57 protein-coding genes and 1 tRNA gene (2 of these 58 running past the window's edge) are annotated in these 57,671 nt (G+C 40.7%); 34 read left to right on the top strand and 24 right to left on the bottom strand.

Going from position 1 to position 57,671, the window contains the following annotated elements:
- Positions 1-192, bottom strand: the 5' portion of a protein-coding gene (gene rpoZ / locus EV695_RS05800) for a DNA-directed RNA polymerase subunit omega (RefSeq protein ID WP_131904943.1). 72 nt of this gene lie to the left of the window's left edge; 192 of the gene's 264 nt are visible here — the first part of the coding sequence; it begins with the start codon at positions 190-192; its stop codon lies off the left edge, out of view.
- A 165-nt stretch (positions 193-357) separates the two neighbouring features.
- Here rpoZ and hemH point away from each other — a divergent pair, with 165 nt between their 5' ends.
- The 5 genes from hemH to hisC all read left to right on the top strand — a co-directional run bounded on the left by hemH (position 358) and on the right by hisC (position 5,377).
- Positions 358-1,461: a ferrochelatase gene (gene hemH / locus EV695_RS05805; RefSeq protein WP_243651484.1), complete on the top strand. Its 1,104-nt coding sequence runs from the start codon at positions 358-360 to the stop codon at positions 1,459-1,461.
- The gene (locus EV695_RS05810) at positions 1,458-2,231 is read left to right on the top strand and encodes a competence/damage-inducible protein A (RefSeq protein ID WP_131904945.1); all 774 of its coding nucleotides are present in this window, start codon (positions 1,458-1,460) and stop codon (positions 2,229-2,231) included. Before hemH ends, EV695_RS05810 begins: the two co-directional genes overlap by 4 nt.
- Before the next feature lie 207 nt (positions 2,232-2,438).
- A complete protein-coding gene (locus EV695_RS05815; RefSeq protein ID WP_131904946.1) occupies positions 2,439-3,362 on the top strand; it encodes a lysophospholipid acyltransferase family protein in 924 nt (307 codons plus the stop codon).
- The gene (locus EV695_RS05820; RefSeq protein WP_131904947.1) at positions 3,363-4,232 is read left to right on the top strand and encodes an AEC family transporter; all 870 of its coding nucleotides are present in this window, start codon (positions 3,363-3,365) and stop codon (positions 4,230-4,232) included.
- Between the two features lie 80 nt (positions 4,233-4,312).
- Positions 4,313-5,377, top strand: a complete 1,065-nt coding sequence (hisC, locus tag EV695_RS05825) for a histidinol-phosphate transaminase (RefSeq protein ID WP_131904948.1) — start codon at positions 4,313-4,315, stop codon at positions 5,375-5,377.
- Positions 5,378-5,509: 132 nt separating this feature from the next.
- Here hisC and EV695_RS05830 read toward each other — a convergent pair whose 3' ends face one another.
- From EV695_RS05830 to EV695_RS05850, 5 genes are all read right to left on the bottom strand, one after another.
- Positions 5,510-5,737: a hypothetical protein gene (locus EV695_RS05830; RefSeq protein WP_131904949.1), complete on the bottom strand. Its 228-nt coding sequence runs from the start codon at positions 5,735-5,737 to the stop codon at positions 5,510-5,512.
- Positions 5,738-5,884: 147 nt separating this feature from the next.
- A complete protein-coding gene (locus EV695_RS05835; protein ID WP_131904950.1) occupies positions 5,885-7,888 on the bottom strand; it encodes a tRNA(Met) cytidine acetyltransferase TmcA in 2,004 nt (667 codons plus the stop codon).
- 17 nt (positions 7,889-7,905) lie between these two features.
- Positions 7,906-9,573 carry an NAD+ synthase gene (locus EV695_RS05840; protein WP_131904951.1) on the bottom strand — a complete coding sequence of 556 codons (1,668 nt, stop codon included), beginning with the start codon at positions 9,571-9,573 and terminating at the stop codon, positions 7,906-7,908.
- A gap of 130 nt (positions 9,574-9,703) precedes the next feature.
- On the bottom strand, positions 9,704-11,101 hold the full coding sequence (locus EV695_RS05845; protein ID WP_131904952.1) for a DUF1501 domain-containing protein: 1,398 nt from the start codon (positions 11,099-11,101) through the stop codon (positions 9,704-9,706).
- 46 nt (positions 11,102-11,147) lie between these two features.
- Positions 11,148-12,959 (bottom strand): DUF1800 domain-containing protein, encoded by a 1,812-nt coding sequence (locus EV695_RS05850; protein WP_131904953.1) that lies wholly within the window; start codon positions 12,957-12,959, stop codon positions 11,148-11,150.
- 169 nt (positions 12,960-13,128) lie between these two features.
- Between EV695_RS05850 and pncC the strand changes: the two genes are divergently transcribed.
- The 6 genes from pncC (at position 13,129) to csrA (ending at position 20,164) form a co-directional block, all read left to right on the top strand.
- Entirely contained in the window at positions 13,129-13,605 is a 477-nt protein-coding gene (pncC, locus tag EV695_RS05855) for a nicotinamide-nucleotide amidase (RefSeq protein ID WP_131904954.1), read from the top strand.
- Between the two features lie 169 nt (positions 13,606-13,774).
- Positions 13,775-14,818, top strand: a complete 1,044-nt coding sequence (gene recA, locus EV695_RS05860; RefSeq protein WP_131904955.1) for a recombinase RecA — start codon at positions 13,775-13,777, stop codon at positions 14,816-14,818.
- Between the two features lie 244 nt (positions 14,819-15,062).
- Positions 15,063-15,530 (top strand): regulatory protein RecX, encoded by a 468-nt coding sequence (locus tag EV695_RS05865; RefSeq protein WP_207906957.1) that lies wholly within the window; start codon positions 15,063-15,065, stop codon positions 15,528-15,530.
- 142 nt (positions 15,531-15,672) lie between these two features.
- Positions 15,673-18,309: an alanine--tRNA ligase gene (gene alaS, locus EV695_RS05870; RefSeq protein ID WP_243651485.1), complete on the top strand. Its 2,637-nt coding sequence runs from the start codon at positions 15,673-15,675 to the stop codon at positions 18,307-18,309.
- Entirely contained in the window at positions 18,309-19,550 is a 1,242-nt protein-coding gene (locus EV695_RS05875; RefSeq protein WP_131904956.1) for an aspartate kinase, read from the top strand. Before alaS ends, EV695_RS05875 begins: the two co-directional genes overlap by 1 nt.
- A gap of 413 nt (positions 19,551-19,963) precedes the next feature.
- A complete protein-coding gene (gene csrA / locus EV695_RS05880) occupies positions 19,964-20,164 on the top strand; it encodes a carbon storage regulator CsrA (RefSeq protein WP_131904957.1) in 201 nt (66 codons plus the stop codon).
- Positions 20,165-20,232: 68 nt separating this feature from the next.
- Here csrA and rpiA read toward each other — a convergent pair whose 3' ends face one another.
- Positions 20,233-20,889 (bottom strand): ribose-5-phosphate isomerase RpiA, encoded by a 657-nt coding sequence (gene rpiA / locus EV695_RS05885; RefSeq protein WP_131904958.1) that lies wholly within the window; start codon positions 20,887-20,889, stop codon positions 20,233-20,235.
- An 89-nt stretch (positions 20,890-20,978) separates the two neighbouring features.
- Here rpiA and ilvA point away from each other — a divergent pair, with 89 nt between their 5' ends.
- From ilvA to rpmG, 3 genes are all read left to right on the top strand, one after another.
- Positions 20,979-22,547, top strand: a complete 1,569-nt coding sequence (gene ilvA / locus EV695_RS05890) for a threonine ammonia-lyase, biosynthetic (RefSeq protein WP_279388022.1) — start codon at positions 20,979-20,981, stop codon at positions 22,545-22,547.
- A gap of 178 nt (positions 22,548-22,725) precedes the next feature.
- Entirely contained in the window at positions 22,726-22,962 is a 237-nt protein-coding gene (rpmB, locus tag EV695_RS05895; protein ID WP_131904960.1) for a 50S ribosomal protein L28, read from the top strand.
- Between the two features lie 52 nt (positions 22,963-23,014).
- Positions 23,015-23,170, top strand: a complete 156-nt coding sequence (gene rpmG, locus EV695_RS05900) for a 50S ribosomal protein L33 (protein ID WP_131904961.1) — start codon at positions 23,015-23,017, stop codon at positions 23,168-23,170.
- A gap of 299 nt (positions 23,171-23,469) precedes the next feature.
- On the opposite strand, the gene EV695_RS05905 is transcribed toward rpmG, so the two are convergent.
- Genes EV695_RS05905 through EV695_RS05915 form a run of 3 tightly spaced genes read right to left on the bottom strand, consistent with a single transcriptional unit; the run spans position 23,470 to position 25,218 of the window.
- Entirely contained in the window at positions 23,470-24,315 is an 846-nt protein-coding gene (locus EV695_RS05905) for a mechanosensitive ion channel family protein (protein WP_131904962.1), read from the bottom strand.
- A gap of 48 nt (positions 24,316-24,363) precedes the next feature.
- The gene (locus EV695_RS05910) at positions 24,364-24,588 is read right to left on the bottom strand and encodes a hypothetical protein (protein WP_131904963.1); all 225 of its coding nucleotides are present in this window, start codon (positions 24,586-24,588) and stop codon (positions 24,364-24,366) included.
- Positions 24,589-24,636: 48 nt separating this feature from the next.
- Complete coding sequence (locus EV695_RS05915; RefSeq protein ID WP_131904964.1) at positions 24,637-25,218, bottom strand: RNA polymerase sigma factor; 582 nt, start codon at positions 25,216-25,218, stop codon at positions 24,637-24,639.
- A gap of 387 nt (positions 25,219-25,605) precedes the next feature.
- Between EV695_RS05915 and EV695_RS05920 the strand changes: the two genes are divergently transcribed.
- Positions 25,606-26,778: a DUF481 domain-containing protein gene (locus EV695_RS05920; protein ID WP_131904965.1), complete on the top strand. Its 1,173-nt coding sequence runs from the start codon at positions 25,606-25,608 to the stop codon at positions 26,776-26,778.
- A 309-nt stretch (positions 26,779-27,087) separates the two neighbouring features.
- Here the strand turns inward: EV695_RS05920 and EV695_RS05925 are convergent, their stop codons facing one another.
- From EV695_RS05925 to cls, 5 genes are all read right to left on the bottom strand, one after another.
- On the bottom strand, positions 27,088-29,385 hold the full coding sequence (locus tag EV695_RS05925; RefSeq protein ID WP_131904966.1) for a mechanosensitive ion channel domain-containing protein: 2,298 nt from the start codon (positions 29,383-29,385) through the stop codon (positions 27,088-27,090).
- Between the two features lie 108 nt (positions 29,386-29,493).
- Positions 29,494-30,558, bottom strand: coding sequence for a magnesium/cobalt transporter CorA (gene corA, locus EV695_RS05930; RefSeq protein WP_131904967.1), 1,065 nt, complete (start codon positions 30,556-30,558; stop codon positions 29,494-29,496).
- Positions 30,559-30,658: 100 nt separating this feature from the next.
- Complete coding sequence (locus EV695_RS05935; protein ID WP_131904968.1) at positions 30,659-31,228, bottom strand: DedA family protein; 570 nt, start codon at positions 31,226-31,228, stop codon at positions 30,659-30,661.
- Positions 31,229-31,243: 15 nt separating this feature from the next.
- Positions 31,244-31,576 (bottom strand): hypothetical protein, encoded by a 333-nt coding sequence (locus tag EV695_RS05940; protein WP_131904969.1) that lies wholly within the window; start codon positions 31,574-31,576, stop codon positions 31,244-31,246.
- Between the two features lie 219 nt (positions 31,577-31,795).
- Positions 31,796-33,244: a cardiolipin synthase gene (cls, locus tag EV695_RS05945; protein ID WP_131904970.1), complete on the bottom strand. Its 1,449-nt coding sequence runs from the start codon at positions 33,242-33,244 to the stop codon at positions 31,796-31,798.
- A 308-nt stretch (positions 33,245-33,552) separates the two neighbouring features.
- On the opposite strand from cls, the gene EV695_RS05950 reads away from it, so the two are divergent.
- Positions 33,553-34,611, top strand: coding sequence for a mechanosensitive ion channel domain-containing protein (locus EV695_RS05950; protein WP_131904971.1), 1,059 nt, complete (start codon positions 33,553-33,555; stop codon positions 34,609-34,611).
- A gap of 36 nt (positions 34,612-34,647) precedes the next feature.
- Here the strand turns inward: EV695_RS05950 and mgtE are convergent, their stop codons facing one another.
- Positions 34,648-36,009 carry a magnesium transporter gene (mgtE, locus tag EV695_RS05955; protein ID WP_131904972.1) on the bottom strand — a complete coding sequence of 454 codons (1,362 nt, stop codon included), beginning with the start codon at positions 36,007-36,009 and terminating at the stop codon, positions 34,648-34,650.
- A gap of 49 nt (positions 36,010-36,058) precedes the next feature.
- Positions 36,059-37,450, bottom strand: a complete 1,392-nt coding sequence (locus EV695_RS05960) for a hemolysin family protein (protein WP_131904973.1) — start codon at positions 37,448-37,450, stop codon at positions 36,059-36,061.
- A gap of 319 nt (positions 37,451-37,769) precedes the next feature.
- On the opposite strand from EV695_RS05960, the gene EV695_RS05965 reads away from it, so the two are divergent.
- The 9 genes from EV695_RS05965 to mutM all read left to right on the top strand — a co-directional run bounded on the left by EV695_RS05965 (position 37,770) and on the right by mutM (position 45,901).
- Positions 37,770-38,522, top strand: a complete 753-nt coding sequence (locus tag EV695_RS05965; RefSeq protein WP_131904974.1) for a rhodanese-like domain-containing protein — start codon at positions 37,770-37,772, stop codon at positions 38,520-38,522.
- A gap of 153 nt (positions 38,523-38,675) precedes the next feature.
- The gene (rimK, locus tag EV695_RS05970) at positions 38,676-39,581 is read left to right on the top strand and encodes a 30S ribosomal protein S6--L-glutamate ligase (protein WP_131904975.1); all 906 of its coding nucleotides are present in this window, start codon (positions 38,676-38,678) and stop codon (positions 39,579-39,581) included.
- Between the two features lie 2 nt (positions 39,582-39,583).
- Complete coding sequence (locus tag EV695_RS05975; protein WP_131904976.1) at positions 39,584-40,648, top strand: succinylglutamate desuccinylase/aspartoacylase family protein; 1,065 nt, start codon at positions 39,584-39,586, stop codon at positions 40,646-40,648.
- A gap of 107 nt (positions 40,649-40,755) precedes the next feature.
- Complete coding sequence (locus tag EV695_RS05980; RefSeq protein ID WP_131904977.1) at positions 40,756-41,772, top strand: ABC transporter ATP-binding protein; 1,017 nt, start codon at positions 40,756-40,758, stop codon at positions 41,770-41,772.
- Positions 41,765-42,526 (top strand): ABC transporter permease subunit, encoded by a 762-nt coding sequence (locus tag EV695_RS05985; protein WP_131904978.1) that lies wholly within the window; start codon positions 41,765-41,767, stop codon positions 42,524-42,526. Before EV695_RS05980 ends, EV695_RS05985 begins: the two co-directional genes overlap by 8 nt.
- Positions 42,527-42,531: 5 nt before the next feature.
- Positions 42,532-43,986, top strand: a complete 1,455-nt coding sequence (locus EV695_RS05990; RefSeq protein WP_131904979.1) for a GldG family protein — start codon at positions 42,532-42,534, stop codon at positions 43,984-43,986.
- 84 nt (positions 43,987-44,070) lie between these two features.
- Entirely contained in the window at positions 44,071-44,556 is a 486-nt protein-coding gene (locus EV695_RS05995; protein WP_131904980.1) for a hypothetical protein, read from the top strand.
- Positions 44,557-44,568: 12 nt separating this feature from the next.
- Entirely contained in the window at positions 44,569-45,081 is a 513-nt protein-coding gene (locus EV695_RS06000; RefSeq protein ID WP_131904981.1) for a DUF4340 domain-containing protein, read from the top strand.
- 7 nt (positions 45,082-45,088) lie between these two features.
- Complete coding sequence (mutM, locus tag EV695_RS06005) at positions 45,089-45,901, top strand: bifunctional DNA-formamidopyrimidine glycosylase/DNA-(apurinic or apyrimidinic site) lyase (protein ID WP_131904982.1); 813 nt, start codon at positions 45,089-45,091, stop codon at positions 45,899-45,901.
- A gap of 179 nt (positions 45,902-46,080) precedes the next feature.
- Here the strand turns inward: mutM and EV695_RS06010 are convergent, their stop codons facing one another.
- Positions 46,081-46,416 (bottom strand): FUN14 domain-containing protein, encoded by a 336-nt coding sequence (locus tag EV695_RS06010; RefSeq protein ID WP_131904983.1) that lies wholly within the window; start codon positions 46,414-46,416, stop codon positions 46,081-46,083.
- 85 nt (positions 46,417-46,501) lie between these two features.
- Between EV695_RS06010 and dusA the strand changes: the two genes are divergently transcribed.
- Together dusA and EV695_RS06020 are read left to right on the top strand one after the other, a co-directional pair.
- Positions 46,502-47,497, top strand: coding sequence for a tRNA dihydrouridine(20/20a) synthase DusA (dusA, locus tag EV695_RS06015; protein WP_279388023.1), 996 nt, complete (start codon positions 46,502-46,504; stop codon positions 47,495-47,497).
- A 103-nt stretch (positions 47,498-47,600) separates the two neighbouring features.
- Positions 47,601-47,676: transfer RNA gene (locus tag EV695_RS06020), tRNA-Asn, on the top strand.
- 72 nt (positions 47,677-47,748) lie between these two features.
- Here the strand turns inward: EV695_RS06020 and EV695_RS06025 are convergent.
- The 4 genes from EV695_RS06025 to EV695_RS06040 form a co-directional block, all read right to left on the bottom strand.
- On the bottom strand, positions 47,749-48,168 hold the full coding sequence (locus EV695_RS06025; protein WP_131904984.1) for a cupin domain-containing protein: 420 nt from the start codon (positions 48,166-48,168) through the stop codon (positions 47,749-47,751).
- Positions 48,169-48,267: 99 nt separating this feature from the next.
- Complete coding sequence (locus EV695_RS06030) at positions 48,268-49,554, bottom strand: TRAP transporter large permease (RefSeq protein WP_131904985.1); 1,287 nt, start codon at positions 49,552-49,554, stop codon at positions 48,268-48,270.
- 1 nt (position 49,555) lies between these two features.
- Positions 49,556-50,050 carry a TRAP transporter small permease gene (locus EV695_RS06035; RefSeq protein WP_131904986.1) on the bottom strand — a complete coding sequence of 165 codons (495 nt, stop codon included), beginning with the start codon at positions 50,048-50,050 and terminating at the stop codon, positions 49,556-49,558.
- Positions 50,051-50,152: 102 nt separating this feature from the next.
- Positions 50,153-51,199 (bottom strand): TRAP transporter substrate-binding protein, encoded by a 1,047-nt coding sequence (locus EV695_RS06040; protein WP_131904987.1) that lies wholly within the window; start codon positions 51,197-51,199, stop codon positions 50,153-50,155.
- A 322-nt stretch (positions 51,200-51,521) separates the two neighbouring features.
- Between EV695_RS06040 and EV695_RS06045 the strand changes: the two genes are divergently transcribed.
- Entirely contained in the window at positions 51,522-52,724 is a 1,203-nt protein-coding gene (locus tag EV695_RS06045; RefSeq protein ID WP_131904988.1) for an ROK family transcriptional regulator, read from the top strand.
- A gap of 130 nt (positions 52,725-52,854) precedes the next feature.
- Here EV695_RS06045 and EV695_RS06050 read toward each other — a convergent pair whose 3' ends face one another.
- Positions 52,855-53,232 (bottom strand): nuclear transport factor 2 family protein, encoded by a 378-nt coding sequence (locus EV695_RS06050; protein WP_131904989.1) that lies wholly within the window; start codon positions 53,230-53,232, stop codon positions 52,855-52,857.
- A 337-nt stretch (positions 53,233-53,569) separates the two neighbouring features.
- Complete coding sequence (locus EV695_RS06055; protein WP_131904990.1) at positions 53,570-54,262, bottom strand: OmpA family protein; 693 nt, start codon at positions 54,260-54,262, stop codon at positions 53,570-53,572.
- 662 nt (positions 54,263-54,924) lie between these two features.
- Between EV695_RS06055 and soxX the strand changes: the two genes are divergently transcribed.
- The 6 genes from soxX to EV695_RS06085 form a co-directional block, all read left to right on the top strand.
- The gene (gene soxX, locus EV695_RS06060; protein ID WP_131904991.1) at positions 54,925-55,293 is read left to right on the top strand and encodes a sulfur oxidation c-type cytochrome SoxX; all 369 of its coding nucleotides are present in this window, start codon (positions 54,925-54,927) and stop codon (positions 55,291-55,293) included.
- 87 nt (positions 55,294-55,380) lie between these two features.
- Positions 55,381-55,848 carry a thiosulfate oxidation carrier protein SoxY gene (gene soxY / locus EV695_RS06065; RefSeq protein ID WP_131904992.1) on the top strand — a complete coding sequence of 156 codons (468 nt, stop codon included), beginning with the start codon at positions 55,381-55,383 and terminating at the stop codon, positions 55,846-55,848.
- 4 nt (positions 55,849-55,852) lie between these two features.
- Positions 55,853-56,173: a thiosulfate oxidation carrier complex protein SoxZ gene (soxZ, locus tag EV695_RS06070; protein ID WP_131904993.1), complete on the top strand. Its 321-nt coding sequence runs from the start codon at positions 55,853-55,855 to the stop codon at positions 56,171-56,173.
- Between the two features lie 78 nt (positions 56,174-56,251).
- The gene (gene soxA, locus EV695_RS06075; protein WP_131904994.1) at positions 56,252-57,085 is read left to right on the top strand and encodes a sulfur oxidation c-type cytochrome SoxA; all 834 of its coding nucleotides are present in this window, start codon (positions 56,252-56,254) and stop codon (positions 57,083-57,085) included.
- 24 nt (positions 57,086-57,109) lie between these two features.
- Positions 57,110-57,394 (top strand): hypothetical protein, encoded by a 285-nt coding sequence (locus EV695_RS06080; RefSeq protein WP_131904995.1) that lies wholly within the window; start codon positions 57,110-57,112, stop codon positions 57,392-57,394.
- 99 nt (positions 57,395-57,493) lie between these two features.
- Positions 57,494-57,671, top strand: partial view of a HupE/UreJ family protein gene (locus EV695_RS06085; RefSeq protein ID WP_131904996.1) — the 5' portion only. It continues 992 nt past the right edge of the window; 178 of the gene's 1,170 nt are visible here — the first part of the coding sequence; its start codon is at positions 57,494-57,496; its stop codon lies off the right edge, out of view.

A 57,671-nucleotide genomic window follows, 5' to 3' on the forward strand; every position in this document is an offset into this window, starting at 1 on the left:
TTCAGCAGCGCTTTCTACGCTCACGTTTTCTGCGATCTCACGTAATGCAATAACTACAGGCTTGTCGTTATCTTCTTCAACAAGTGGTTGAGCGCCATCGGCAATATCTCTTGCGCGCTTAGAGGCTTTTAATACTAATTCGTAGTTTGTGTCTACAAACTCTAAACAATCTTCTACTGTTACACGGGCCATGATTACACCTTTAAAAAATTCATTAAAATATAACCTCCAGTATAAACGCCAAACTATAAAAAGATAAGAGTTAGTTAGCGATTATCCGACTAATAGAGCGCTAATAATGGATTAATTTTATGTTATTCTGCTTTTTTTCTATCCTGAGACCTAAAAGTGGCAAAAGTGAAGAGTGACAAGACTTTTTTTCATGGGAAATCTGAGAGTACAGGTGTCCTTTTAATTAATCTTGGGACACCGCAAGAACCGACAAAATCCTCCGTCAGAAGTTTTTTGAAACAGTTTTTGTCAGATGGTCGTGTGATCGAAATACCAAAGTTAGTGTGGCTTCCTATTCTGTACGGATTTATTTTGCCGCGACGCCCAGAAGCCAGCGCAAGAAATTATAAAAAAGTCTGGATGGATGAAGGTTCTCCTCTGATGCATTACAGCTTACGTCAGCAAAAGCTATTGCAAAAAGAAATGGAATCCCGATTTAGTGGTCCGGTGCATATCGAATTAGCCATGCGCTATGGCGATCCAGATATACAGGCAGGCATTGATAAACTACAGGAAAAAGGCGTAAGACGAGTACTTATTTTGCCTTTGTATCCGCAGTATTCAGCCACCACAACCGCCACCAGTTTTGATGAGATTTTCAAAGTCTTCAGTGCTAGACGATGGATACCAGAACTACGTTTCGTTGCGCAATATCATGATCATCCCTCGTATATCAACGCTTTGGCAGAAAGCGTGAAGGATTTTTGGAAAACGAATAAGCGAAGCGAAGTATTGCTCATGTCTTTCCATGGTTTACCGAAGAGAAATTTAGAATTGGGAGACCCTTACTTTTGCCATTGTCACAAGACGGGGCGGTTACTGGCAGAAAAACTGGACTTGAAAGAAAGTGAGTGGAAACTTACCTTTCAGTCACGATTTGGCAAGGCAGAGTGGCTAAAACCTTATACTGATAAAACCCTTAGTGAAATGCCTGCCGAAGGGATTAAATCAGTTGATGTCGTTTGCCCGGGTTTTCCTTCTGATTGTATTGAAACACTGGAAGAAATTAACATGGAAAACCGCGGCTATTTCATGGAGGCCGGAGGTCAGGATTATCAATATATTCCTGCATTAAATGATAACCCGGAGCATGTAAAAGCGTTGGCAGACATTGTTCAACAGCATACCCAAGGCTGGCCTGAAACAGAAAGTGACTGGCAGGCTTCAAACGCGGAAAAACAAAGTGAAATTTCCAAGAAGCAGGCGCAAAAACATGGGGCGAAACTATGAGTAACGCGGTCTCCACAGATCAAAAAATCGGTTTGATTTTGATTGGGGATGAGCTGCTTAACGGTTCTCGTCAAGACAAGCACATGGCCCGTGTAATAGAGATATTAAAAGCCAGAGGGATGTCTTTAAGTTGGGTCAGAATGATTGTGGATACTCGCGAAGAAATCGTGGCTAATTTGAAACAGACCAAAGCCCTCAATGATGTGGTTTTCAGTTTTGGCGGCATTGGTGCCACACCAGATGACCAAACCCGAGCGGCAGCCTCTGAAGCGTTTAATCAAAAGTTTATTCGTCACCCTGAGGCAAAAGCACTTATTGAAGATAAATTCGGTGAAAGTGCGTATCCGAGTCGGATATTAATGGCAGATTTGCCCGAACACGCCACAATGATTCCTAATCCGGTTAATCAAGTGCCAGGTTTTAAAATTGAGCATCACCATTTTGTGCCCGGTTTTCCTGATATGGCTTGGCCAATGGTTGAATGGGTGCTTGATACTTATTACACCCACTTAAAAAATGATACGCCTAATGTCGAATGGCGCTGGGATATTCTGGGTACGCCAGAGAGTGTTTTGTTGCCGATGATGAATGAATTATTAAAGAAGTTCGAAGCGGTTAATTTATCAAGCTTGCCGAGCACGGTGAGAAGAGGTGATTTAATTGATTTTGGATTGAAAGGCCCAGAAGAAGATGTCACCAAAGCGGCCAAATGGCTGGAAGAAAAATTACAAGCAATGGATGTTGCGTACAAATTTAGAGAGGCCAAGTAGTTTGTTTTTTGTTGTAATGATTAGTGTTGAATGTCGAATAAATCCATTGAAAACCAAGCTTAATTCCTCTTATTTGGTCTTTGTCAATAAAGCGATTAATAAGTTAGTCCTTAACCAAATAGCGCCAAACAAGAAAGAAAAAAAGGCCTGTAAGTGGGGGGGTGTCATTGCCTTAAATAAAAGCACTGATTTTTCAGGTGCGCACTCATGAGTCAGCAATGCGGGATTAAATTTACCGCTTCACTGATGCACCCTAAATACTGGCTCACATGGGTGGGTCTCGGTATTTTTTACTTGATCTCATATATGCCTGCGTCTGTGCGGCACATGGTCGGTCGCAGAATTGGAAGCTTCATGTATAGAAGTCCACGGCGACGAAATACGGTGATTTCAAATCTTGAGATTGCCTTCCCTGAATTAAGCTCAGAAGCGTTAGAGGATTTAGCCCAGAAAAATATGGAATGGTATGGCTGTGGCTTAATTGATTACAGCTTAATTATCTTTACCAGTCGCAAGCGCTTAAGCAAGTTTATCGAGATTGAAGGGAAGGAGCACATTGAGCAAGCCGTTCAAAATCAACAAAATGTCATTATCTTGCTTGCACACAGTGTGATGCTGGAGTTTGCGCCAACGGCCATCGGCGCAGAATATGACATCTTCGGCTCCTACAAAACTTCTAAAAATCCGGTGATGGATTGGATCATCGCGAAAAGTCGCTGCCGTCATGCCAGCTTGGTCGTATCCAGAGATGAGGGTTTGCGAAAGCTGGTGAAATCAATGTCGCCCGGAAGGTTGATGGTGTTTCTGCCAGATGAAGATTTGGGTCTGGATAATTCAGTGTTTGTGCCTTTTTTCAGCAGACAGAAATCAACACTAACAACAACCGCGCGTTTGGCAAAAATGGGAAAGGCTGTAGCACTAACTACATTTGCTTACTATGATAAAGATAAAAGAAAATATATTGCCAAAATTTCTAAGCCATTAGAGAATTACCCCTCTAAAGATGCCGCTGCTGATGCACAAAACATGAATCAAGCACTTGAAGCTATCATTAGACAACACCCAGAGCAGTATATGTGGTCCATGAAATGGTATAAAACACGCCCAGAGGGCGAGGCAAAAGTGTATTAAATGGCAATTTTATTTCCCGTTCTATTCCCTATATTCGTATTAATTCTTGTTGGTTACCTGTATGCCAAATTTCGTCATGTCGACATGGAATTTGCCAACCGTACCAATATGGAAATTTTCATACCTGCGCTCTTGATCGAAGCCCTGTCCCGTAAAAGTTTTAACCTGATAGACTATCAATTGCTTGCCATTGCAGGGTTGTTAGTGGTGTTGCTTTCAGGCGTATTGGCTTACACCTTTGCCAAAGCGTTTAAGCTATCGGTTCCTATGTTTGTCCCTTCCATGATGTTTAACAACTGTGGAAATATGGGATTGCCATTGGCTATCTTAGCATTTGGAGAAGAGGCTTTAAGTGCTGCGGTGGTGTTGTTTCTAGTGTCTAATCTACTGCATTTTACTTTAGGTACTTATATCGTTGGCGGTAAAATATCTTGGTGGAACCTACTCAAAATGCCGGTAAATATCGCCACTATTATCGGTTTGGTGATTAGTTTCACGCATTGGGAAATGCCCGAGGTTATCCATATTCCAATTCAAATGTTGTCGCAAGTTGCGATTCCATTGATGCTGGTGTCATTAGGCGTGCGCATGACGACGGTCGATTTAAGTGCATGGCGCTTAGGAATGATAGGGGCAATTTTGTGTCCACTATTTAGTATTGTAGTTGCCTTTGGTTTATTGCTCTTTATGCCGATAGAACCTGCACAGCGTGTACAACTGTTGATATTCGCGACTCTGCCTCCTGCTGTTTTGAATTATATGTTTGCCGAAAAATACAATCAGCAACCAACTGAAGTGGCATCTATGGTCGTTGTTGGAAATGCTCTGTCGCTGTTCACATTGGCATTGATGCTACTGTATCTCGAGTAAAGTTTATCCGTTTAGCTTGTTGCCAATCCTTGGTTTAGGATTGATAATCAACTCATTGAAAATTAGTCAGTGAAATTGTCATGAGTAAGTTCTGGAGTAAACGCACACACGAGCTCAGCCCTTATACGGCCGGAGAACAGCCGCAAGATCAGCAGTATACAAAACTCAATACTAATGAGAATCCCTATCCACCATCTCCATTAGCGATTGAAGCAATGCGGGCGGCGTCTGGTGAGGCGATGCGTTTGTACCCCGATCCGAATTCATTCGAGCTAAAGAAAGCTATTTCTGAATACTATTCTGTCTGGACAGATCAGGTCTTTGTAGGGAATAGTTCAGATGAAGTGTTGGCGCATGCCTTTGTTGCCTTACTCAAGCACTCTAAACCGCTACTGTTTCCTGATATCAGCTATAGCTTTTATCCTTCTTACTGCAAATTATTTGATATCAATTATAAGCAGGTTCCACTTGCAGATGATTTTACGATTGATCTGAATGATTACAGTGAGGCCACGGCAGATGAAGTGGGATCAATCATCTTTCCGAACCCCAATGCGCCCACAGGTATAGCATTAACGCTGGTTGAAATTGAAAAAATTCTTAAAGCCAACCCGGAATCGCCGGTTGTGATTGATGAAGCCTATGTTGATTTTGGCGCGCGTACCGCCATTTCCTTAGTCAACGATTACCCTAATCTATTAGTGACTCAAACATTTTCCAAGTCTCGTTCATTGGCGGGTTTACGTGTTGGTTTTGCGATTGGCTCGGTGGAAATGATCGAAGCGCTGGAAAGGGTGAAAAACTCGTTTAATGCTTACCCATTAGATAGAGCAGCGATTGCCGGTGCGGCAGCTTCAATAAAAGACAGAGCATATTTTCAAGAGAGCTGTTCCAGAATTATAAAGACGCGTGAAAGAGTATCTGATGATTTATCAGACTTAGGTTTTACCGTGCTGCCGTCTAAAGCGAATTTTGTGTTTGCCAAGCCAGAAAAAAACGCAGAAAAACTGTATCTGGATTTAAAAGAAAACGGTGTACTCGTGCGTTATTTTAATGCGCCCCGAATCAATGGGTTCTTGAGGATAACAATTGGTACAGATGAAGATATGGATGTCTTTATGGGTAAACTTAAACAGCTTCTTTAGTTGAAGTATAAATGGTTGAAGTATAAATCTTCCTATAAGGCACTAAAAATACCGAGCACTCTAAAAAAAGTGCCTCAAAGTAGGGGGGTGGCTTATAAACATCGCCCTGCTTTAATTGGTTTATTTGACGGCTCAGTTGCCGAGTATTCCTGAGTATTCGTCCGTTGGATCAGAGAAAAGGTCTTCAATTTTCCGATACAAAATAAATTGGCGGAGTTCATATTCAATTTCTTCAATCACGTAAGTACTTTGACTTTCCATCAAAAAATCAAGATCTTCGCCAGTCGAATAAAAAGAATCTGAGAGTGCATACGTTGCTGGTGCAGATACACATAGGCATAGCACAAGACTAAGTTTCATTAAGTAATTCATTTCAAGCCCGAAATTTTTATTTGCTAATTGTTAGTATTAGTTCACATTATATTAATTCATATTGTTTCTTTTGTGAAGCGTTGAATCACGCTATAACAGGCTTTTAGCGTGTTTTCTCTGGTTTAATAAGTCGATTTATCTTTCAAGTAATTTACCAACTGATGCCCTTAGCAGTTTGATTGCATCTTTCTTCCCACTGATGTTTCCCGCCATTCTCTGAGTCAGCTCTTTCCAGTTATTTTTTTGTAACACTTTGATGATTAGGGTGTGCTTTTCATTTGCCGTTAACTCATTGTTTTTTGGTAATTTACGTAGCGTGAGTTCCCATATTAGTGCGAGTGTATTTTCATAGCCTCTGAAGTCGTTGGCAAAACCATGTAACTGAGATATAGAAAAAGCCTCCAAAGTGGGGGGGTGACTAAGTTTATTTGATAAGTCAGAGAGTATTGCGAAGGCCAGGTCGGGTTCTAAGTCTCGCAAAGGGTCGCTTAAAAGGTGAGGAAAGTTTTGTGCGAAGTTATTCTGGGCCTTGTTTAATAGATCTATTCCATCTGTTGATTTTGGTTTTAACATCACAATAGAGTGTGAACCGCTACTGGCGTCACGCTTCATTCCTAAATAAGCCGAATGAAATCCTGATGACTGCCAAAAATGTAATAGCTGCGTGGTAGCGCCAAAACTGGTGCTGACGTAATCTGCAGTGGATGATTCCAGAAGTTTATCTAACAGATAACTGCCGATACCTCGCCCTTGCAATTCTGGGTGGACTGCAATTCGACTGATTCTATCGCCAGAGAGTTGAATGGCAGATTCTACGCCCGCATTGACGGAAAGCGATTGCGCAACAAGGTGGCCTTGTATACGTCGTTTTCCTGCAAAAATATCCGTGCTTAAGGTCTTATCAATTTCTCCTTCACGAATGATCAACGCAACCGCAATAATGAGATTATTTTGCGTTACGGAATAAAGCGTTACTTCATCATCATCGAGTAGGTGCATCAAATCTGAAGGTTTGGTTTGGTAATGTGCGCCGACCAACAAGCCAAAGATTGCCTTGAGTTTGTTATCATCCGCTATCATCTCCGCTTTATTGATATTCGAAAATTCACAGTCTGCTAAATCAAGTTTTTCATCAAAGTTCTTGGGTAAATCACAAGGTTCTGCATCGAGCAATAAGGCATCAAAGGTAAACTGTTCGAGTGAGTCATTCTCGTTCCAGCGTATCGGTGTGTTCAGATGAAAGCTGTTCCAGTCTGGCGTTTGTGTGTCTAAGACCTTCTTGAAATTAATGGAAAAACCACGGCCACTGCCTTCGTAACCATGTTGTGTACTGGCAAAGACAATTCTGGAATAGTGGCTTAGTAAGTCTGTCAAAATACGAACGGGAATAGCCGCGGCTTCATCCACCAATACTAAATCTGCCGATGGTTTGTTCCGCTGTAAATCATCAGGTGAGTAAAAGCTGATGGCGTTATTTTCGACAGCATCGGGGTTTATTCTGGTCGCATGCTGAAAAACCATGGCGGAGATTTTTTTGCTGGGGGCGCAGACAATGATTTTTTCATAACCTTGATTGATTAATTCTGCTGCGGTAATTCCCAAGGCAGAAGACTTTCCTCTACCACGATCAGAGCTTAAGACTAAAGGCCTGCGTCTATGGCCTTTAACGACTTGTATGATTTCTTCTACGGCTTGTTTTTGTTCTACTGTGGCATGAGCTGTAGAGTTAGTTTCCTGATCTCCAATTATCTTGGCGATTGGTTTTTGTAGTTCTGAAAGCGAAGCGTCCTTGGCATTGATAAATACAGTGCTTTTAGAAGCTTCGAGCAAACGATCAAAACGTGTCAAAAATAAACTGTTTTCAGCGGTATCTTGTGATTTTAATAACAGTAAATATCCACCGCAACGAATGGTGCCGGCAATCGCTCCAAATGCGTTGGGATCAAATATATGATGAGAATGAAAAATAACGGCATCACATTCTTGTCCGAGATAACTGTTTGCCTTTTTCGGGTCTTCAAGCTCAATAGCGTTTATATTTGCCACGAGTTTTCTGGCAATCGCAACACACTCGTCTAACTCGCCAGAAATGACCAACAGATGTCGGTCTTCTGAATTGAATGTGAATGATTTAGTCATGGGTTTAATCGAACGTGTTAAGTCATATTCCAGCGATAATGGGAAGTAATCGGGTAACGTCGATCTTTACCAAACGCGCGTTTGGTGATGCGGATACCTGGCGCTGATTGGCGACGTTTATACTCGTTGAGTAATACCATATTCGCGACGCGTTCAACCATTTCGGCATCGTAACCCTGGGCAACGATATCATCGACGCTTTGGAATTCTTCGATAAACATTCGCAGTACTGCATCAAGAATATCGTAGGGTGGCAATGAATCTTCATCAACCTGATCGGGCGCTAATTCGGCAGAAGGAGGGCGAGTGATGACTCTGTCAGGGATGATTTCCTTATAGACTGGATTCTCTACCGTGCCATCGCCAATCTCATTTCTATAACGGGCCAAATCATACACCGCTGTCTTAAATACATCTTTAAGTGGTGCGTAGCCACCAGCCATGTCGCCATAAAGGGTAGCATAGCCAACAGCCATTTCACTTTTATTACCGGTGGCGAGAAGCATTTTTCCCAGTTTATTAGACATCGCCATCAGCAATACGCCGCGTGAGCGAGCCTGGATATTTTCTTCGGTTACATCGCGTTCCAAACCTTCGAATTCGGCAGATAAGGCAGACACAAAGCTTTCGAAGATATTCTCAATCGGTATTTCACGATATTTAACGCCTTGAGTTTTCGCCTGTTGCGCCGCATCGTGCTTGCTAATGTCAGCGGTATAACGAAACGGCATCATAATCGCTTCAACATTTTCTGCGCCCAATGCATCGACGGCAATTGCCAAGGTTAGTGCTGAGTCTATGCCTCCCGAAAGCCCAAGCATCACGCCGGGAAAGCCATTCTTGTTAACGTAATCTTTCACACCAAGCACAAGTGCATCGTAGATGTTTTTGAGGGTGTGTTGTTCTACAGGCTGTATGGGTTTTTGGGCTTCCTGCTTAAAAAGTGTGTGAGTAAATAGTCCCGACTCAAAGCTTGGGGCTTGTAATAAAAGCTCACCTTTTTGACTGAAAATCAGTGATTCTCCATCAAAAATCAATTCATCCTGCCCACCTACCAGATTGGCATATACGATATCGATTTGATTTTTGCTGGAGCGTTTCTTAAGTAATTCGATACGCTCTTTGGTCTTATTGCTACGAAAGGGTGATGCATTCAACACTAAAAGTACTTCCGCGCCTTCTGCTTTAGCTACTTTCGCAGGTCCTTTGCGCCAGATGTCCTCACAAATGAGCAGGCCCACTTTATGTCCGTTAATTTCCACAATACTACTGTTTGGTCGATGACTATCAGTGGCTGAACCTCCACGTCTGAAATAACGTTTCTCATCAAATACGCGGTAATTTGGTAAATGTCGCTTGGCATATTCGTGGATGATTTTGCCATCTTTTAAAACACAGGCCATATTGTAAAGGCGTTTTGCACGAGTGACAGGAGCGCCAATCACAACGGCAATATCAGGTGCGACCTGCGTTAGGTCTTGCAGCATGGTTTCGACTTTGCGTAAGAAGTTTTGTCTAAAAAGAAGATCTTCAGGCGGATAGCCTGTTATCACTAGCTCAGGGAATAAAACAACATCCGCATTCTGTTTTTGTGCTTCCAGAATGGCATCTGAAATCATTTTGAAATTTTGTTTAAAACTACCAACGATAGGATTAATCTGAGCGATAGAAACAGTTAGAGACATTGCATAAAGCCTTCATTTAAGAAGGCTTTAATTTTATTAGTCTTTTAATAACATAGCTACTGAAAGTATTGCCTGAAAACAGACCTTGTAAAAAGTGCCTATAAGTAGGGGGTGAATATGAGTAAATGGGTTAACTCATAAACCCAAGATCATTGGTGTCGAAATTACTTAGATTAGGGAATATCTCATTCATATCGCTGTCTGACATTCCCATCCATTTGGCTAATGTTGCTCCATATTGGTCGACACCATATTTGGGGATGAAGCGTCCGGTATCCTGAGCATCATCGGGACCGTCAATAGTTAGATTAATCGGCTCGCCGTGTACTTGGCCGCCCTTAACTGCATCACCCATGATTATATTGTGACCTGCCCATGCGTGGTCTGTTCCATCACCGTTAATGCTCATGGTGCGACCAAATTCGCTGGCGGTGAAGGTTGTAACGCTGTCTGCAATTCCAAGTTCTACGGTTGTGTCATAGAAGCTTTTTAAGGCGTCGTTGAGCTTGCCTAATCGCTCTGCATGGTCGGCTAATTGATTGCCGTGTGTATCCCACCCTCCTAGTGCGACAAAGAATATCTGGCGTTTTTGCCCAAGGTTCTCGCGAATAGAAATCATTTTTGCTGCCATCTTTAATTCAACAGCTAACTCATTATCACTTGGGTATTCGGTTGTGATTTCTTGTGCCTGTGCAATTTGTTCTATTAATGAATTGATGCGTTCTTCCGTACTGTTGTAGGTGCTTGTCATGTGTTGCTGTAACAGTGATGAGCTGCTACTGGCTTTTATTCTATTCCACGCAGCAATCCTACTTTCTTTGTGTGGACCATTGGGCCAGACATCGGGTGTGAAAGAACGAATTTGGGTGACGCCCTCATAAGGGTTTAATACAAAATCCAGTGGTTTTATGCCTTTTTGCCAGACACTATTGCCTGCAAGGCTAAACATTGACGGCTCGGTAGGGTTGCTATTAGCTGAGGCAAGCATGTCTATCATTCTTCCGCCCCAGCCTGGTGGATGTACGCTGTTTTTGGCTGTGGTTCCAGTTTCCCAGAATTCTTGTTGGTGACTGTGCGAGAATAAATCTGGTGGTAATTGAACAGATTTATTCTTGAAAGTTTGTCTTGAGGTTGGCTCAATGATTGCGCCTATATTTGTTGCGACCGCTAATTTGTCATCATTATATAGCTGTTGTAAATCAGGCAGAGAAGAGTGAAATGCTTGTTCTCCACCTTTTAATGCGTGTAACGAATTTCGTGATAATGCCATGCCTGTTCTGGCTGCCTGATACTTTTGATAAGCACTTTGCTCGTAGGGAATCATGGTATTAAAAGCATCATTTCCTCCTAACAGGAAAACACATACGAGTGATTTGTGGTCGTCGAAATGACTGTAATCGCTATCAGCGGCAATCGCTGCATTCATCAGCTGTAGTTTGCCTTGTGTGGCTAGCAAGGATGAGGAGCCAACGCCTACGGACAGTTTCTTTAAGAAGCTACGACGTGATTGTGAATGTTTTTTAATCATAATTTTGTCCTTTATTCCTTCTGGTTCGAAGGTTACTTCTTTGCGTTTATTTTTGGATTAAGTATTCAGGTGAACTGATGATGAGCAATATTGCCTCTCTGGCTTTTTGTAGCTGTCCCTCTCTTCCCTCCTGATAGATGTCCGGGGCATTTAGGTGATCAGTGAGGATATCTCGCAGCGATGTGGTCATGTCTTTATCGAGTAATACCAGGTTGAGATAATCCAGTAAATTTTCAGTATCTGCGGCTAAGTCAGTGACATCCGATAGGTTTAATTTTGAATACCCTTCCAGTTCAGGAGTGATCGGTTTACTGTCGCTGAATTCTTCTATTATCTGGTGAAAAAGATTGGTACCGGCAACCATGGTGTTCTCGTTGATAATCTGGAATTCAGGCGCACTCAAGCCATTATCGTTTAGCAATCCGCTTGGTGAGTAGTTAGGTTTGTAAAAATTAAAAACGGATCTGGCTTGCAACGGACCTTGCCCTGTCTTTTGAGCAAACCAGTCTAGCGAGCTATAAAAATTGTAATTTCTGTAGCTACCTTGCCCACAGCGCTTGTCTGGTTCCCAGTAATGTCCCACTTTAAGCGATGTTTGCATATTGAAAACACGCCAGAGATGACTCATACGTAACATGGGCTCACGAAGCTTGCCGAAGCTATCTGGCTTATTTGTTGCCAGTGCTTCGTCATCCAGTAATATGGCGCTTACTACCGCTTTAAGATCGCCTTTAACGCCATTGCCGTTATCATTGAATTTTTCCGCCACCCGCTCGACATACTGTGGGCTAGGGTTGCTGGTAACTAAACGTTTAATCAGTTGTTTACTAATGAAGGGGGCGATGTTCTGGTGTTGAAAAATATTATCGAGCGCAAAGTCTAAATCTTGTCTCGCCGATTGATTGGCGCTACTTTGTGCTCCATTTAATAGCGTTTTTGCAGAGGTGTCGTGGTATTCCTCAACGGCTACCAATGGCACAGTGTGATCTCCATGACCAAAGTATTCATGCCATTCCAAGTTTGAATAATTCCAGCCAGTAAATACTTTTGCGAATTCTTCGATGGTTTTCTGATTATAGGTTGGGATTGTTGCGCCATTTGCATCTAACTTTTCGCTACCATCCAGATTTAATTCGTGAACTCCAATGGTAAATAACTGTAAAAGTTCTCTCGCATAATTCTCATCTGGACGAATCGTACCTTCTGCGTTTGCTTTCTGATTGCGGGACATACTTAAAAAATCACCCATGGCTGGATGCAAGGTGACATCAGTAAGTAAATTACGATAATTGCCAAAGGCGTGCTTTACCAGAACGTCATAATAACTGGTTACTGCATATTGAAAATCACTGAGACCTAAACCCTGTGAGTCTGAAATAACTAAAATTTCGCTTAATGCGAGTGCAACGCGTTGGCGTAATTGGTCTTCAGCGCTTGTAGCGGTTTCCCACCAAACTTGATGGCGTGCGTAAACTGCTTCCCATGTGTCGACTAATAGTTTTCCATCATCATCCTTATCAGCACACATTTGTTTAGCGAGTTGCTTAACGTAAGGGAAGTGGTAGGTTGGTGATGTTAAAAATTGCTGGTTTAGCCATGCATCATAGGTTTCTTTAGCAAGCAATTGATTGATGCTTTCCTTCGTTGGCCCGTAGGTTGAGCGCGCGAGAAATTTTGATGCATCACGTTGATTTTTAACTTGAATAGAACTCGTGGCGGTTGTTGTTGAGTCTGTAGATGGTGGTGTGGTTGTTATATCAGGAGTGTTTGACGTCGTTCCTGAGCCGCCTCCACCTCCGCAGGCAGATAGTACAACGGTAGTTACAAATAGGGTGACTATTTTGCAATTAATGGACATGATACTATCCTTTTTGTCTTATTTTCTAGCGGTGTTAAGACGTAGCTTCTTAGGTACTTTTTTATATTTACTTAAGGCGATTACGTTAATCAAAGCACATCGTTAGATGGCTAATATGACAACTGACCGCTTAATTTATGCTTAACGTAATTTTTAAAATCTTTACCTTATGACAAATATTCTTAAAGAAGTTTCAAATAAATTGCATGCTAATCATCTTGTAATGGCTACTGCAGAGTCATGCACAGGTGGTTGGGTTGCCAAGCAAATAACTGATTTAGAGGGTAGTTCTGCTATTTTTGATCGTGGTTTTGTGACTTATAGCAATGAAGCAAAACAGGATATGTTGGGCGTTTCAGCGGAGACCATCAATGAATTCGGCGCCGTTAGTGAAGAAGTTGCATTAGAAATGGTTACTGGAGCTATCGAACATTCGAATGCAGATATTGCTGTATCAATAAGCGGTATAGCAGGCCCTGCTGGTGGAACAAAGTTAAAGCCTGTCGGCACGGTTTGCTTTGGCTGGAAGAAAAAAGAAGGGGAAGCTCGTGCTGAAACAATACTTTTTAAAGGTGATAGGGACAGTGTGAGAAGTCAGGCTGTGGATTATGCTTTGAGTGGGATAATGAAGTTAATAGATAATTAAATGCAATTGTTTGCTTTATGTTCGCTTTTATGTTTAAAATAGAACAAACAACGAAATTGTATGATTTAAAAGTACACGTAAATAAGTACAAATGATCAACGAACAATATAACTAAGTATTCATAGAACTTAGATATAACAAAATAAATAGATACCGGGAAACGATTAAAATGGATGAGCAAAGAAAACAAGCACTAGCAGCCGCATTAGGACAAATCGAAAGACAGTTTGGTAAAGGGACTGTCATGCGTATGGGGGATTCTGCAGCAGCACGAAATATAGAAGTGATATCAACAGGTTCTCTAACACTGGATATTGCTTTGGGTATAGGTGGTTTGCCTAAAGGCCGTGTTATAGAAATTTACGGTCCAGAATCATCTGGTAAAACAACAATGACATTACATGCTATTGCAGAATGTCAGAAGAACGGCGGTACAGCAGCATTTATTGATGCGGAACACGCTCTTGATCCTGGTTATGCAGAAAAACTGGGTGTGAATATTGATGATATGTTGGTATCTCAACCAGACACGGGTGAACAAGCGCTTGAAGTAACAGATATGTTAGTTCGTTCTGGTGGTGTAGATCTAGTGGTTATCGACTCAGTAGCCGCACTAACACCTAAAGCAGAAATTGAAGGTGACATGGGTGATTCACACATGGGTCTTCAGGCGCGTTTAATGTCACAAGCGTTACGTAAGTTAACGGCCAATATCAAACGCTCAAACACTATGGTTATCTTTATCAACCAGATTCGTATGAAGATTGGCGTGATGTTTGGAAGCCCAGAAACGACAACGGGTGGTAACGCACTTAAGTTTTATGCTTCTGTAAGATTAGATATCAGACGTATTGGTGCTGTTAAAAAAGGTGATGAAATCATCGGTAACAGTACGCGTGTAAAAGTGGTTAAAAATAAAATGGCACCTCCATTTAAACAGGCTGAATTTGAAATTAAATACGGCGAAGGTGTGTCACATGTTGGAGAGCTTTTGGACTTAGGTGTTCAAGAAGGGATCGTAAATAAAGCAGGTGCCTGGTATAGCTACAACAGTGAAAAAATCGGACAAGGTAAAGAAAATTCAGGGGTATATTTGAAAGAGCACCCTGAGATTGCTGAAGAAATAGAAAAACTACTTCGTGAGAAGCTATTGCCATCTAAAACAGCTGTAGCTGATGCAGAAGAAATTGATGATGCAAAAGAAGTAGATTAAGAGAGTAGATCTCAAAAGAGATTAATTCTTTTATATAAAACCAGTTCCCCTTGGTCAAAAAAGGGTGGGGTATCATCCCCCCATAATTTGTGTCAAACACACCCCCACCCTTTTGACCCCTTTTTTTGAAGAATGGGAACTTAGTTACTAATAGATATTTATTAGTTATTAAAACAAAGCACGACAGATTAAATATAAGAAATTAAAGATACAAAAATATAAAACAAGTTAGTTGGGGTCTACAGTGAGTAAATTAGCGTTTAGTAAAAAAGATAATTATACGCGTTGCATGAATTCGGCGATCTATTCACTCGCTATGCGTGAACATTCAAGATTAGAATTATTTAATAAATTAAAAGTTAAAGACTTTGCAGAAGGCGTTGACCTTAATAAACTTCTTGATGAGTTGATTGAAAATAATTATTTAAATGAAGAGCGTTTTGCAGAATGCTTCGTTAGATCAAGAGTAAATCGCGGGCAAGGCCGACTTAAAATAACGAATGAATTACAACGAAAAGGTATTAGCCAATCTCTAATTCAACAAGCAATCGATAAAAATGAAATTGATTGGTATGAGGTAGCTACAGAGCAAATCGAAAAAAAATACGGAGAGACAACGCCAGTTGATTACAAGGAAAAAACAAAACGTATGCGTTTTTTGTCTAGTCGAGGTTTTGATACCTACATAATTAGAGATTTAGTTGGCGCATAACAATAAAAAGTACGATTAATCTTAAAATTAAGGCTAAAAAGTATCCACTTTTATCAAGCTATATAAGAAAAAACTAACTCTATCTTGAATCTACCTCAACATACATAGACAATAGCCACTTTATGCACTAGCAGAGTTAAGCATGTCGGTAGATTCAAATAAAAAAATGAGTACAGCTGAAATCAGAAGCAGCTTTCTGGATTTCTTCGCTGGAAAAGGTCATACGATTGTTCCATCAAGTTCTCTCATTCCCGGGAATGATAAGACATTATTATTTACCAATGCTGGTATGGTGCAATTTAAAGATATCTTTTTAGGTGACGAGAAAAGCAATTTTTCAAGAGCAACCACTTCACAAAGATGTGTACGCGCAGGTGGTAAACATAACGATTTAGAGAACGTAGGTTATACCGCGAGACATCATACTTTTTTCGAGATGATGGGTAATTTTAGTTTTGGTGATTACTTTAAAGAAGATGCGATTTTATTCGCATGGGAATATCTAACTGAAGTTCTGAAGCTGCCTAAAGAGAAACTCTGGGTCACGGTATACGCCGATGATGATGAAGCAGCGAGTATCTGGATTGATAAACTAGGTTTTCCTGCAGATCGTTTGAGTCGAATTGGTGATAAGCCAGGCAAAAAGTACGAAAGTGATAATTTCTGGGCAATGGGAGATACCGGTCCCTGTGGCCCATGTAGTGAAATATTCTACGATCATGGTGAACATATCTGGGGTGGTCCTCCAGGTACACCTGAAGAAGATGGTGATCGATACATAGAAATCTGGAATCTGGTATTCATGCAATACAATCGCGCGAAAGATGGTGCGATGAGCAATCTTCCAAAGCCTTCAATAGATACGGGTATGGGTCTAGAAAGACTCGCCGCCATACTTCAGGGTGGTCATAGCAATTATGATATAGACCTGTTTCAAAACCTCATTAAATTTATTGCGGATCTATCCAACACAAAAGATTTAGACAATGCTTCGTTAAAAGTCATTGCAGACCACATTCGATCCTGTGCATTTTTGATCGTAGATGGAGTGATTCCATCGAATGAAGGCAGAGGTTATGTTTTAAGACGCATCATCAGAAGAGCTGCGCGTCATGGGCATAAACTGGGTTTAGAAAAAGAATTCTTTTATAAGATTGTCGCACCTCTTGTTAAAGAGATGGGTGAAGCCTATCCAGAACTAGTTAAAGCACAGGTAACAGTTGAAGAGATTCTGTTAAAAGAAGAGAAACGTTTTGCCGAAACGTTAGATCGTGGCATGAAGATACTAAGCACTACAATTCAGGAATTAGAAGGCGATACGCTTCCTGGTAAAGTGGTATTCAAACTTTATGATACGTATGGATTCCCACTAGATTTAACGGCGGATATTGCACGCGAACATAATCTTGCGATTGATGAAGCAGGGTTTGATGCTGAAATGAAAATTCAGAAAGACACAGCGTCTTCAGCAGGAAAATTTGGCAGTGATTACACCAATAAACTGGATGTTTCTGGTGAAACCAGTTTCAGTGGTTATGAAAAAACCAATGACTCTAGTAAAGTCGAATCTATCTTTTCTGATGGTAAGAAGGTTACTTCGTTGAAAGAAGGCGAGACTGGCCAAATCATTCTAGGCAATACCCCATTTTATGCAGAATCAGGTGGTCCTGTAGGCGATACTGGAAAGCTGATTTCTGGCAGTAATGTTTTTGATGTGAAAGACACGCAAAAGCAAGGCGATGTTTATATTCATTACGGCATTGTATCTTCTGGTTCTTTTGGAACGGGTGATGACGTCATGGCTGAAGTGGATAATGAGCGTCGACAGGCAATCGTCCTCAACCATTCTGGCACACATTTAATGCATAAGGCTTTAAGACAAGTCTTGGGCGAACATGTTGAACAAAAAGGTTCGTTGGTAACGCCAGAAAGATTGCGATTCGATTTCTCTCATGGCGAGCCCATGACTAAAGCAGAAATTGCTGAAGTAGAAAGAATAGTTAATCACGAAATCCGTTTGAATGCAGAAGCGAAAGCGGATGTGATGAGCATGGATGATGCTATTGAAAAAGGTGCTATGGCTTTATTCGGTGAAAAATACGGCGATGAAGTACGTGTCGTGAATATTGGTTACTCCACAGAACTTTGTGGTGGTGTACATGTAAAACGTGCCGGAGATATCGGTTTATTTAAAATCATTAGTGAAGGTGGCGTTGCTGCAGGCGTGCGACGTATTGAAGCGGTTACAGGTGAAGGTGCAATTAACTGGATTGAAGAGCGTTCTGATCAATTGGAGAACATTGCTTCATTAGTTAAAACATCCGCAGGTAATGCTAGCGATAAAGTCACTCAAATCCTTGAAAGATCTCGTGCGTTAGAAAAAGAGCTGGAGCAGTTAAAGACCAAGCTCGCGACTCAAGCAGGTTCTGACTTGGCATCTCAAGCAGTGGAAGTCGCTGGTATCAAGGTATTGGCTGCCAATCTGGATGGAGCTGATCCTAAATCACTACGCGATACGGTTGATCAACTTAAGAATAAATTGGGTAAAGCAGCAGTTATTGTTGCGGCCGTTGATGGTGATAAAGTCAGCTTGGTGGCAGGTGTTACTAAAGGTGAGACGGACAAAATAAAAGCAGGCGACTTGTTGAAACATGTTGCTAGTCAAATTGATGGCAAAGGTGGCGGAAGACCAGATATGGCGCAGGGTGGCGGTAACAACCCAAGTGCTTTACCAAAAGCCTTAGAGTCAGTTGTGAGTTGGGTAGAAGGACAAATTTAATGGAAGCTAAAAAGAATAGGTTAGTTGTACAAAAGTACGGCGGAACCTCTGTAGGTACGGTAGAGCGTATTCAAGAAGTAGCGAATCGTGTGATTCGTTATCGTAATCGTGGTGACTCAGTTGTGGTAGTTTTATCTGCGATGTCAGGCGAAACGAATAAACTCGTTGGTTTGATCAACGAGATTAACCCTAATGGTTCTGCGCGTGAAAAAGACGTTGTGCTATCCACAGGTGAGCAAGTCACCATCGGTTTACTCAGCCTTGCGCTAGAAGCAAAAGGGTGTGAAGCGCGTTCTTATACCGGTACCCAAGCACGAGTTATTACTGATAACGCCTATAGTAAAGCTCGTATTAGTGAAATAGATGGCTCTAAAATCAAAGAAGATTTAAACCTGGGAAAAGTAGTCGTTGTGGCTGGTTTTCAGGGAGTCGATGCCGAAGGAAATATCACAACCTTAGGTCGTGGTGGATCAGATACTACGGCTGTTGCATTAGCAGTAGCTCTAGATGCCGACGAATGCCAAATTTACACAGACGTGGATGGTGTATATACAACGGATCCGCGCATGGTTCCTGAGGCTACGCACATTCCAAAACTTGCACTGGAAGAAATGCTGGAAATGGCAAGTCAGGGCTCTAAAGTACTACAGATTAGAGCGGTAGAATTTGCTTATAAATACAATATGCCGATCAGAGTATTATCAAGCTTTGATGATGGTGATGATGGAAAGAGTACGCTGGTAACGCGTGAGGAAGATATAATGGAAGAAGTATTAGTTCGCGGTGTCGCGTTTAACAGAGATGAAGCTCAGCTGACAATTACAGGCGTACCAGATCAGCCCGGTGTTGCGCATAAAATTCTAGGCCCAATATCGGATGCGAATATCGAAGTTGATATGATCGTGCAAAATATTGGAACAGATGGTGCAACCGATTTTACCTTTACCGTGCATCGCAATGAGTTGGAGCAAGCGAAGAATATTTTGGCTGAAACGGGTAAATCACTCGGTGCGAAGAACTGGTCTAGCGATGATAAAATAGCAAAAATTTCGATTATTGGTGGTGGCATGAGATCGCATGCGGGTGTTGCTACACAAATGTTTGAAGCGTTAGCTAAAGAAAATATTAATATTCAATTGATTTCAACATCTGAAATTAAAGTGTCAGTAGTTATTGATGAGAAGTATTTAGAATTAGCCGTTAGAAGCCTACATGAGGCATTTGATCTACACGAAGCATAATAAGCTGTAGGAAGAACGCTAAGTCTATAAAAAATACACCCCCCTACTTATAGGCACTTTTTCTAAAAAAGTGCCTATAAGTAGGGGGGTGTATTTGGTTTTAAACCAATGAAATACGTGATGTTTTATTTAACTATTCTTAAAAAGTTAAGTCTGTGTTCAGGAGCATCATGCCATTATTGCACCGTATATCGGAAAAAGTGGTCAAAAATAATAATAAAAACTACAAGTTAACTAACAAATAAAAACAATCTTGTATAAAAGACTTATTTTGACTTTATTGTGTAAACTAAAAGAATGTTGAACACGTTAGATAAAGAAAAAGTTTGCTAAAGATCCACACGAAAAAGAAATCGAATACAAATATAGCCTCGGGAAAGTGGCTAATAATTATAATAACGGAGAGTCATTAAATGTTAATTTTAACCAGACGCATCGGTGAAACACTGATGATCGGTGATGATGTAAGCATCACGGTGATAGGTGTGAAAGGCAATCAAGTACGCATAGGTATAGATGCACCGAAAGAAGTAGCAGTGCATCGTGAAGAAATTTTCAAGCGTATTAAAAGTGATGAATTAAGATTAGTAGAGCCAGAAAAAAGCGCCAGTTAATTTTCTGCACTCACTCTGCATTAATCTTTAACCATTTCCTTTCAAAAAGTAGTTATTAAACGTGATAGTTAATCTATAACTTTCACGCCTTCTGTTGCGCCCAAAATAAGTACATCTGCCGGACGTCTGGCAAAAAGCCCAACCGTGACAACACCTGGTAGTCTATTAAACTCGTCCTCCATTTTTACCGGCTCAAATATTTCCAGACCATGCACATCAAGAATGATGTTGCCATTATCAGTAGTAAAACCCTCACGTAGCTGAGGTTGCCCGCCCATTTTCACAATTTCACGAGCAATATAGCTCCTCGCCATTGGAATCACTTCAACAGGTAACGGAAATTTACCCATAACATCGACCAGCTTGCTGTCATCTGCAATACAGATAAACTTTTCGCTAGCGCCTGCTACGATTTTTTCACGTGTTAATGCGCCGCCACCGCCTTTGATTAAGTTTAGATGTTTATCAGACTCATCTGCGCCATCGACATACAGAGATAACTGTCCTGCATCATTAAGATCCATAACAGGAATACCATGGCTTTTCAGCCTTTCTTCACTGGCGATAGAGCTGGCGACGGTTCCATCTATTTTGCCCTTCATGGACGACAGTAAATCGATGAAATGATTTGCGGTCGATCCTGTTCCTATACCTACAACCATTCCTGATTCAACATATTCGAGTGCAGCTTGGGCTGCAGCTTTTTTCATTTCATCTTGTGTCATAAGTTAGTCTCGTAAAAATCGTTACTTAAAGGATCTGTAGATAATACCTAAAGTAAGGATGCCAAGAAACACTTATACCGCTTTATCACTTGCACCTTTTAACTTCAGCTCGTAAAGTCCGCACCATGGATAAGAAATCAGAAACAACTAATCAAATAATAGAAAAGATCCTCACTGCAAGAGTCTATGATGTAGCCATTGAGACCCCACTTGATGCTGCAAAGTCTTTATCAAAACGTATTGATAATAAAGTCTTTCTAAAACGAGAAGATCTACAGCCAGTATTTTCTTTTAAGTTACGTGGCGCGTTTAATCGCATGTTTCACCTATCTGATGAAGAGAAGCAACGAGGTGTTGTTGCAGCATCTGCGGGTAATCACGCACAAGGTGTGGCTATATCCGGCGCTAAATTAGGGATTAAATCTACCATCGTAATGCCTAAAATTACGCCGGATATCAAAGTGAAAGGCGTTGAGTCCCACGGTGGCATCGCTGTTTTACACGGTAATACCTTTGATGATGCCTATGCGCATGCTATGGAGCTTTGCAAAAAAGAAGGTATGACCTTTATTCATCCTTTTGATGATTTAGATGTTATCGCTGGTCAAGGCACCATAGGTATGGAGCTGTTACGCCAACACCCTGATCCTATTGATGCCATTTTCGTCTGTGTCGGTGGCGGTGGTCTAATTTCAGGGATTGCGAGTTACATAAAGTACCTTAGCCCTTCTACGAAAATCATCGGCGTAGAGCACGAAGAGGCGCCAAGTATGACGCGCGCTATAGAAAAAGGTGAGCGAGTGCTTCTCGATAGTATTGGCACATTTGCTGATGGTGCCGCAGTGCGACAGGCTGGTGAGAAAACATTTGAGATCGCGCGTGACCTGGTTGATGAAATGATTCTGGTGAGCACCGACGAGACGTGTGCAGCGATTAAGGATGTTTTTGAAGATACCCGTACCTTATTAGAACCTGCTGGCGCATTGGGCGTTGCAGGGCTTAAGAAATATGTTGCTCAAAGCAACATTAAAGACAAACAACTAATAGCCATTAGCAGTGGCGCAAATATCAATTTTGATCGTCTGCGCCATGTCGCCGAACGCGCTGAGCTGGGTGAGAAAAGAGAAGCCATATTTGCCGTGACTATTCCAGAACGTCCAAATAGTTTTAGGGATTTCTGTAGCGCTTTAGGTGATAGAAGTATTACCGAGTTTAATTACCGCTATTCCGATACCGCAGATGCTCAGGTCTTTACAGGTGTAAAGATTTCAGAAGGGGATAAAGAGAAGTCTCTGATCATGGAGACCTTGGAACAGAAAGGTTATAAAGTTCTCGATCTAAGTGATAATGAAGTCGCTAAAGTCCATCTACGTTTTATGGTAGGTGGTCATGCCCAAGGTATTAAAGACGAAGTATTGTATCGCTTTAGTTTTCCAGAACGTCCAGGGGCTTTATTGCACTTTTTAACCAGTATGGGTGGAATCTGGAATATCAGTTTATTCCATTATCGAAATCACGGTTCTGACTTCGGTCGTGTGCTTACAGGTATTCAAGTTCCAGTGGATGAAAGAGAAAAATTCTGTGAATTCCTCAAAGACCTGGGATATGAGCATTGGGAAGAGACAAATAACCCTGCATATCAAAGCTTTTTGCGTTAATTTTGATGTGATTTTAGTTAAATATGCAAATAATGCTGAATTAGATCAGATTAAGCTTGATGCAGTCAGCATGTTTCGCTAAAATCACTCGCCTTTCGACTCTCCAGTACTTTAGTTTCTTGTTTTAAAGTATCTATTAAGAGAGTCTTTGTAATTATAAGAATTTTGGAGATTTATCATGGCTAAAGTTTGCCAGGTAACAGGAAAGCGTCCGGTTTCGGGAAATAATGTTTCTCATGCGCACAATAAAACCAAGCGTCGTTTTTTACCTAACTTACACTCTCACCGTTTTTGGGTTGAATCTGAAAACCGTTTCGTTAAGTTGCGTTTAACGGCAAAAGGAATGCGTATCATCGATAAGAATGGTATTGATTCTGTTTTAGCTGATATCCGTGCTCGCGGCGAAAAAGTTTAATCCAAGACTGAATATAGTCTTAAACTGTATATAGTCTTAAAGGAGAATAATCATGCGTGATAAAATCAAATTAGTTTCAACTGCTGGTACTGGTTACTTCTATACCACTACTAAGAACAAACGTACTATGACTGAGAAATTAGTTATGAAGAAGTACGACCCTAAGGTTCGTAAGCACGTTGAATTTAAAGAAGCTAAGATCAAGTAATTAGATCGTTAAGCTCTTTATAAAGAACAGAAAAAGCCCGGTTAGCCGGGCTTTTTTGTGCCTGTTAATCTATTAATAATTGATCTTGAGTGATTGCAATTCTGTTTCCTAATCCTTTAAAAGCGATATAAATCAACGCATAAAGTAGCCAATAGATTAATTTACAAAGCCACCCCCCGGCTTTGAGGGCTTTTTTTATAAGGTCTTATGATTGTTCATCATTTACACATCCATTACCCACAAACAAGTAGCACGAGAGCTACTTGTTTGATTGCCTAATTGTTTCTTAGCTAATGAAGCTAATGAGAAATTTTTACGATTGATTTGTACAAAGTAGAATTTGGGATAGAAACCGTCTCATTGTCCGAAAGCTCGATAATCGTATTCAAGGTACTCACTTCCTGAATGTTGCCTTTAACATCGTCAATTTCTACGTGCTCACCCGGTTTGAAATGTTCTCGTGCATAAATGCCTGAGAGTAAATTGTGGGCGACTTCTCTTGCCCCGAACCCCACTGAAAAGGCTAGTGCGAGCATAATGCCGCTAACAACGATCATGATAATGCTATGCAGTAGCTTTGTTTCTATTTCTAACTGCTCAAGCGCGACTAAAACAATCACAGTCACCATGATGCCGTAGATTAAATTGCCCAAAGACTTGGCGGAATCGGAACCTATGGTAGAGGGCTTATCAATAATTGAGCGGCGCAGGAATTGTGCGAACATAATTCCGAAGATGACAATAACCAGCGCAGTAATGATTTTAGGTAAAAAGCTGATAACACCTTTGAAAAGGTTAACCAATTCGGTCAAGCCCAGTGTGTTCGCCGCGGGAACCAGAAATATAAACAATACCAGCCAAAATATAATTTTTCCGGCGAGTAGAGAAGGTCGTCTCGCGAGCCCTGCATCTTGCATGACATCGGAAACTCCTGCATTTCTACTCATCCGATCTATGCCAATTTTCCGGAATAATGAGCTACCAATCTTTTTAAGAATGAAGGCAATGATTAAACCAACAAGTAAAATTACTACTGCGCCTAAAAGGTTAGGTAAAAAAGCAATCAGATCAGCCCACTGACTATTAAGATTTTCTACGACAGTGGTTTTGAGTTTGCTTATATCAAGCAGTGCATCTGTATCCATTGAGAATAGTTCCGTTTTATTTAATAGATAAGGTAAGAGTGTTTGCTCTTAAGTTCTACTGGTTAAAAGTTTTAAAAATAATGACAGCATCGAAATCATGGCGAATATGGTATTGCTCGTTAAGATCAGTACATCGCGTAAAGCAACTTCATGCAGGCTTCGTTGCAGAATAGATCTTATTCGTGACTTTGCAGGTACTTTTGATTTTCTTTTACTCTGCAAGAACAGGTCTTTTATTAATAATTCCAGTTCTTTGTTTTCTTCTTGCGTCATTGTCGTTGCTTCATTTAAGTTGAATAAGTTATATAGCGCTTCACACTGCTACAAACAGAATTTTTCGTAGAGGCCTTTGAATTTTTCCAAAGCCCGATAAAACCCCATTTTCGTTGCGCTAAGTTTTTTCCCGATGATTTCAGCAATATCGTCAATCGGTAATTCACTGGTGAAACGTAACAGGATCATATCTCGTTCTTCCGCTTTCATTTTGTGAATGACTTCCTGGATACATTTTTTCTCATCAAGTGTTTCTGCATCTTTGCTGTTGTCTTCATTCTCATCTTGATATTCATCTTCTGCATGTTCGTTGCCATATTCGTAACGCTGATTGTGTAGCTGTTTTTTAGCTAACAAGGTTTTGCAATGGTTGATGGCAATACTAAATATCCATGTTGTAAACGTTGAGCGGTTATCAAAAGATTGAAGCGCATGGAAAACCTTCATAAAGACTTCCTGAGTAGCGTCTTCAGCATCACTTTCAGCAGATAAATAACGCTTACACAGATAAAACACTTTTTTCTGGTAGCGTTTAACAAGTTCCTCAAAACCCGAAGGGATATAGGGTAGTTGTTCTTTGCAGAGAGCGATCAGTTCATCTTCGCCTAGTAAATTCAGTTCTGTTTTCATGGTTTAACAGTATTGAGACTTAGTCAGTGGATGAAAAGTCACAAAAATATCTTCTCTTATACGGTGATTCTGGCTTTTTCTCTTTTTAGCAAAAACAGAAAAGTCTAATTATTGTGTTAAAGGGATTAATTATTGTTGGGTTTCTCGTGGGTTCAGTAAGTAATTGGCTTGCTTAAATAACGTTGCAACAGCCATGTAAATAGGCGTTTAACAGAACACTTATGACTGATTGTATCGATTTGTTTGCTTATTTGTTATTTTTTTAATTATTTTTGTGACTTTCTGAAATGTGCCTAAGTCTAATTATTGAATCCGATAATTTATCGGTAATTTTAAAAGCTCTTTTAGGAAAGAGTTAAGTGACTTTAATAACAAAGGTATTACTCCATGAAAAAACAAAATGTACTAACTGCTGCTGTAATGATGGCTTTCTCAGGAACAGCATTTGCTGAGCCTTTAATTACTGACTACAAAGAAGCAACTTCTGCGTATGAAGATGCTTATGTGTCTGGTAACTTTAACTCAAACGATGGTAATCAGGATCAGGCTAGCTATAACCTGGACCTAACATTGGACTACGAGAAAGTATTCAGCTCTCCAAACCGTAACACTAAAATCGACTTTTTGGGCACAGGCTCTTCTGCTAAAGGCGGAAATGATGGCGATAAGAGCTCAAGCACTTATCAGGCATTAGGTTCAGCAACAGTAGATAACTACTTCACACCGAATAGCAATGCAGGTTTTTGGTATGGTAAAGGCGAAGTTGGCGTTCAAAAAGATCAGGAAGACCCGTTCACAAAAGCAACAGCAGGTATCGGTTATGGCCGTGTTGTTAACGTAACGCCAATGGCTTATGCAATCAGAATCATGCAAAAACTTCGTGAAGATGGATTTTTGAAAGCTGACCCTAGCAATGATATTTACCAGCAAGTTGCAGTAATTGTAGATAAAGAGTCTGAGTACAAGTCTAAGTACGGCCTTAAAGATTATAAGCAATACTGGTTACAGGATATTCAGAAAGTTATTGAGACTTCTGGAATGGTTAAAGGCGACTTTAATGCAAGAGCCGTTGTTCAGACTTACGACGTATTAGAAAACGAGCGTGTTTCTACACGTAAAAACGGTTGGTTAGTGCGTGCAGGTGTTGGTGCGGTATTAAGTAACTACGACGGTTCAGATGGAAAACCAGCGTTGGAAGTGGGTGCTGAATACCACAGACCAATTAACAACAAGACACAGTTCTCAAATGAAGCGATTGCAACAGCTACATTAGATGATGATGACAACGGTTATAACTTCAATAACGCGATGAGTTTAACCTACGAATTGTCTGACTTGATCGATTGGGAAAACAAATGGACGTTAGCGTATGCAACATCTGACGATACAGATGATGTTACAACGAACACATTAAGTTCTGCGTTTTACTACAGCCTAACTAACCAACTTGATTTTGGTGTAGAGGGCAAGTTAACCAAGCTTGATGACAGCATTTCTAATAATGGCAATGACGACGTTGATAAGAGTTTAACAATGGGTGTTAAGTACCGTTTGAAGTAATAGTTGGCAGTAGTACCGTCAGGTGAATCTTCCTAAATGCCTGACGTTTTGGGGGTTATTTGTTTAGCCCCCACTTTATTTTGGTAGGTTGAAATCCCGAAAGTTTCAATCACTAAAAGTGATTTAAAATCACAAAAAAGCCCGGTTTATCCGGGCTTTTTTTATGCATAAAGTTTGTAGTAACTTTTCAGCAATAATAAAAAACGCCTAGTTCTGCGTGAATTCTATTTTCGTTTTCAAATAACAAACACGAAATATCGCTCATAAGTAGGGGGGTGCCAAAATTGCTATGGATGAATCAATCAATAATCAACTAGACTCAGACTCATCTTTAGTTTCATTTTGCATGTGTACCACTCGCTGAGGGAATGGTATTTCAATACCTTCTTTTCTAAATGCTCTATCAATACTCAGATTTATATCACTGTGAATCAGTAAGCGCTCATCAACGTTTCTTACATAACAACGAAGCTCGAAGTTTAATGAACTGTCCCCAAATTCTAAAAATAAAGCACGAACACGATAGTCAGGTTGATCAGCAATGACGTCAGGATGCTCGGCAGCGATATTTTTTAAAATCTCGATGACCTTATCAACATCCGATCCGTAAGCGACACCCACAGGAGCTACCAGACGTCCCACGTTATTGGTCAGCATCCAGTTTGTTACTTGATTGGAGATCAGTTCTGAATTGGGTACAATCACATCTGCACGGTTGAAGGTTTGTATGGTTGTGGAGCGAATGCTGATATCTCTGACATAGCCTTCGGTGCTACCTACTACAACCCAATCACCACGACGAATAGGGCGTTCAAATAGAAGTATTAAACCAGACACAAAGTTGTTAACGATATTTTGTAAGCCGAAACCAATACCAACAGATAACGCACCAGCGATTATCGCTATATTTTGAAAGTTGACACCTAATATGAATAGTGCCCAGATGATTGCCACTGCAACACCCACATAACCGACTAAAGTCTGGGTTGCTTCTTTAGCGCCTCGGCTTAAGTTACTGTGCTTTAACCAGCTAGTAACCAGATTGTTTTTAATAAAAGGCAAAATACCCAGAGCGATTATCAGAACGACTAAAGCGTAAACGATATTGAGTAAGTCAAAGTTCATTGACCCGATTGAAATACCAGATTTCAAAGTGGTTAATAAAGAGGATATACGTTGCTGTGAACTCCCCCAGATATACATTAAGGCAGAAACGCTGGCGAACAGAACAGCGAAGAAAAATAAGATTCGTAACCAGATCACACCCGGAAACGCTTTATCTTCTTCAATGCTCATTACCGTGCGTAGTTTCTTCTGCCAGGGAAGTTTGCCTTGATCCAGGCTGTCAAATAATTCGCTACTGATACGCAGCAAAGTAAAGGCGAAGACAAACACAACCGCTGATAACAATGTTCCTAAATACAGAAGGCTGGCAAAATTACGATAGCCTAATAAAGCAGCAAATACCGCAATGAACATCGTCCCGATGGGGATAAGTAATGCAGGCGTGTAAGAGCGTTTAATAGATATATTGCGAATCGCTAACCAGATTAAACAAATAATACTGAACGCACCCAGCGTTAAGGCAGAGAGCCAGATTAAATAAAGCGTAATTGAATTGGAAAAACGACCGACTGCAGGGTCGTTGAGCAATATCAGCATTCCACTAAATATGATCGTGCCCCATACAAATAATAAGATGGTGCTTCTTGAAAGTATGGGAGTAGAGGAGAATGGTTTTTCAGGAAATAACAGGCCGCGTATGACGGCAAAAGTTAAAATCAGTACAAATAACATCCTGATAAATTGAATCAAAGCAGATTGCGATGTGGATTGCGAATACAGATAAATGAGGATGAAAAGTGTGGTTATCAGTGCAGGTGAGGTGCGCCTGATTCCCCTTATTACCGCCAACATGGTTGGGCTAGAAAAATGAGCTGTAGTGGCCTTCTTGGGTTTTGCATTACGGCGCCATAACAGGCCGAGTAAAATCCCTACAATCAGAAGCAGTAGTAATGGCCAGCTAAGAGCCTGGTAAGTTTTTTCAGTTAACGGTTTAATGACGGCGAGTTCTTTTTCTCCCGTTAATTCATTTAAGGTACCTATTTTTTTAACTGCAGCCCAAATCGAAATTTCCTTGCTGAGGAGTTGTTTTTTAAGCAGGTTTAGCCTGAGTTCTGAAGAGGCGTCACTGATTTCTTTGAGTTGTATTTTTAACAGACTACAGCGTTTTAATTCGTTATCGGCTGCCTGGGATTGTTTTTCGAGTTCTTGACGCTTAACTTTGATATCAAATTCATCAGTGGTTTGACCATCGCCCAGTAGCTTTAAATTATCTTTAAGGCTTGTTGTTAGGGTTGTATTAGTAGTGATGCATTCATCGAGCTTCAGTTCTAGTTCGGTGAATGCTTTTTGTTGCTCATCAATATCCTGAACGCTTAGCTTATTTAACTCATCCGCTGCCTTTAACGCATTAAATTGAGTGTTGATCTTGTCGAACATTTTTTGCAGGTCGACTTCATTTTTGGATTCTGCAAATAAGGTAAATGAAGTCGCCAATAGCAAAGAAACTATTATGGAAAGAAATAAGCGTTGAAAGTTGCGCAATGCAGTAACCCTAATATTTATTAAAAAGTAATAATTGAAACGTATTAAAAATGATCATAGTGCCAGATCATTATGGCTAAAGTATGAAAACAGTGTGAAAAATCAGCATCATAACCATTTTTTTCGTCTGAAATAGATAAGCAAACCAACACCTACCACGATGAAAATAACCCATAGTATAGGATATGCCAGTCGCCATTGAAGTTCTGGCATGTATTCGAAGTTCATTCCATACACGCCTGCTATGAAAGTAAGGGGTATGAATATCGATGCGAATACGGTTAATACCTTCATTACTTCATTCATTTTGTTGCTGATGCTGGTTTGATACATATCCATCAAGCCATAAACCATGTCTCTTTGTAGCTCTATGGTTTCTGAAATCCGCAATACATGGTCATACACATCTCTGAAATAGATTTGCGTTTTTTCTTCAATCAGCGGGCTTTCTACTCTAAGTATAGAATTTAATAATTCTCGTAACGGTGAAACGGATCTACGAATATAAATCAGCTCGCGTTTTATATTCTGAATACGTTTTAGTGTGTCCGCCCCCGGGTTTAGCAATAATTCTTCTTCTATTGAATCGATAATCTCATCTAACGATTCAAGCAACGCAAAATTCTGGTCAATAATACTGTCCAGTATTGCATAGGTTAGATAGTCAGGTCCCAGTCCTCTAATTCTATTTTTACTGTTTTGAATGCGTTTTTCTATAGGCTCAAATAAATTGTCCTTTTTTTCCTTGAAGGTAAACACAAAATTATTGAGTAGCAGAATACTAATTTGCTCATAGATGACGGTTGAATTTTTGTTTTCTAGAAAAAGCCCCTTCAGAACGATGTATTGATAGTCATCATAGTCTTCAAATTTTGCTCGTTGGTGTGTATTTAGAATATCTTCCAGTACCAATGGGTGAATGTTAAATGCTTGGCCAATAGATTCGATGATTTCTATATTTTTTAAACCTTCTACATTTACCCAGGTAACGGAATTCTTATCTTTGAATTTTAAGATGTCATCGATCGATTCAACGTCCATAACTTCACCCGAATTTTTGGTGTAATCGATGATAGTAATATGCTGGTCCTGATCATGAATATCACCAATATGGATCAAAGATCCTGGTGACATGCCGACTTTCTCAGATATGTTGGTTGAATTTTCTATCATTTTTTTCACTCACGATTGATGCATCGATATTTATAAAAAGACCATTGTTTCTAGACGTGTACATATAACTTTGCGCACCTTGCTGAAGAAAGTATAAAGCCTAAACTTTCTTGAGGTTTTTCTTTTCTTTCACTTTATAACGTATCCAGATCAGAATACTCACGCTAATCATTCCAATAATAATGAAAATTTCGTATTTTTTGATTTTGCCCATTAAAAGTTCGAGTGTAAAACCAAAATAATAACCGGCAATACCAAAGATAATGGCCCAAAGAAGTGCGCCACAGGTATTTAAAAACAAATATTTAAGCGGAGAAATTTTACTCATACCGAGAATAAAGGGCGTAACGGTTCGCACCCCATAGATAAAACGAAAGCCTAATATGAGTAAGGTCTGGTGTTTATCCATCAGTGTATGCACTCGACCTACTTTGGATTGCCATTTGGGTCTTTTTTCTAAAAATGCTTTGCCTTTGAAACGACCGATGTAAAAGTAAAGCTGATCGCCGATTAGCGTTCCAATAAAGGCCGCAAGTATCACCAATGGTAAATCGAGATATCCTCGATGTGCCATGAAACCAGCAATAATCAGGATAGTTTCACCTTCTAGAAAAGTGCCGATAAGTACGCTGATGTATCCATAATCAGTGACTAATTGCTGCAAATCCATTTTAGTGTAAAAAACTCAATTGATAAGCTCGCCGATAATGGTGTGTTTTAATTTGAGTTGTTTGATGATTAAATCATTGTGATGCATACGCTTTAACGATCGAATAATCAGATAAGCGCCTAATACAATCAGGGCTATATTTAACACGAGCAGCGGTATCATAAAGTGCAGCGTCTTGAAGAAATCATAGTATTTCTCCGTGGCTATCAAGAAACTCATAACAGATAACGGCAGAATCAGTACAGTGATGCCTGTTCGAAGTACAGATAATGACGTACGTTTCTCCGCCAGCAATAACTGCACTTCAGCAATGACGACAGAATCTTTTACAATCTTTTCCTCAGTCAATGTTTACCTTCCCTATAGACCCTATTTGGACAAAATATAATAGCTTTGACTACTTGCAAATACTATTTAACTTTCATGTTTCTGCCGTAGGTAGTGGCAGTGTTGTATGCATAAATTTATTATAAAAAAACGGCTGTAAGTAGGGGGGTGTGTTTATCAATAAAATAGTTGTTTATCCGCATCTTTTACAGCTATGTAGACGCCCTAATGAGGGTAAAATTACAACAAAGGGCTGGCGAGTCTCAGGATGTTCTGCATAAACTTTCTCAAAAATGATCGTTGATTCCATTCTGTAAGCTCAATCTGGTTGGCGCCATCAATATATGTTTGCTGTAAGGTTCTCAGTTGGCGAGTAAACGATTGGTCGTAAATAAAAAGTGAGACTTCGTAATTCACCCACATACTGCGCATATCGATATTCGCCGTACCAAACATGGATAAAGCGTTATCCACTGAAATAGACTTGGTGTGAAGTAATCCCTGATGGTAACGGGCGATCTGAATATTTGCGCCCAATAATTCTTCAAAATAAGATTCGCTCGCGTGTCGAGTTAAAAACGAATCTACTTTTTCTGGCACCACTAATGTGACATTCACACCTCGCGCGGCAGCACCGCGAAGTGCAACTAATAAGGAATCATCTGGAATAAGGTAAGGTGTTGTTAAAACGATTTCTTCTCGTGCTGCGTAAATTAACGCAAGTATCATTTGCAACAGAGCATCGTTGGTTTGACCAGGTCCCGATGCGATGACTTGCATATTTGAATCGCCACATTGTTTGGCAGCGCTAAAATCAACCGAAGCAATCAGGCTTTGTGCCGATTTATTACGCTCGACCACCCAGTCACCCATGACGGTTTCTGCCAATGGGATGACAATAGGTCCCTGCAGACGCACCATTGCATCAACCCATTGACCCACGCCCGAATCTTGTTTGAAAAACTCAGGGTCAACCATATTCATGCTGCCCGTCCAGGCTGTGATTTCATCAATAATGATGATCTTACGATGCAGTCGTAAGTCCGTCCTACCGACTAAAGTACGAAATATGCCAACCGGCAGAGCCTTGAGGAGTTTAATTCCGGCATGGTCTAACGCTTTTGCCTGTTCGCTATTCCACCATTTTCCCCCGCCAATGTCATCGACAAGAATGTGGCACTTTACACCACGCTCTGCGGCTTTGATTAACGCTAACGCGACCTTGTCTGCATATCCGCCTTCACTCCAGATATAGAATTCCATAAAAATATTGCGTTTTGCTTTATCGATATCATCGAGTATGTTTGCGAATACTGAGTGGGCTTCGGGGAATAACTCAAAAGCATTACCAGTCACGGCATAGGTTGCAGCCATCGAATGCCCAAGTTTGCTCATAGACTGAGCAGCTTCTGGTTGTTTACTCCAGTCAATGAATGTTTCTGGGGAAGTCTTACTTAGACTTGAAAACTTCTTTTGATAAGAGCGAACTTGCTGAATGTTATTGCTACGATTAGGCCCAATACGGCGTTCGCCAATTAAGAAGTAAAGCCCAACACCGACCACAGGAAAGGTCATGATAAAAGTTATCCATGCAAGAGCAATGCTGGATTTTGGGCGTAACATGACAATATGCACCACTGAGCCGGTGGTAACACCTACGTGTAAAATTAGAAGAATATATGACCACATGATTATAAAGTGTAAGTTTCTCTAAGTTTAATCCAAGCAATGTGCCCCTTTGATTACAATCATAGGGTGTTCTTTTAGTATTAGCTAGATGATTACCGGGTGATTGATTGGGCGAAAACAGAGATTAAATATTAAATTGGTGCACAGGGACAAAAGCACAATAAATGAAAACACAGGTTGTTCTTGTATGTAGTTCTCTTATTCTGGTTGACAGTTCGTGTACTATTAGGACATATCTTCAGGGAAATTATCTCTCGTTTCTGTTTGATGATTTGTCTACTTACCTTCAAGAATAAAATGGGTTTTTCATGAATAATCTTATTAGTTTCATTACTCCGTTTATTCCTCTAGTTGCAATGACTGTCTTTGTCGTTACAGTGCTTTGGGGATCGCACAAAGTGTTTATCTCGCGTCACCCTGAACTTGGAAATGAGAAGTTATTCCCACGACAGCTATTTATGCTGGGTTTAACCTTTGCAGGGATTTTGGCAATCGCACTGACACTGCCAGTAAAAGAGAGCTCACTAAACCAGATCCTCGCGTTGTTGGGTTTGGTAATCTCGGGAATTATTGCTTTCTCATCCAGTACTATCTTCGCAAATCTTATGTCAGGCTTCATGCTGAGAGTGACAAAGCCTTTTAAAACAGGGGATTTTATAGACGTTGGAGATCATTTTGGGCGTGTTGTTGAGCGTGGTTTGTTAGATACAGAGATACAAACAGAAAGCCGGGAGTTGGTGGCTATTCCCAATACTTTTATGATTACCCATCCTATTTCTGTTACTCACAGTTCGGGAGCCATCGTTTCTACCACTCTTTCACTAGGGTATGACATTCATCATTCAAAAGTTGATGTGATGTTGCTGGATGCTGCTGAAAAATGTGGTCTTGAGGATCCGTTTGTGCAAGTGCTTGAGCTCGGCAACTATTCAATTACCTATCGAGTGAGTGGCATCTTGTCTGATGTTAAGAGCTTGTTGACGGCGCGCTCTAATCTTTGTCGTTATGTATTGGATAGTGTGCATGGAAGCGGCTTTGAGATTATGTCTCCAAGCTTTATGAATCAGCGAAAAGTGCCCGATGATTTAAAGGTGATTCCTGCTAACGTTATTCAAACGCCTAAAGAAGTTAGTCAGACAGCCGAAAAAGTGGTCTTTGACCTAGCTGAGAAAGCAGAACAAATTGAAAAAAATAAGCAGCAAATGTTAGAGACAATTGAAGAGTATAAAGAAAAACTCGAAAACTCATCCGACGATGATAAGAAAATCATTCAACAGAGTATTGATGATATTCGCGAGCAACTTAAGGTTTTTAAGTCGCTCGAAAATGATTCTGAAGACGAAGAGTCTTCAGATAATAAGGGTTAACGATTTATAAGCGCTGAGCTTTAGCTGCACTTACAACTACAGTAAAAAGATAGTTGCTAGCCCAAGGAAGCTCACAAAACCCACAACATCTGTTGCGGTTGTCAGTGCTACACCGCCTGCAAGAGCTGGATCTATCCCCGCTTTTTTCATAAGCAGCGGGATCGAAAAGCCAGCTACAGCAGCAACTGCAAGATTGATAACCATCGCTGAGCCTAAAACCAGGCTGATTTTAATGTCTTGAAACCATAGATAAGAAATACAGCCAACCACAATCGCCCATACAACACCGCTAATAATTGAGATGGTGATTTCTTTATAGGCTAGCCACCGTTGATTCGACGAGCTTATTTTACCCATTGCTAAACCACGAATCATTAACGTCAGTGTTTGTGAGCCAGCGATACCGCCCATGCTGGCAACAATCGGCATAAGAACTGCAAGTGCGACTACTTTTTCCAGCGTGCCTTCAAATAGACCAATCACCCAGGACGCCAAGAAAGCAGTGGCAAGGTTGATACCCAACCAGAATAAACGTCTTTTTGCGCTCGGTAATACTGGGGAGAACAAATCCTCCTCCTCGTCTAGACCTACCGCACCAAGAATCTGGCGATCTGCTTCTTCATCCAGAATCTCAATCATGTCGTCGAGTGTAATACGACCAATTAGCTTATTGCCTTCATCGACAACTGGCATTGAGGTCAGATCGTGCTCACGAAAAAGAACGGCTAATTCGTTTTGTGGCATTTCTGGGGGGACTGATAAAGCCTCGGTGTCCATGACATCAGATACGTGCTTGTCTGGAGAGCTAGTGATTAATTTTGAAAGCGGTAATTCGCCGAGAAACAAGCCTTCACGATCAATCACCATTAGTCCCATGGTGTGCTCTGGAATAGTCTCCTTTTTTCTCAGGTAGCGTAAGATCGCTTCTAGCGTTACATCAGAACGAATCGCTATGGCATCGGTTTCCATGAGACGCCCGGCAGTATCTTCGTCAAATGCCAGACAGGCTTCCAGATTTTGTAGTCCATGAAAATCCAGTGATTGTCTAATCGCATCACCAAATTCATCAGGCAGGGTATCAACGACATCCGCCAAGTCATTGGTATCCAGATCACTAACCGCATCTACAACTTGTCCGTGATCCAGGTATTTTGCCAACGATACTCTGGCAACATCACCTAGCTCTACAAGTACTTCACCGTTGAATTCTTCCGGTATGTATTCCCATAATGCACCACGTAATGAGTCAGGTATCGACTCCAGTAAATGCACAATTTCAGACGCTTCCAGATTCAGGAAGGTACTGTGTAGCACGTCCTGATTGTTATCCTCTAACGCCTCTAAGACAGTATCTGTAAGGCTTTGGGTGTTGCTGATTAGTGTATTTGCTTCTGTCATGAGGATTCCCAATTTGTCACTGTTTTAATTTAATAGGGTGGTTAATATGTTACGTACTTACTGATGATTTATCATCTATGTTTACAGCTTCTGGTGTAGCCTCATCGGTCTGATTATTCGGGGAAACCAAATCATTGAGCGGGTAAATTTGTACTTTTCCAACGCGATTGCTGTGCACATCCAAAGCCAGAAAGCGCAAATCTGATTGTTCAATTTCATCACCAGGTCGTGGCATGCGGCTAAGATGAGTCATGAATAGACCTGTTATGGTATTTGCATCAACCTCATCGGGGAAATTGATATTCACCACACGCTCAAGATCCATCATCGAAACCAGTCCATCAGTTTCCCAGTGGTCGACAACCCAGCGTGCAGCAGCATCTGGCTCATCAATATCCATTTCATCTGCAATCTCGCCAACGATTTCTTCCAGCATATCTTCCATGGTAACCACACCTGAAAAACTGCCATATTCGTCCATAACCAATGCCATGTGGCTGCGTTTGCCACGCATTGATTCGAGTAAATTAGTAATTGGTTGAGTTTCAGGAACCAGTAATGCCTCTCTAACATTATCTTTGATAATGGTCATTGGGTCTGGATTGTCTTCATTGGCAATCAGAACATTGTAAAGGTCTTTGACTAATAGAATGCCCACAGGCGTGTCAGGGTCACCATCAAACACAGGAAATCGTGAATGCTGTGTCTCTCGAATAATTTTAAGGTTTTCTTCCCAGCTTAGCTGCAAGTCCAAACCGTCAACTTCGTTTTGAGGCAACATGATTTGCTCAACAGTATGCGAATCAAACTCGAACATATTTTGTAGCATCGCAGCTTTATCAGTGGTCAGGTCGCCGTGTTTTTCGGAGGTATCAATAATACCTCTGATTTCATCATCAGAAAGCACGTCTGCGTGAGTTGCCTCTTCCACATTGAATAGCGCGAGGATTGAACCAGAAGCTTTATTCAATAACCAGTTAAGCGGATAAGCCAAAAGGTAAAACCAGTGCAATGGGTAAGCTGTCCACATAGAAACAGGCTCGGCCTTGCGAATCGCAAAGGTTTTAGGAACTTGTTCTCCCACAACAATATGTAATGATGAGAAGATCAAAAAACCAAGAATGAAAGAGATTGGGTGCAGCAATTGCTCCGGTACACCGAGGGTATGAAAAACAGGTTCAAGTAATGCCGCAACCACAGGCTCACCAACCCAGCCAAGACCCAGAGACGCCATAGTAATGCCTAATTGGCAGGCCGCTAGATAGGATTCCAGATTGTTTTGAATTCGTTGCGTTAACAATGCAGATTTACTGCCCTGATCAGCAAGCAGATTAATGCGAAAGCTCTTGGCTTTTACCAAGGCAAACTCTGCCGCCACGAAAAATGCATTTATTGCTAACAATAAAACAATGGTAACGATGCCAAAAATACCATGATCCATAATAAAACCCTGTTTTTTATTCTTTAAAGTGATTTAGACGTAAGGTCTAACAGAAAAGTCACATCTATTATTGTTGTTACCAAACTAAATTGCTACACCGAAGCGTTAAATAGTCAATGCCGTTGATCATTTCATAATTGATTGAAAAGTAAGTTGAAAACGTTGTTAAAAACTTTGTTAAAAACTCTGGTAAATCTTTTTGTAAAAAAATAAAAATAATTGTGACTAACGAATAGATCACTCCGTCTAAGTAATAAGAGATCGCAATTTGTGATTTCAAATTTTCAAGAAACAAATAACGTACTTAAGGAGTTCGATTATGAAAACAAACATATTTTTATCTGTGTTGACTTTAGCTGCAGTGTTGAACCTGGCTGTAACTCATGCTGATGAAACAACCGCACCTGCAACAGGTGAAGCTACTGATACTGAAGAAGTTATCTCATCTGATGGTAAAAGTTTAATGGCTGAAGGCAAAGATTTGGTAACTGGTGTTGCTGGCGCAGTTAAAGGCGCAGTAAAGAAAACAGTGGGTACTGTTAAAGAGAAAGCCAAACTTAGTGAATCAACGGCTCCAACACAGGGTCAGGGCGAAGGTGATGACGCTGTACAAGATGTGAAGGCTGTAGAAGTTGAGAAGAAAGTAGAGGCAATGAAGTCATCTGAAGATGATTCTAAAGATGCAGAAGTGAACCGCACAGTAAGTGACACTTCAATCTACATCTTTTCACAGAACCCTTACATCCAGTCAATTATGGAAAACACTACGCACATTAAATCATCTCGTTTAAAAGAGCTGCTTGAGCGTGGGGATAAAGTAACAATGTTGGATATTCGTCCGAAAAGTGAGTTCGCAAAAACACCTGGTATTGAAGGTGTGACATTGAACATACCGCGTAACTTCCTTGAAGTTGAAGCTTATGAAAAGCTACCTAACAAAGATTCTTCTATCATAATTATCAGCACTAAAGGTATCCGTGGCGGACTTGCAGCACATACATTGCAGAACATGGGTTACACCAATGTGCGTAACTTAATGGATGGCTTGCAAGGCTGGAATAAAGCTAAGTAAGCAGTACAAAGTTAAACCAGAGTTCGTCCGCCATATGGCCGCAATAAATTCGTTTATTGCGGCTATTTTATTTATTTCTACAGAAATCTACTTTCTTCAACTGAGACGAAAGTTTGAGTAGATGAGAAGACAGATAATAAAAGAGTCTTAATCATGAAAATTGCAATCTTGTCACGTAATAAAAAACTATATTCTACCCGTCGCTTAGTCGAAGCAGCCCAGAGCAGAGGACATGAAGTTCAAGTCATCGATGCTTTACGTTGCTATATGAATATCGCAGAAAACAATCCTACTATTCATCTGGGTGGTGAAAACCTTGAAGGTTTTGATGCGGTCATTCCACGAATCGGCGCATCAGTCACATTCTACGGATCGGCTGTGTTACGACAATTCGAAATGATGGGCATTTACCCGCTCAATGAATCGGTTGCGGTAACGCGATCTCGTGACAAGCTTCGTTCTATGCAATTACTGTCACGTAAAGGCGTTGGTCTTCCTGTGACCGGGTTTGCTAACAAGCCTGATGATATCAAAGATTTGATTAAGCTTGTGGGTGGCGCACCGTTAGTTATTAAATTACTAGAGGGTACACAAGGTATTGGTGTGGTTCTGGCTGAAACTCAAAAAGCAGCAGAAAGTGTTATCGAAGGCTTTATGGGTGTAAAGGCAAACATACTTATTCAAGAGTTTGTGAAAGAAGCGAAAGGCGCAGATATTCGCTGTTTTGTGATTGGCGATAAAGTAGTTGCTGCGATGAAACGTCAAGGTGCGCCGGGTGAGTTTCGTTCAAACTTGCATCGAGGCGGATCGGCTGAACTCATTAAAATCACGCCAAAAGAACGTGCTACTGCTGTAAAAGCGGCAAAAACCATGGGCTTGAATGTATGTGGTGTGGATTTATTACGTTCTAATAATGGTCCAGTGGTTATGGAAGTGAACTCTTCTCCTGGTCTGGAAGGAATTGAAGGCGCTAGCGGCAAAGATGTTGCAGAAATGATCATCGAGTTTATTGAAAAAAATGGTAAGCTTGGCAAAACCAAAACTCGGGGCAAGGGCTAACAATGGCAAAAAAGCCAACTAACAAATCCTTTAAATTAGGAAAGGTCACAGTCAAGCCGGGTGAAAGTCAATATATTGAATTGCCTTTACCCGGTCTTTATACCCATTCAAACATACACATGCCTGTACACATTATCTGTGGCAGAGAGGCGGGTCCTATTATGTTTGTTAGTGCAGCAGTTCATGGCGATGAAATTAATGGTGTAGAAATCATTCGTCGATTGAAAAAATCTAAAGCACTAAGGCGTCTTAAAGGCACCTTGATTACTGTACCTGTAGTAAATGTTTATGGCTTTATTAATAAATCACGCTATCTACCCGATCGTCGTGATTTAAATCGCTCTTTTCCTGGCTCTGAAAAAGGCTCAATGGCTTCCAAACTCGCACACGTATTTCTTAACAATATTTGTGATCGTTGCGATTTTGGAATCGACCTGCATACGGCCGCTATATCCAGAGATAATTTACCCCAGATAAGGGCGTTGCTGGATAACGAGAAAACCAAAGAGCTGGCACTCGCCTTTGGTGCGCCAGTGGTGCTTGATGCCCCACTACGCGAAGGCTCCATGCGAGAGGCAACCTCACAGACGGGCACTAAAGTGTTGCTTTATGAAGCAGGTGAAGCGCTGCGTTATGATGAGATATCAATACGAGCCGGAGTTAATGGCATTATCAATGTCATGCGTAATATCGGCATGCTCGCTGCATCACGAAAAAAAGTGAAAATGGAGCCTGCGATCGCGCACTCCAGTAAATGGGTGCGTGCGCCTCAAAGCGGTATTTTGCGTTCAACCAACCCTATGGGCCAAAGCATCAATAAAGGTGATGTGCTGGGTTATGTGTCTGACCCTTTTGGCGAGGTTGAACAAGAAGTTATCTCTCCAGTGAGTGGTATGGTAATCGGCAGAACAACATTACCTTTAGTGCATGAAGGTGAAGCAATTTTCCATATTGCACGATTTGATGAACTTGAAGAAGCGGAAACGGTCTATGAAACGTTCCACAGTAATGTGGACCCAGAAGATGACGACGTAGTGCCGCACGGGGATGAACCAGTTATTTACTAACATTCTTAAAAAAAGCCCCCAAAGTAGGGGGGTGTGTTTTAAACAGTGGCTTGCTATAATCAGTTAGATAATAAAAAAATTCTCTAGGCTAGAGATACGGGGAAACAATGAGCACTGAAGCTCTGATTAAAGCGACTGCTTTAAATCGCTATTACGGAAAATATCACGCAGTAAAAGATGTTCACCTGACTATCCAGAAAGGTGAGGTACTCGGCTTGCTCGGGCCAAATGGTGCTGGCAAATCCAGTACGATGCAAATGCTCACGGGAAATCTATCCCCAAGCTCGGGCGAAATCATCATCAACGGTGTTAGTTTGATTGATGAGCCAGAGACGGCCAAGAGCTCCATTGGCTACTTGCCAGAGCAACCTCCTGTTTATCGCGACATGACGCCACGAGAATATCTAGCTTATTGCGCTGCTTTGCACGATGTTGCAAAAGCGCAAAGAAAAGCTGTGGTAGATGAAGCAATGGATCGATGTGGCCTGCATGCGGTGCCGGACCAACTCATCGGCAATCTATCCAAAGGCTATCAACAACGCGTTGGTATTGCTCAAGCAATATTACATAAACCCGATGTGGTGATTCTGGATGAGCCAACGGTTGGTTTGGATCCAATTCAAATTAGGCAAATCAGAGAGCTGATTCGAGAGCTAGGTAATGATCATAGTGTGATTCTTTCGACGCATATTTTGCCTGAAGTGCAGGCAGTCTGTGATCGTGTGCAGATTATTCATCAAGGACAAACCGTTTTCGCTGACTCCTTTAGTGCGATGGCGCATTCAGAAAGAGCGTCCGAACTTATTGTCAGCTTTAGTCAGTCAATTGATAAAAACAAGCTGGATAGCATCGATGGTGTAGCCAGTGTAGAAGCCTTGGAAAATAATCAGTTTCTACTGAAGGGGGCTAAGAATGAGTCACAGCAAATTAATCCTGCTGACATTTTCAAGCTCGCTGTTGCAAACAACTGGGAGCTCACTGAGTTAACCCCTAAAACCGAAACCTTAGAGCAGATATTTATGAATTTGGTGCATACCGATTCTGATGTTCATTTCGGTTCTGATCCAGATTCTTATCCTGTTGCGAAAGCAGAGGCTGATGCGGTGTGGACTAATTATGAATAAAATCTCAACCATTGCCATTAGCGAATTTAAACGCATGTTTAACTCTCCTTTGGCGTGGAGTGTTCTAGCAATATTGCAATTTATTCTGGCGATGATTTTTCTCTCTAGGGTGGATGAGTTTGTCGCGGTATTTCAACAGCAAATGGCAACTGCCGATAATGCGCCAGGAGCAACATTCTTTATCGTTTCGCCGGTATATCTATGGGCGGGTATTATCATGCTGGCCGTTATGCCGATCATGACAATGCGCTTGTTCGCCGAAGAGCGTATGAACAAAACACTGACTTTATTAAAATCATCTCCGGTATCTTCCACGCAAATAGTGCTCGGAAAGTACGGGGGTGTGTTGTTATTTGTTGTGTTATTTATTCTTATGATTAGTTTGATGCCAATCGCGCTTTCTTTCGGTACAGAACTGGATTGGGGAATAATTCTATCGTCTACGCTTGGTTTGTTTTTACTGCTAGCATCATTTGCAGCAGCGGGATTGTTCCTTTCAAGCTTAACCAGTCAGCCGATTATTGCGGCGATTAGTAGCTTTGGTTTGCTGATGTTTCTGGTGGTGCTGTATTTGTCGGGTGGATCGCAATCAAACAGTAGTGAGTTGTTTATTTACCTGTCGCACTTTAGTCATTTTGAGACGTTTGTCAGAGGTATCATTGATAGCAGCGATATTGTTTACTACCTACTGTTCATTGTCGGATTTATCATATTATCGATTCGTAAACTCGATAATGACAGGCTTCTGGGTTAGTAATCATGTCTAATAAATCTCATATCGCCTTACGCATCCAGAACGTCATTTTCTCTGTGTTATTTGTGGTTATTATTGGCTTGCTGGCGTGGCTTGGAAAAACCTATCACAAAGGTTTTGATGCCACCCAAACTCAGCGAAATTCATTAAGCCAAACCACACAAGAGCTTCTTAAAAGAATCGATAAACCAATCTTGCTGACTGCTTATGTGCCTGACGATGCTGTGGTGCATACCAACTTGAGACAGTTGATCGATAAATACAAAAAGTACAATGACAATATCAAGTTAGAGATCATTAATCCCGATCTTGATCCTGCGCGAGCGAAGCAAGATGGCATTGAATATAGTGGCCAGTTATTAGTTAAGCTAGGAGAGAACAGCGAGAAAGTTAACTCGGTTGATGAGCAAACCATGCTGGATGTATTACAGCGTCTTTCTCGAACAGAGCCGCGTTTAGTGGTTTTCGTCGAAGGGCATAACGAACGGACGCCATACAGTGATAAATCAACGGGAATGTCTGATCTGGCAAAAGTGATGGAACAGAAGGGCTTCTTATTGCAGCCGCATAATATTCTTCGTACTCAAAGCCTGCCGCAAAATGCGAGCTTTGTGGTATTGGCAGCACCGCAAAAAGAATTTCTAGAAGGTGAAGTTAAGATCATTGCTGAATACCTAAGGCAGGGCGGCAATCTTCTGTGGCTTCACGAACCAGGTAGTTTGCACGGTTTGGATAACATCGAACAGCAACTCGGTCTGGAAATGAACGAAGGTACTTTGCTAGATGCTAACACCGCTTTACAGGAAATGCTGGGTATTCAACATCCGGCGGCGATTGCAATTATTGATTATGGGCCATCAGCGTTAACAACTAAGTTAGCGGCACATACCTTATTTCCTTTTGCTACGCCTATTGAACGAGATGAATCCATCAAAAGCAGAGACCCAGAAAATGGCCCCAAAGTGGGGGGGTGGCAATATCAACCATTACTCACGACACTACCAACAAGCTGGATGGAATCTGGTGATATTCAAGGTAATGTAAAGTTCGACGATGATGCGGATAAACCCGGACCACTAGATATTGCGATGGCAATGACGCGCGATGTTGATCTTAGCGATGAGGCTTCCCCGTCTGAAACAGCAGACGACGAAAAGGAAGCTAAGCAAGCAATGCAAAACAAACAAATAAAAGAACAACGTGTTCTGGTCGTTGGTGATAGTGACTTTATGCTGAACAGCTATATCGGTCAGGGCAGTAACCTGGAGTTGGCGAGTAATATTTTTAATTGGTTGAGTGTTGATGATGACTTATTGTCAATAAAAGCCAAAGTTGCGCCAGGGACTAGCTTAAACCTATCAACTGCCGGAAGAATAGGTTTAGCAGTGTTGTGGCTGGGCTTGCCGCTACTGCTCTTATTAATAGGGACGCTACGTTGGCATAAACGAAGAAAACGCTAATCTTAAAATGCTAGTCTTAAAGTAAGGCTCATCGCATTGCTAAATGAAAGCTGGATAAACGTTAAATAAAAAAGGGGAAACAGAATGAAGAATACCGTGAAGAAAATGACCGTTCTCTTAGGTGCATTTGTGTTAACTGCGTGCGCAGGTTCAGGGGATACAACGAGTGGGGGAGCAGCAAGCATCCCAACAAATACCAATTTTTATGCGCACTGGGTACACTCTTTCGAAGAGCAAAATGGTCAGAAAACGCCTAATATTTTCAGGGTAAAAGGCAGTAGACAATTTCCGCCAAGCCGTTTCCGTATGGAGTTTGGTTTTGACCCAAATGGACAGTGTAATTATAAATACCTGAGCCCAGTTGATGCGCACGAGATGCGAGACTGCGTATATACCAAAATTGGTAACAAGGTGTATATCTATGATCAGGCTGGCGCTTTGCTAAAGCATATTTCATTCACACTTCAATCGCCTGCAAGCAAAGATAGAATGGTGATGACATACGGTGTGGCAGAACCTGTAAAAGCAGTCACCAAAGAAGGCGAAAAGCCCGCTGTTAAAAAGCAGTAGTAGATAATAGAAATGCTAAGTCCAAACAGTAAACGCCTTGTTCAAAATTTTATCTTGTTGATTGTTGTCGCTGCGTTAGCCGCCTTTATCATACTGCGAGAAGATGAAAAAGAACTGTATACAACGCTTTACGATACGAGTATCGGTGATGAAGCAACAGATATCGTCATCCATGTTGAAGGACAAGAAGACGTTGTCCTAAAAAATACAGAAGGGAAATGGAAGGTAACCAAGCCCGAACAGTTTGATGCGGATGAAGAAAAAGTTAGGCATCTGTTTACTTTGTTATCCGAAAATGCGGATACCCATTATGACATTGCTGATAAGAATCTAGCGGATTTTGGTTTAGATAAAGATTATCTCAGTGTTAGCTTTAATGGAGTGAAGTTGGTTTTTGGTGACTATAATGAAGTCGCACAAAAACGTTATGTGCTTAAAGGAGATAAGATGTATCTCATCTCAGAAACTGTTTCAGGGTTACTTGAATCAGGTGCCTCTTCATTTAAACCGCTAGAAATGAAATAAAGGATTTATGCCAGAACTCCCCGAAGTTGAAACCACGCGCAAAGGCATCAAGCCTTACACGCATCAACAAACCGTCGCAAAAGTGGTAGTACGTCAGCCAAAACTGCGATGGCCTGTGCCAACAAACATAGCGCAAATGGAAGGGCAACTGATCGAATCTGTGCGCCGTCGTGGTAAATATATTCTGTTAGAAACCAGTGCGGGTACGGCGATCATCCATTTAGGTATGTCTGGAAGTTTACGCATTGTCGATGATGGTATAGCACCAGAAAAACATGATCATGTCGATTTTATTATGGATACGGGTAAAACCGTCAGGCTGCATGACCCCAGACGTTTTGGTGCAGTTTTATGGACGCAGCAAAACCCACTCAAACACAAACTGATTCGCTCTTTAGGCCCTGAGCCCTTAAGCGATGACTTCAACGCTGACTATTTATACGAAGTATCTCGAGGCCGCAGCATGAGCATCAAACAATTCATTATGAATGGCCATGTAGTTGTCGGTGTAGGCAATATCTATGCTTGTGAATCGTTGTTTATGTCAGGGATATCACCTAAATGGCAAGCGGGTAAAGTCTCTAAAGCGCGATATCAAAAACTGGTAGAGCAAATCAAAATAGTCTTGGCGAAAGCGATAGCGCAGGGCGGAACGACATTGAAGGATTTTGTGCAGGTGGAAGGTAAGCCGGGATACTTTAAACAAGAATTAAATGCGTATGGAAGAGCAGGAGAACGGTGTAATAACTGTGAGTCAACAATTAAGCAGATAACACAAGGACAGCGTTCTACTTTTTATTGTGGGAAATGTCAGCGCTAAGTAATTCGCATCAGAATAAAAAAGTGCCTTAAAGTAGGGGGGTGGCTTTTTCTAGGCTCACCAAGAGCCAGAAAAGTCCATCTTAGATTCCATAAGGAATCTAAGATGTGCGGAGTTTAAACTAGGTTTGAAGGTATTATAAATACTAAGCCAGCCCTAATTTAAGGTATTTTTTTGTATTAACTCTTTCTTCTAAAGCCCCAAAACAATCCCAAACTTGCCATTGCTGCAGAGGAAAGGTTTGCGGTAATAAAGCCTTTTAGTCCACCAAGATGTGGAGAAATCCATGCGATTAAGCCGTTATAAACGTTTTCAAACGCTTCCCACTTAACATGAATTAAATCAGCGTATTGCAACGCAAATAATAAAATAAGAACAGTGCCTGAAATGAAAAATACAAACTTCAAAAAGGTGCGAGTTGCATAGCCAATAACAAAGCCTGCAAAGAAACTAAAGCCCATATAAGTAAATAAGGCTATCCAGTTCCCTGTCTGGATTGATTCACCAACGTCCATAGTTGTAACCTGACATAGTTGTAACCTGAGATTTACAAAAGGTCAGAAGCATATCATAATTTCCTGATTTTTCTGGGTAAAAACTTTGTCTGTATCTTCTTCCATAGCTAAATTTTCTGATCGACGTTTTTGCGTTGCACCGATGTTGGATTGGACAGACAGGCATGAGCGTACCTTTCTTCGTTTGCTCTCTAAACGTGCAATGTTATATACCGAGATGGTCACGACAGGTGCGCTCATTCATGGTGATGCAAAACGTTATTTGCAATTCAATAAAGAAGAGCACCCCGTTTCATTGCAACTTGGTGGAAGTGAACCAAAGGCAATGGCACTCTGCGCCAAAATGGCAGAAGACGAAGGTTATGACGAAGTTAATATCAATGTCGGTTGTCCCAGCGATCGCGTGCAAAATGGAGCATTTGGTGCATGCTTAATGGCAGAGCCAGAATTAGTTGCCGAAAATGTCAGCGCTATGCAGGCTGCAGTAGATATTCCAGTTACTGTAAAAAACCGCATCGCCATAGATGAGATGGAAGAATATGAAAGCCTGCATCGTTTTTTATCTATCGTTTCAGAAGCAGGGTGTGAGACATTTCTCGTACATGCGCGCAAAGCCTGGCTAAAAGGTTTAAGCCCGAAACAGAATCGTGACGTGCCGCCGCTTAATTACGAACTCGTGTATCAAATGAAGCGAGAATTCCCACATCTTGAAATTATTATAAATGGCGGAATTAAAACACTCGATGAAACTGAGCAACATCTGGAGCATGTCGATGGTGTGATGATCGGTCGCGAGGCTTATCACAACCCTTATATGATGATTGATGTAGATCAGCGCATTTATGGAGAAAATGACACCCCCCCACTTACAAGGCATGAAGTGTTAGAAGCGTATATAGACTATATGCAAAAGCAAATGGCAGAAGGGGCTAATTTAAAACACATGAGCCGCCATATTTTGGGCTTATTCACCGGTGAAGCGGGCGCAAAAGCGTGGCGCAGACACATTAGTGAAAACGCATATAAGGCTGGTGCAGATATCAATGTGATCAAAAAAGCGGCGTCATTTATAACATCTTAAAAAAAGGTGCTACTTTTAGTCAATTAGTAGTTGACCACACTAAAATCAGACAGTAAAATTCGCGCCTCTGTTGATCAACTGATCATCAGAAATTACCAACAATTCCTCGATAGCTCAGTTGGTAGAGCAGTAGACTGTTAATCTATTGGTCCCTGGTTCGAGTCCAGGTCGAGGAGCCAAATACATAAAGGCCCGTAGTGTTTTACGCTACGGGCCTTTTTTGTGGGTGTTTTGAAAGGTTGACTTAAACTTTACCTGTTAGCGGTAAATTGATCTTCATCTGAACCTATTAATACCACCTCTCCTGTTTCTACAAATGTCCTGTTCACATCCGCTGAACCATAAGTCACCATTACGACCAGTTCTTCATCAGTATCGTTAAAGAGTTCATGCTGAACTCCTGGTGACAAAAACGACGAATCATATTTGTGACAGATTACTTCCTTGTCTCCATCCAAAACTACTTTGAGCGTTCCTTCTAACACAGTGACTTGTTCTTCCGTATTGTGCTTGTGAGCAGGCACTGATGTTTTAGGTGGCATAAATGTAATACCAGAGTGTATTGATTGTGAGCCAATCGCTTTACTCGCGATAAGATGGTTTTTAATACCGCGTCCGCGTTCGTGTACGGGTAGGTCTGCAAATTTAAGATGGTTAATATTTTTATTCATAATAATTCCTTTTCTGTGTTGTTTATAAGGATAAAAATCATTCAATGTCTTTTATGATTTAATCGCGCTAATAAAATTAAGATTTAGGTACATGGTTTATTAGCGAAACCAAAGTACGATACTGGGAAATGCCGCAATAACTATGATCCCGGAAATTAATGCAAAAAATGCAGGTGTTGCTTTAACGGCAATATTTATAAAGGGTTCCCCGCTTACAGCAGATGCAGCAAACAAATTTATGCCGACCGGAGGGGTGATGAAGCCTACGGCTAATGTACAAACCACGAATACCCCAAAGTGAACAGGTTCGAAGCCTAGTTCAACGCCGATGGGTAAAAGAATTGGCATAACTACCAAGATGGCTGCAATCGGCTCAAGAATGGAACCGACGATTAATAGCACTAGAATAATCAGCGCTACTGACCCAACATATCCTACTGATAGATCCAGGAAGAAAGTTACTAAGTCTGAAGGTACGCGTAAGATCGCTAAAACTTCACCAAATAAAACCGAAAAGGCTATGATCGGTGCCAACATGCCAGTCACAATTGCCGCTCTTTGAAATGCCTTAATGAGTTCAGAAAAGCCAAATGATCGATGAATGAAGATTTCAACGATTGAGACATAGGCCACAGCTATTCCAGCGGCTTCAGTTGGTGTGAAAATACCGCTGTAGATACCGCCTAAAATAATCACTGGTGCGCCAAGCCCAAATTTTGCATGCCAAAGTGAAGCGCCAACTTCTTGTAATGAAAACTTACCGCTCTCAGGTACACCCCAGTCGGTGTGCTTGCAAACAAAGTAGTTTGCGATACACATGGCTAAAGCAAGTATCAGTCCAGGGAAAACGCCCCCTAAGAATAAATCACCGATAGAAGTACTTGTCGCTACGCCATATATGATGAAGATCAAACTGGGTGGTACGATGACACCAAGTATTCCACCTGATGCGGCGAGTGACGCCGCATAACTCGTTTGATATCCTCGCTTTTTCATTGCGGGTACCATTATTCTTCCGATTGTGATGGTATCTGCAGAACTTGAGCCACTGGTTCCGGCAAAGAAGAAGCAGCCTAGTATTGTTGCCATACCTAAGCCACCGAGAATCCATCCTACAAGTGCCTCTCCTAAACGAACGAGGTTATTGGCCGTTTGCCCGCGAGAAATAATCTCGCCTGCCAGAATAAAAAGTGGCATTGCAAGTAACGCCCAGCTATCAATCGCGCTAAAAGGGACTTCTCCAAAGACAGTAATTGAATAGACATCTAAGCCTAAAATCATTGCCATAGACCCAAGGCCAAGCACAACAAATAAAGGGACGCCTATGGCTAAGTGAAACAGCATTAATGCTGCAATCACAAGTATTGTTATCGTATCTGGTTCCATATTAATGTCCTTCCGCTACTTGAGTGCTAAGGTCTAATGGGTCAACCCAGTTTTGAATAGTTCGCACTATGATTAATAGCCATCCCAAAGGTAGTGCTGCCTGAGCAAATGCCATGTTTACATCGATAGCAGACATTACGATTCCGGCAGTCCACTGTATGTTCATCAGCTCTAAGGAGTAATAGATAATGGTTGCAGCCAGGATTAGGATTAGAATATCTATATAAAAAGACAGCAGCTTACTTTTTGTGGTGGATAACAACTTTGGAACTAAATCAATGCGGATATGGCTACCATGTCGGATACCTTCAGATGCCGCGACATAGGTTAGATAGACAAACGCATAACGTGCTGTCATTTCACCCCAGGGGCTTGATGCTCCGAATACATATCTCCTGATGACTTCAATCACTATAATCAAACAAAAATAGGAGTAAGTACCTATGATGAACCATTTAATTAACTTAGTATCACAAAACTTCATTAGTGCTTTCATTTGAGTTTTGAACCTTTATTTATTAATTATCGAAAATAAAGGAGTCTGGATAATCATAGCCAGCCCCCAATATACGGAACTCCTAACTTAGGCAACCCTAATTTAGGCGCTCAGAGAAGCTAACTTTTCATATAAATCTCTGCCATAACGATCTTTTAATTTGTCGTAAGCGGGTAATTTATGACCTGCAAGTTCATTCCAGACTTTTTTCTCAGCATCGCTCAGCATGTGTACCTTAATGCCTGATGATTTCCACAGTTCGACCATTTCTTCGTTTGCTTTTCTCTGTTTTTCTTGTTGGAAAGCAAAACTTTCTGCTGCGGCTTTCATGATCCCTTCTTGTACATCTGTAGGGAGTTTGTCGAACCACCTTTTATTTAAAACTGTAAGGTGACAATTGAGGCTGATTTGCGTCATCGTGGCAGAGCCAAACGTTTCATAAATCTTTGTTGCAGTTAGTGGTCCAAGTCCAACATTCAATGCATCAGCAGCACCTTGTTGTAAGGCTTGGTATGCTTCGCCCCAGGCAATAGAAACCGGGTTAGCTGGCGTTAACTCAAAGAATTTTTGCTCTACTTTTGAACCTGTTACTCGAATTTTCATTCCTTCAAGATCCGAAGGCACTTTTACGACTTTTTCTGCTTCTTTTGATACACCAAGAACTCGGTGTCCTGCATTTGACCACATGCCAGGTAGAACTTTGAAACCTTTGCTTTCTGGTTCTCTTGTTAATTCACTATCTTTAAATAGATCAGATGCCAGTATTTCTTCAAATTTATCGTTACTAGGAAATAGGAATGGGAAGTCTAAAATATTGTATACGCTTGAAAACGGGGTAAAGTTTTGTGTTGATAGTTGGCAGGCTTGAATTGCACCAGTCAGTACTTTCTGCGGAAGAACTGTTTGTCCGCCTAGGCTTCCTGCCTCATGAATATCAACAAGTAGCTTTCCACCAGAGTAGTGTTCGGCTCTCTCTTTGAAAAATTCCAGACCAGTGACCATATACTTTTCAGTAGCTTTACCAAAAGTATGGCCAAATGACAGGGTATGGTCGGCTTTCGCTGCACGTGCTGTCGTGTTGATAAAAGGTAATGCTACTCCCGCTGCTGTAGCAATTCCTGACTTAAGTATGTCTCTTCTTGATATCATTTTAATGTCTCCGGTAATTTACTATTTTATGAGTCTGACGACTTTGTTAAGCACAAGCGCCTCAAAAAGTGTCTTGCTTGAAATCCAACCCAAATATTTATAACTATCATTATTTCGCTGAGTTGAGCTTCAATATGGTGAGCTATCTCCTTAAGATTTGATGGGTTCCTAATTAAAATACATCAATAATTACATGATGTAAATAATTACCATTGTATTATCAAATCTATTGTATTAAATGCTATGTTATAGTCGTCAGAAAGCTTAATATTCCATGGGTTTATGTAATTACAAAGACTGATCCATAACAGGAAGACCTACATTGAAACAACCGAAAACACCAACAAAACGACCTCATTTAAATGATATTCGTGCTACTAACCGAGCGCGAATTCTGGAGTTATTGCTTCAGCATGGTGCTGCTTCACGTAAAGATTTAAGTCTTCGATTGGAGCTTACAAATGCAACCATTTCTCGAATCACAAAAGAACTTATTGATGATGGTGTCTGCTATGAAGGTGAATCTTACCGGTCTGAAAATCAACTTGGACGTCACCAAACTGATATTTTTATCAACCCTGAAGGTGGCTTCGTAATTGCCATTTGTATATCTGCATTTTCACAAATCGTGAGAATTGCTGACTTGTCAGGTAAGACTCGTTATCAGACAGAAATACCGGTTAAAGACGTTGAATCTCCAGAAGCAGCAGTTAAATTTATATCCAGCTATATAGATAAAACTGTTTCTGATAATGCTTTAAACAGAGAGAAAATCTTGGGTGCGGTGCTTGCTATCGCTGGCTCAACAAACGTTAAAACGGGATACCTTAATCAGTCACCGTTGTTAAAATGGAGCAATTTTCCTATTGGTGAGAAACTTTGTGAGCACTTGTCATGTCCCATCAGAGTTGAAAATATTGCTGATACACTTTGCTTCAACTATATGGAGGAAAATAAACTTAAGGATTCTTCCTCCTTAAATATTTTCCTAATACATATTGCTATTGGAATGGGAGCCAGCCTGGCGATAGAGGGGCGTATTGTAAGGCGACGCGGAAATGAAGGGCTAATCGGAAAAATACCTGCATCGTCATCACAAGATCACTCTAAAAACTTTAAAAGACTTGATCAGGTTTCATCTGGTCTTGCAATTCTGCAAAGGCTTGAAAGCCCTGACTATGGAAAAAAGGATACTTTTTCAACCATTACAAAGGACTTTCAAGCAGCTGTAAAATCATCCAACATTAAATCTGGTCTTGAGGAAAGAGTATTTTTAGAGGCGGGGCAGACTCTAGGGGAGAGCCTAATGGCATTGACTGTTGCATATGCTCCCGACATTATCGTGTTAGAAGGTCCTGTTGTGGATTCGGGCTCATTTTGTGAAGGCGCTATTAATTCTTATAAAAAGATCACGAAGGGTACTGATATCGAGAACACTGAATTCCTTATCAATAAGACATCCTATATTGAGGCGACCCAAAACTTAGCCTTACGAGAATATTTATGTAAAGCCATAATGGGTTAGCTGTAGCGCTTTGAAGCGCAGGAAATATGGCAAAGCAATGTTAGGTATAGATAATTCTATCTATATATACCTAAGTCACTGAATTAAAAATAAAGCATCTTATTTTTTAATAGGCTCAAACCTACTAATATTATTTTGAGGCATCCATGTGAAATACCTTTGAAGCTATAAACCAGTTACCACCAACTTTTAGCAGCGACAGGTAGTCGACATAATGTCCCCATGGAAGAATCAATAAATCCACCTTGGCTAGAGCGGATGTTGAACCCGCTATGTCAATCGATAAAATACGATCATTTCGATCCTTGTTTTGACTTTCAGGTGATTCTCGAGATGCTATACGTTCATGGAATTGATCCATATTGATGCTGACTACAGCATCGTCTACAACATTGTATACGTGTGCTTCTGGTAGAAATAATTGATTTATGAGTTCAACATCTCCTTTGTAGAGCATGTCAAAATATTTGTTGAGTAGGGCTACTATCTCAGAATAATCAGAACTCATTTATCTTCTCCAAAGTTGGTGGTAAGTGACTATGCGAAAAATACTCTCTATGTAATTAATAGCTGAGACATTTATTTACATGATGTAAATAATATTATCTGGATAAGAAAATAGAGTCAATGATCTAGCTAAAAATCGGATCATTTGTAATTAGGACTCTACGGTCTGAACATGAGTTACTAAAAAGGCATCAGAATCAAAAAAGGCGATTACTGAATGAATAACAAAAGGCACCCCCCACCTTTCGGCGGTTTTTTTGTTATTGTTCTATAGAATTTTAAATCGTGCACAAAAAAAGCCAGATATAAATCTGGCTTTAAATAAAGAATGATAACTCTTATTTTCTGATTATTACCTTTTCCTGACCTGTTACCGTTATATCAACTCGACGGTTCTGAGCGCGTCCATCTTTAGAGCTGTTATTTGCAACCGGCTGTGACTCACCTCTACCAGAAACACTCATCATATTTCTGTTCATGCCATTGCTTGATAAATAGTCTGCAACTGAATTTGCACGTCTTACGGATAAGTCTTTATTGTACTTTTCAGAGCCTATGCTATCAGTATGGCCAACTATAGTTATACGATCTGGCGATACTCTTGAAGCCTTGATATTACCCGTAAAATTATTGAGCTCCATCATTGCTTTGTCGCTGAGTTTATCGCTATCAAAACCAAAATTTGAACCACCTGTTTCATTAAGTGTAAGTATTTTAACGATAGGTTTTGGTGGTGCTTGTTTTACGACAGGTTTAGGGGCAACATAAACAGCCACGGGAGCTTTCACAGGAGGTTTTGCTTTTACCACAGGTGGTGGCTCTATTATCGGAGCAGCAGTAGGAATACAGTCTCTTAATGTATTACCTAGAGATGAGGTAACACATTTACCTGATCCGTCTACCAAAGCTGTGCCGTTGGTAGATTGTGCAAAGCCACCTTCTACTGCATGTGCTGAAGTTGCCATTAGAGCGCTAGTCAAAATTACTGCGCTACCCATTGTTATGTTCTTTGTAATGTTTTTGATAGTCATTATTTCTCCATATAGTTCTTGTTAAGTTAAAGAATTATCCAGTTGTTAAATGCTCACTGCGCCTGGATGTCATATTGTTTTTTGAAAAATTGAGCTGCAAAGCAACAATGTGATAACTATACGTAATGGAGGGGAGGCATGATCTCGGTAGAATCCTTAAAGAAAGTAAACTTTTAGCCTTTTGAAAGGTAGGAATTAGCTTACATAACACTATATTGTGAAATGGGATGTCTAGGGTGATTTATAAAGTTAAAAGAGAAAAACGGACAATTATTAAAAGACTTTAAAAAGAAATATACGTTTTATTAAAAAATTGATAGGGTTATCATTTTAAATTATGCCACAGAGATGTGGCATAATTGCTGGTGTAAAATAGGAAAAAATAGTGGTGTCATTTATGGTCAATATGGCTGTTAAGTTTAAGTTTTATTAATAGCTAGTGGAAAACCACTATATAAATAGCAATATCACCTAATACCAAAAGTCAGGTAATTGTTTATTGTATTTCCACCTGAAACCGTCTGCTGATTATCTATTCATAACTTCGTTTCAGAGACTATTAAAAATTTAACTAATTTTTTTAGAATGAGCTATTCTTTAGCTTAAATACAATAATGCTATAAAAAAAATTTAGAGAAAGTAAAGTAACTAGGAGGTCAAACATGCGAAAGACTTTTCGCGTACTGTCAATTGCCGTATCTGCATTGGCTCTAACAGGAGTACTGGGAATCGCACCTACAGCGATTGCTGATGACAAGAGTGCTCTGGAGAAAGGCAAGAAACTAGCTTTTGGTATTAAGAAAGGAAATTGCTTAGCGTGCCATATGATGTCAGATGGAGACCAGCCAGGAAATATTGGTCCTCCCTTGATAGCGATGAAAGCACGTTTCCCTGATAAAGCAGTGCTTAAAGCGCAAATCTCGGATGCGCGTGCTAAAAACCCAAACACAATCATGCCTCCTTTCGGCACTCATGGCATCCTAACGGAAAAAGAAATCGATTTAATTACCGACTTCGTACATAGCCTGTAATAGATAGGCATGTAGACAATCATTAGAGATCAGGTTTGTTTGGTAAAAACAAACTTTTAAACTTTAAACCTTATATGAGGAATTATAATGAAACGTAGAAGCTTTTTGAAAAGCACATTAGTAGCAAGCGCTGCTGGTGTTGCGGTTACTTCTGGCATTCTTGGCTCAAGCAATGTATTCGCTGCTTCAGTTGTGGGTGCGGATTTAGCTAAAGCAAAGTCAGTAGATGAGATACTGACGATGTTGGGTGCAGCTGATGCTGCAGAATCTGACAAGATTAAAATTAAAGCCCCTGAAATTGCAGAGAATGGTGCGGTAGTGCCTGTTGGAATAACATCTGAAATTGAAGGCACAACAGAAATTATTTCTTTAACTGCGGCCAATCCCACACCATTTGCCGCTCGTTATATGATTGGCGAAGGAGCAGAGGCTGCTGTTAAGTCACGCTTTAAAATGGGTATGACAACAGATGTTATCGCTATTGTTAAAGCTGGTGATAAATTCTATACAGCAAAAACCAACGTGAAAGTAACTAAAGGCGGCTGCGGAGGCTAATATCATGGCAAAATCTACAATCAAACTACGTACAAAAGAAAAAGGTGGCAAGGTTCAGGTAAAGGCTTTGATTACGCACCCTATGGAAACTGGTCTTCGTAAAGATAAGAAGACAGGAGATAAAATCCCTGCTCACTACATCACTGAAGTAAAAGTTGAAGCTAATGGCAAAACAGTTTTGACAGCAGATTGGAGTGGTTCGGTTTCTAAAAACCCTTTTATCTCATTCAATTACGCTGGTTCGAAAGGTGACAAGGTAAAACTTACCTGGACAGACAATATGGGTAAAAGCGACTCTATAGAAAAAGAAGTCGGTAAAAAATAGAAGAAAATAAATTGGATGTCTTGCTTTGCTTAACTTAACAAGAGTGAGACATTCTTATATTTAAGCTAGGAGGAAAAAATGAAAAAACTGATTTCATCAGTGGCTTTGTTAATAATTGCTTTACCATTTGTAACAGTTCAGGCTTCAACGCCAGCTGAGGATACAGAAGCATTTAGAAGCTATTTTAAAAAAGCTGTACCGGATGTGAAATTTGAAGACTTTCAAAATGGTGTTTATGCATTAGATGCAGACTCTCGTGAGCAATGGATAGAAATAGAAGAATTTCCTCCGTATGAACTTGCTATAGACAAAGGTACAGAACTCTGGGAAAAGCCGTTTAAAAATGGCAAGTCTTTCGCAAGTTGTTTTGGTGAAGACATCAGTGGTACTCGCGCAAAGTATCCTTATCATGATGAAGCTCAAGACACTATTGTTACTTTGGAAGGCGATATCAATAAATGTCTAACTGATAATGGTGAAAAACCTTATAAATGGAAAAAAGGCAACATTGCTGCAGTTTCTGCTTATATAGCCTACGAAGGTCGTGGCAAAAAGGTTGATGTGCACCCAAAAACAGATAAAGCAAAAGCCTGGTACGACAAAGGTAAGAAGTTTTTCTACGCTAAACGTGGTCAATTAAATTTAGCCTGCGCTGACTGCCATGTATACAACTTCAACCGCAAGGTTCGTAGTGAATTATTGAGTCCGGCTTTAGGTCATCCAACACACTTCCCAGTATTTAGAACCAAGTGGGGAGAAATGGGTACTTTGCATCGTCGTTACGGTGGTTGTAATAAAAATATCAGAGCAAAGCCTTTCAAAGCTCAAAGTGATGAATACAAGGCTTTGGAATACTTCCAGGCAGTTATGTCAAATGGTCTTGAACTAAACGGACCAGGCGCTAGAAAGTAAACCAAACTACTATTGGAGATATTTATGAAATTTAAATTTTTATTAGCATCATTAGTACTAGGTTTGAGTTCAACAGCAATGGCTGGTGGAGCTCAGGATGCAATTGATGCAGCTAAAAAAGCACAAAAGGAAGCAGCCGCAGTGGGTATGGAATGGCGTGATATGGGTAAGACCATAAAGAAAGCCGAAGAAGCTGCGAAAGATGGTAAGGAAAAGAAAGCAATAAAGCTGGCGAATATTGTTGTAATGCAAAGCAAAGAATCGCTAAAGCAAGCTGAGTTAGCTAAGACAGCTGGTCCTCGTTTCTAGGCTTTCGGCTTTAAAACACAAGAAAGCCGAGTTTATCTCGGTTTTTTTGTGTCTTCATTTTAACCGCATCCTCATAATTCAAATTTTAGTCACTCCCTGATGATCTTATTAATTAGAAAATCTATCTGCTGTTTATTTGCATTGCTGTTGTTTTTATTTCCACTAACCACAGCTGCCGATGTGGTTAAACCTGCTCTGATTGAAATAGTGGTTAATGAGAAAGGGCAGGTAAATATAGAAATACGTGCCAGTATTGAAGCTTTGTTAACGGGTATAG

It is taken from the genome of Cocleimonas flava (genome assembly GCF_004339015.1).
Lineage (GTDB): Bacteria > Pseudomonadota > Gammaproteobacteria > Thiotrichales > Thiotrichaceae > Cocleimonas > Cocleimonas flava.

What these genes read in the sequence shown, in the direction of transcription:
- EV695_RS05810 (WP_131904945.1), top strand. Translation starts at nt 1,458, where the DNA reads ATGAGTAACGCGGTCTCCACAGATCAAAAAATCGGTTTGATTTTGATT.
- EV695_RS05815 (WP_131904946.1), top strand. Translation starts at nt 2,439, where the DNA reads ATGAGTCAGCAATGCGGGATTAAATTTACCGCTTCACTGATGCACCCT.
- EV695_RS05820 (WP_131904947.1), top strand. Translation starts at nt 3,363, where the DNA reads ATGGCAATTTTATTTCCCGTTCTATTCCCTATATTCGTATTAATTCTT.
- hisC (WP_131904948.1), top strand. Translation starts at nt 4,313, where the DNA reads ATGAGTAAGTTCTGGAGTAAACGCACACACGAGCTCAGCCCTTATACG.
- EV695_RS05830 (WP_131904949.1), bottom strand. Translation starts at nt 5,737, where the DNA reads ATGAAACTTAGTCTTGTGCTATGCCTATGTGTATCTGCACCAGCAACG.
- EV695_RS05835 (WP_131904950.1), bottom strand. Translation starts at nt 7,888, where the DNA reads ATGACTAAATCATTCACATTCAATTCAGAAGACCGACATCTGTTGGTC.
- EV695_RS05840 (WP_131904951.1), bottom strand. Translation starts at nt 9,573, where the DNA reads ATGTCTCTAACTGTTTCTATCGCTCAGATTAATCCTATCGTTGGTAGT.
- EV695_RS05845 (WP_131904952.1), bottom strand. Translation starts at nt 11,101, where the DNA reads ATGATTAAAAAACATTCACAATCACGTCGTAGCTTCTTAAAGAAACTG.
- EV695_RS05850 (WP_131904953.1), bottom strand. Translation starts at nt 12,959, where the DNA reads ATGTCCATTAATTGCAAAATAGTCACCCTATTTGTAACTACCGTTGTA.
- pncC (WP_131904954.1), top strand. Translation starts at nt 13,129, where the DNA reads ATGACAAATATTCTTAAAGAAGTTTCAAATAAATTGCATGCTAATCAT.
- recA (WP_131904955.1), top strand. Translation starts at nt 13,775, where the DNA reads ATGGATGAGCAAAGAAAACAAGCACTAGCAGCCGCATTAGGACAAATC.
- alaS (WP_243651485.1), top strand. Translation starts at nt 15,673, where the DNA reads ATGTCGGTAGATTCAAATAAAAAAATGAGTACAGCTGAAATCAGAAGC.
- EV695_RS05875 (WP_131904956.1), top strand. Translation starts at nt 18,309, where the DNA reads ATGGAAGCTAAAAAGAATAGGTTAGTTGTACAAAAGTACGGCGGAACC.
- csrA (WP_131904957.1), top strand. Translation starts at nt 19,964, where the DNA reads ATGTTAATTTTAACCAGACGCATCGGTGAAACACTGATGATCGGTGAT.
- rpiA (WP_131904958.1), bottom strand. Translation starts at nt 20,889, where the DNA reads ATGACACAAGATGAAATGAAAAAAGCTGCAGCCCAAGCTGCACTCGAA.
- rpmB (WP_131904960.1), top strand. Translation starts at nt 22,726, where the DNA reads ATGGCTAAAGTTTGCCAGGTAACAGGAAAGCGTCCGGTTTCGGGAAAT.
- rpmG (WP_131904961.1), top strand. Translation starts at nt 23,015, where the DNA reads ATGCGTGATAAAATCAAATTAGTTTCAACTGCTGGTACTGGTTACTTC.
- EV695_RS05905 (WP_131904962.1), bottom strand. Translation starts at nt 24,315, where the DNA reads ATGGATACAGATGCACTGCTTGATATAAGCAAACTCAAAACCACTGTC.
- EV695_RS05910 (WP_131904963.1), bottom strand. Translation starts at nt 24,588, where the DNA reads ATGACGCAAGAAGAAAACAAAGAACTGGAATTATTAATAAAAGACCTG.
- EV695_RS05915 (WP_131904964.1), bottom strand. Translation starts at nt 25,218, where the DNA reads ATGAAAACAGAACTGAATTTACTAGGCGAAGATGAACTGATCGCTCTC.
- EV695_RS05920 (WP_131904965.1), top strand. Translation starts at nt 25,606, where the DNA reads ATGAAAAAACAAAATGTACTAACTGCTGCTGTAATGATGGCTTTCTCA.
- corA (WP_131904967.1), bottom strand. Translation starts at nt 30,558, where the DNA reads ATGATAGAAAATTCAACCAACATATCTGAGAAAGTCGGCATGTCACCA.
- EV695_RS05935 (WP_131904968.1), bottom strand. Translation starts at nt 31,228, where the DNA reads ATGGATTTGCAGCAATTAGTCACTGATTATGGATACATCAGCGTACTT.
- cls (WP_131904970.1), bottom strand. Translation starts at nt 33,244, where the DNA reads ATGTGGTCATATATTCTTCTAATTTTACACGTAGGTGTTACCACCGGC.
- EV695_RS05950 (WP_131904971.1), top strand. Translation starts at nt 33,553, where the DNA reads ATGAATAATCTTATTAGTTTCATTACTCCGTTTATTCCTCTAGTTGCA.
- mgtE (WP_131904972.1), bottom strand. Translation starts at nt 36,009, where the DNA reads ATGACAGAAGCAAATACACTAATCAGCAACACCCAAAGCCTTACAGAT.
- EV695_RS05960 (WP_131904973.1), bottom strand. Translation starts at nt 37,450, where the DNA reads ATGGATCATGGTATTTTTGGCATCGTTACCATTGTTTTATTGTTAGCA.
- EV695_RS05965 (WP_131904974.1), top strand. Translation starts at nt 37,770, where the DNA reads ATGAAAACAAACATATTTTTATCTGTGTTGACTTTAGCTGCAGTGTTG.
- rimK (WP_131904975.1), top strand. Translation starts at nt 38,676, where the DNA reads ATGAAAATTGCAATCTTGTCACGTAATAAAAAACTATATTCTACCCGT.
- EV695_RS05975 (WP_131904976.1), top strand. Translation starts at nt 39,584, where the DNA reads ATGGCAAAAAAGCCAACTAACAAATCCTTTAAATTAGGAAAGGTCACA.
- EV695_RS05980 (WP_131904977.1), top strand. Translation starts at nt 40,756, where the DNA reads ATGAGCACTGAAGCTCTGATTAAAGCGACTGCTTTAAATCGCTATTAC.
- EV695_RS05985 (WP_131904978.1), top strand. Translation starts at nt 41,765, where the DNA reads ATGAATAAAATCTCAACCATTGCCATTAGCGAATTTAAACGCATGTTT.
- EV695_RS05990 (WP_131904979.1), top strand. Translation starts at nt 42,532, where the DNA reads ATGTCTAATAAATCTCATATCGCCTTACGCATCCAGAACGTCATTTTC.
- EV695_RS05995 (WP_131904980.1), top strand. Translation starts at nt 44,071, where the DNA reads ATGAAGAATACCGTGAAGAAAATGACCGTTCTCTTAGGTGCATTTGTG.
- EV695_RS06000 (WP_131904981.1), top strand. Translation starts at nt 44,569, where the DNA reads ATGCTAAGTCCAAACAGTAAACGCCTTGTTCAAAATTTTATCTTGTTG.
- mutM (WP_131904982.1), top strand. Translation starts at nt 45,089, where the DNA reads ATGCCAGAACTCCCCGAAGTTGAAACCACGCGCAAAGGCATCAAGCCT.
- EV695_RS06010 (WP_131904983.1), bottom strand. Translation starts at nt 46,416, where the DNA reads ATGGACGTTGGTGAATCAATCCAGACAGGGAACTGGATAGCCTTATTT.
- EV695_RS06025 (WP_131904984.1), bottom strand. Translation starts at nt 48,168, where the DNA reads ATGAATAAAAATATTAACCATCTTAAATTTGCAGACCTACCCGTACAC.
- EV695_RS06030 (WP_131904985.1), bottom strand. Translation starts at nt 49,554, where the DNA reads ATGGAACCAGATACGATAACAATACTTGTGATTGCAGCATTAATGCTG.
- EV695_RS06035 (WP_131904986.1), bottom strand. Translation starts at nt 50,050, where the DNA reads ATGAAAGCACTAATGAAGTTTTGTGATACTAAGTTAATTAAATGGTTC.
- EV695_RS06040 (WP_131904987.1), bottom strand. Translation starts at nt 51,199, where the DNA reads ATGATATCAAGAAGAGACATACTTAAGTCAGGAATTGCTACAGCAGCG.
- EV695_RS06050 (WP_131904989.1), bottom strand. Translation starts at nt 53,232, where the DNA reads ATGAGTTCTGATTATTCTGAGATAGTAGCCCTACTCAACAAATATTTT.
- EV695_RS06055 (WP_131904990.1), bottom strand. Translation starts at nt 54,262, where the DNA reads ATGACTATCAAAAACATTACAAAGAACATAACAATGGGTAGCGCAGTA.
- soxX (WP_131904991.1), top strand. Translation starts at nt 54,925, where the DNA reads ATGCGAAAGACTTTTCGCGTACTGTCAATTGCCGTATCTGCATTGGCT.
- soxY (WP_131904992.1), top strand. Translation starts at nt 55,381, where the DNA reads ATGAAACGTAGAAGCTTTTTGAAAAGCACATTAGTAGCAAGCGCTGCT.
- soxZ (WP_131904993.1), top strand. Translation starts at nt 55,853, where the DNA reads ATGGCAAAATCTACAATCAAACTACGTACAAAAGAAAAAGGTGGCAAG.
- soxA (WP_131904994.1), top strand. Translation starts at nt 56,252, where the DNA reads ATGAAAAAACTGATTTCATCAGTGGCTTTGTTAATAATTGCTTTACCA.
- EV695_RS06080 (WP_131904995.1), top strand. Translation starts at nt 57,110, where the DNA reads ATGAAATTTAAATTTTTATTAGCATCATTAGTACTAGGTTTGAGTTCA.